This is a genomic window from Pseudomonas sp. Irchel s3b5, assembly GCF_900187435.1.
Lineage (GTDB): Bacteria > Pseudomonadota > Gammaproteobacteria > Pseudomonadales > Pseudomonadaceae > Aquipseudomonas.
Window position 1 is genome coordinate 171,032 of the sequence record NZ_FYDY01000003.1, and the last position, 55,699, is coordinate 226,730.

Sequence of the window (55,699 nt, forward strand, 5' to 3'; positions counted from 1 at the left end):
GCGGCAATCAGTTCAGCGGCGACCAGCGTCGACCAGCCCACACCCAGGCCAATGCGCACACCGGTCAGAATGTCCGGCAAGGCACTTGGCAAAATGACGTGGCGAATCAACTGCGCCCGAGTCGCTCCCAAGGACTGCGCGGCGCGCAACTTGGCCGGGTCGACGGTGCGCACACCAGTGGAGGTAGCGATGGCAATCGGGGCGAAAATCGCCAGGTAGATCAGCAAGACTTTTGACAACTCACCGATGCCGCACCAGATCACGATCAGCGGCAGATAGGCCAGTGGCGGAATCGGGCGGTAGAACTCGATCAACGGATCGAGCACGCCACGAGCAACACGGTTGGCACCGATGGCAATGCCCACCGGCACGGCGGTCAGCACTGCGAAACCGAGGCCCAGGCCAATGCGGCCGAGACTCGCGCCCAAGTGCTGCCACAACGTCGAATCCATGTAGCCGCTGGTCACCAACAGCCAGCCTTTTTGCAGCACGGCGGACGGTGGCGGCAGGAACAGCGGTTCGATCAAACCGCTCGCGGTGACGGCCCACCAAATGAAAACGAGGGCGGCCAGCGTCAACAGGCTGATCCAGCGAGTGCTCAGGCTGCGACGGACCGGACTTGTCGTAGCGCCGGGTTTGATCGCCGTCGCTGCGGGGATTTCGTAGCTGCTCATGCGCGCTCCTGCCGCTGGGCGGCGCTGCGTTGGGAGAACACTTTGGCGAGTACGTGTTCGCGGGTTTCGATAAAGCGTGGGTCGGATTTGATCGAGCGAGCCGACTCACCGGCGGCGTAGCGCTGACCGAAGTCGAGGCTCAAACGCTCGACGATTTGCCCAGGATTCGGCGCCAGCAGAATCAGGTCGGTGGCGAGGAAAACCGCTTCTTCAATGTCGTGGGTGATCAGGAACACGGGTTTGGCTGTGCGCCGCCAGACTTGCAGCAGCAGCTCTTGCATCTGTTCACGGGTGAAGGCATCGAGGGCGCCGAAGGGCTCATCCATCAGCAACACACGCGGGTCGGCGGCGAGGGCGCGGGCCAGGCCGACACGTTGTTTCTGGCCACCGGAAAGTTGCCAGATCCGGCGGTTCTCAAAACCGGAGAGGTCCACCAGCGCGAGCATTTCCCGGGCGCGGATTTCGCGTTTGTCCCGGGCGATGCCGGCCAGTTCCAGACCGAAGCCGACGTTGGCCAGCACGTCCTGCCAAGGCAGCAGGGCATCGTCCTGGAACACTACACCGCGTTCGGCGCTCGGGCCTTTGACCGGTACGCCATCCAGGGTAATGCGCCCGGCGCTGGGCTCGACGAAACCGGCAATCAGGTTCAACAACGACGTCTTGCCACTGCCGGACGGGCCGAGGGCGACCAGCAATTGCTGGGGCCCAAGACTCAGGGAAATATCCGCCAGCACCGGTTCCGGGCTACCGGGGTACTGTGCGCTGATGCGCTCCAGCTGTAGCAAGGCCATCGCAAGTCTCCCGATCAGTTGGTAATGAACTTGGCGCTGACGTACGGCGCGTAGTCCGGCAGCACGGCCTCGACCTTGCCTTGTTCCTTGAGGAACGCGGCGGTGTCGGTGATGGCCTTGGTGGTCGGCGCGCCGAGGGTGATCACCTGATCAGCCGCCAGCGGGTAGACGTTGCCTTGCAACAGCAGCGGAATGTCGCTGGCCTTGGCGCCGGACAGTTTCACCAACTTGTCGACGTTGCTTTGATTGGCGAGCCAGGCTTGCGGGTCTTTGCGGTAGTCGGCGTAGGCATCGAGGGTCACTTTGGCGAACGCGGTGACGATTTCCGGGTGCTTCTCGGCGAAGTCCTTGCGCACGATCCAGGCATCGAACGTCGGTGCGCCGAACTTGGCCAGTTCACCGGAGGTGATCAGCACTTTGCCGTTCTCCTTGGCGACACCCAACGCTGGGTCCCACACGTAAGTGGCGTCGATGTCGCCGCGTTTCCAGGCGGCAATGATCGCGGGCGGCGCGAGGTTGAGGACGGTCACTTTCGAGGGATCGATGTTCCAGTGCTTCAGTGCGGCCAGCAGGCTGTAATGCCCGGTGGACACGAACGGCACGGCGATTTTCTTGCCGATCAGGTCTTGCGGGGTCTTGATCCCGGAACCGTCGCGGGCGACCAGGGCTTCGGCGGCGCCGATCTGGGTGGCGATGAGGAACGTTTCTACCGGCACTTTGCGGGTGATGGCGGCAGTCAGGGGGCTGGAACCGAGGTAGCCGATTTGCACGTCGCCGGAGGCGATGGCGGCAATGATGTCGGCGCCGTTATCGAATTTTCGCCAGCTGATATCGGCCTTGGTGGCTTTTTCGTAACTGCCGTCGGCCTGGGCGACTTTCGCCGGATCAACGGTGGTCTGGTAGGCGACAGTGAAGTCGGTCGCCTGGGCAAAAAAGCTCGCGGTAGCCAAGGAAGCGGCCGCCAGCAAGCGAAGGGGGAAAGTCAGTTTCATCAGAAAGCTCCTTGTCAGGCGACCGAATGTCGGCGTGAGAAAGAGACTAAATGATCTAAGAATTCGAAAATAAATAACTTTTTCGAATTAGCTTATGAGAGGAAAATTGAGGAGCGACCGCTTCGCGGTCAATCGCTAGCAGGCTAGCTCCCACAGGGTTCAAGGGTGTTCACACAATTGCGCGAACACTGAAAGTCCTCTGTGGGAGCTAGCCTGCTGGCGATAAGGTCCGCAGGACCTTCCGAGGTTAGTTACTGATCGCCAGAATGCTCGCCTGGTACGCCCCGACAAACACATCGAAATCGCCGACTTCGTTCTGTTCCAGCTCAACCTGATCAGCCAGCGACGAACGCGCCCGCGCTTCAAATTTCGCCTGTTGCTCAGCTGGCAATGGTTCGCTGCGGAAGAACTCCGCATGGGCCTGGCTCTGGCGCAGGGAGAACTGGGCAAAGCTCTCCTTGTGCTCGGCCATCGACGCGAGCACCTGGGCCGATGGCGTCAGGGACGGGTCCTGGACCTTGGCCATCTGAGCGTCCAGCGCCTTGCTGTGGGCATCGCCGCCATGGCTCTGATCAAGCAGGGCGGCCAGTGGTGCAATGTTTTCCAACAACTGGCCAGCCCACTCTTTCAGGTCGACCGGTTGCCCGTCGCGTTGCAGTTGCAGGCCCGGACGGCGCCCTTCCTTGACCACGCTGAGGAAGTTTGACGTCGCGTTGCCGCAATTGGTGTTGGTCAGCAGCGGGCTGTCGTTCAGCGCGCAGTACAGCAGGAACGCATCGAGGAAGCGCGACTCGGTAAGGTCGATACCCATTGGCAGGAACGGGTTGATGTCCAGGCAGCGCACTTCGACGTACTGGATGCCACGGGCCATCAGCGCCTGAATCGGTCGCTCACCGGTGTAGGTCACGCGTTTCGGACGGATGTTGGAGTAGTACTCGTTTTCGATCTGCAGGATGTTGGTGTTGAGCTGAACCCACTCACCGTCCTTGTGCGTACCGACCTCGACGTATGGCGCATACGGCGTGGCGACTGCTTTGCGCAGGCTGTCGGTGTAGCTGTTCAGATCGTTGTAGCACGGCGTCAGGCCGGCCTGGGCGTTGCTCTGGTAACCCAGATCACTCATGCGCAGGCTGGTGGCGTACGGCAGGTACAAGGTGTGCGGGTCCAGTTGCTCCAGCTGATGCGAGCGACCGCGCAGGAAACCGGCGTCCAGCGCTGGCGATGCGCCGAACAGGTACATCAGCAGCCAGCTGTAACGGCGGAAGTTGCGGATCAGCGCGATGTAGGAGGACGACTGGAAATCGCGATCCGTGCCGACAAAACCTTCGGCCTGCTTGAGCAGCGGCCAGAGCTTTTCCGGCAGGGAAAAGTTGTAGTGGATACCGGCAATGCATTGCATGGTCTTGCCGTAACGCAGCGCCAGGCCCTTGCGGTACACGTACTTGAGCTGCCCGATATTGGACGTGCCGTAATAGGCGATCGGGATGTCTTCCTCGGCCGGCAACGGGCACGGCATCGAGGGGCTCCACAGGTACTCGTTGCCGAGCTTGCTGTAGGCAAAGCGGTGAATGCTGTCCAGGCTCGCCAGCGTATCGGCCGGGTCGGGCAGGGCCGGGGTGATGAACTCCAGCAGCGACTCGGAATAGTCGGTGGTGATCAGTTCATTGGTCAGCGCGGAACCCAATTCTTCCGGGTGCGGCGTTTGCGCCAGGCGACCTTCGCCAGTCACGCGCAGGCATTCACGTTCGATGCCGTGAAGGCACTGTTCGAGCAGAGAGAGGTTAGCGCGCTCGCCAAGCAGGGCCAGGCGGCGGTTGAGAAGTTCGCTCAAGTTGGATTCCTTCACGCGTCAGTCGCCCCAATATGGGGGTGGGCAAGACGGTCTACAAGGGTGAAGTTAAAACTGGCGTTTTCGCCTGGTTTTGGAACTCGCCGCAATCGATGTGGGAGCGGACTTGTGGCGAGGGGGCTTGCCCCCGTTAGGCTGCGATGCAGCCCCAAAATCTCTGATGTTCCAGGATATTGTGAGTGCTACGCACTCAAACGGGGGCAAGCCCCCTCGCCACACGCGCTTCCACAGAAAAACTCGACGCTGCGATCACAGCGCCGAAATTAACTCAAATCGATGACATCTAGCTACAGGACAGCGAACGTGCCTTGTGCTTTTGCGACCAGTTTGTCGCCTTGCATCACATCGGCTTCGACCACCAACGTGCGGCGGCCCGGGTGGATCACCCGCGCCGTGCACATCACCTCACCGTCCGAGACGGCGCGGATGTAGTTGATCTTGCACTCGATGGTTGCGCTCTGCTGGTCAAAGCCGTGGGTGCTGGAACAGGCCAGCCCCATGGCAATGTCCACCAGGCTGAACAAGGCCCCGCCGTGCAGCTTGCCACCGCGATTGCGCAGCTTCGGTTCCAGGCCCAGGGCAACTTGCGCGACCCCGGTTTCCAGGCTGTGCAAACGACAGCCCAGCAGCTTGAAAAAGGCGCTTTCGGTGTAACCGGCGGGGATATCCATCAACGTTTCTTCAACTGCTTGGCGTTGGCGAACAGCGAAGCCATGGCGTTGTTGCTCGGTGCTGCCGCCGTGGTTTCCTTGCGTGGTGCAGTGTTCTGGGATTGGCGAGGCGCCGAACCCGGACGTGCGCCACGAGCACCGTCGATTTTCTCGCCCGGGGTGTCGCTCATGCGCATCGACAGGCCCACGCGTTTACGCGGTATGTCGATTTCCATGACCTTCACTTTCACCACGTCACCGGCCTTCACCGCTTCGCGCGGATCCTTGATGAACTTCTCCGAAAGTGCAGAGATGTGCACCAAACCGTCCTGATGCACGCCGATATCGACGAACGCGCCGAAGTTGGTCACGTTGGTCACCACACCTTCGAGAATCATGCCCAGTTGCAGGTCCTTGAGGTCTTCGACACCTTCCTGGAACTCGGCGGTCTTGAACTCGGGACGCGGGTCGCGGCCGGGCTTTTCCAGTTCTTGCAGGATGTCGGTGACCGTCGGCAGACCGAAGGTTTCGTCGGTGTACTTCTTCGGATCGAGACGCTTGAGGAACGCGGCATCGCCGATCAGCGAACGGATATCACGGTCGGTTTCGGCGGCAATGCGCTGAACCAGCGGGTAGGCTTCCGGGTGAACCGCCGACGAATCCAGCGGGTTTTCGCCGTTCATGACACGCAGGAATCCAGCAGCCTGTTCGAAGGTTTTCTCGCCCAGACGTGCGACTTTCTTCAGCGCGGCGCGAGTCTTGAATGCGCCGTGCTCGTCACGGTGGCTGACGATGTTTTGCGCCAGGGTCGCATTGAGGCCGGAGATCCGTGCCAGCAGGGCCACGGACGCGGTATTCACGTCCACGCCGACGGCGTTCACGCAGTCCTCGACCACGGCGTCCAGGCCGCGTGCCAGTTTCAGCTGCGATACGTCGTGCTGGTACTGGCCGACACCGATGGATTTCGGATCGATCTTCACCAGCTCAGCCAGCGGGTCTTGCAGGCGACGGGCAATCGACACCGCGCCACGGATCGACACGTCCAGGTCCGGGAATTCCTTGGAGGCCAGTTCCGATGCCGAGTAAACCGATGCACCGGCTTCAGAGACCATGACCTTGGTCATCTTCATCGCCGGGTATTTTTTGATCAGCTCGGCGGCGAGCTTATCGGTCTCACGGCTGGCGGTGCCGTTGCCGATGGCGATCAGGTCCACCGCGTGTTTGGCGCACAGGGCGGCAAGAATCGCGAGGGTCTGGTCCCACTTGTTGTGCGGCACGTGCGGGTAAACCGTGGCGTGATCCAGCAGCTTGCCGGTGGAATCGACCACCGCGACCTTGCAGCCGGTACGCAGGCCCGGGTCGAGGCCCAACGTGGCGCGCGGGCCGGCCGGGGCCGACAGCAGCAGGTCGTGCAGGTTGTGCGCGAACACGTTGATCGCTTCGGTTTCCGCGCCATCGCGCAGTTCGCCCAGCAAGTCAGTCTCCAGATGGGTGTAGAGCTTGACCTTCCAGGTCCAGCGCACCACTTCGCCCAGCCATTTGTCGGCGGCGCGGTTCTGGTTCTGAATGCCGAATTGCTGGCCGATCATGCCTTCGCACGGGTGCATGGCGCCCGGCAGCTCATCGCCGACTTTCAGCGCGGAGCTGAGAATGCCTTCGTTGCGGCCACGGAAAATCGCCAGGGCGCGGTGCGACGGCATGCTTTTGAGGGGTTCGTCGTGTTCGAAGTAGTCGCGGAACTTGGCGCCTTCCTCTTCCTTGCCGGCAATCACGCGGGCACTGAGGGTGGCTTCCTGCTTGAGGTAGTTGCGCAGCTTCTCCAGCAGGCTGGCGTTTTCGGCGAAGCGTTCCATCAGGATGTACTTGGCGCCTTCGAGGGCGGCCTTCACATCGGCCACGCCTTTTTCGGCGTCGATGAAGCGTGCGGCTTCGGTTTCCGGGCTCAGGGACGGATCGTTGAACAGGCCGTCCGCCAAGTCGCCGAGGCCGGCTTCCAGGGCGATCTGGCCCTTGGTGCGGCGCTTTTGCTTGTAAGGCAGGTACAAGTCTTCGAGGCGGGTCTTGGTGTCGGCAAGCTTGATGTCGCGCTCGAGTTGCGGGGTCAGCTTGCCTTGCTCTTCGATGCTGGCAAGGATGCTGATACGCCGTTCGTCGAGTTCTCGCAGGTAGCGCAGGCGCTCTTCCAGATGACGCAGCTGCGTATCGTCGAGGCTGCCGGTCACTTCTTTCCGGTAACGGGCGATGAAGGGAACGGTAGAGCCTTCATCGAGTAGCGCGACGGCCGCTTCGACCTGTTGTGGGCGTACACCGAGTTCCTCGGCAATGCGGCTGTTGATGCTGTCCATAAAACCACCTGACAAATTGTGAAAGCAGGCTCGCAGGCGCAGAGATAGGGCCTCGGCGAGTCTGGTTGAGCGGCCTGGCCTGCGCCGCTACCTGGATCAAAAGGTAACCCGTTGACCCGTGAAATCGAATAATTACTGCCGGTGCGATGAAAATAAAAAGCGGCTGCCCGGTGTAACGATCAGACGTTGCCTGACACAAAAGGCCGCGCATTATAACCAGCGTTAAGGCATTCGGGGCCATCGTGGTGTGCAGGCGCAAAGGCCGGTTTTCTGGCGCTGGAGGAAAAATCTGCTAACAATGCACACGGTGCGCACAACGGCAGCTACGCCATAATGCGCGCCGAGATCAAAGGAGCATCCAATGAGCAGCACTGCAAACATTGCTGAAGGCGAAAAAATTCTTATTGTTGACGACGATCCGGGCCTCAGCAGCCTGCTGGAACGTTTTTTCGTCAGCAAGGGCTATCGCGCCCGCGCCGTACCGAACACTGAGCAAATGGACCGCCTTCTGGCACGCGAAGTGTTCAACCTGGTCGTCCTCGACCTGATGCTGCCCGGCGAAGACGGCCTGACCGCCTGCCGCCGCCTGCGCAACGCGAACAATCAGATTCCGATCATCATGCTCACCGCCAAGGGCGATGAGCTGAGCCGCATCAAGGGCCTCGAACTGGGCGCCGACGATTACCTGGCCAAGCCGTTCAACCCCGATGAGCTGATGGCACGTGTCAAAGCCGTCCTGCGTCGTCAGTCGGCACCGGTGCCAGGCGCGCCGGGCAGCGAAGACGAAAGCGTGACCTTCGGTGACTATGAGCTGTCCCTGGCCACCCGCGAACTCAAGCGCGGTGAAGAAGTGCACATGCTCACCACCGGTGAGTTCGCGGTACTCAAGGCACTGGTAATGAACGCCCGTCAGCCGCTGACCCGCGACAAGTTGATGAACCTGGCCCGTGGCCGCGAATGGGATGCCCTGGAGCGTTCCATCGACGTGCAGATCTCCCGTCTGCGCCGGATGATCGAACCCGATCCATCCAAACCGCGTTACATCCAGACCGTCTGGGGTGTGGGTTACGTGTTCGTTCCGGATGGCGCCGCCACCAAGTGATCGGCGATTTGTAGGGGCGGGTTGTGCGGGCAAGTCAGTCAAATGACATTGCCCGCAGACTCGCGATCTGCAATGTGCGAGCATCCCTCGCTCCTGCAAGTGTGTAACGGTTATCCATGAAAACCCCCATTTGGTTCCCCCAGAGCTTCTTCTCCCGCACCCTTTGGCTGGTGCTCATCGTCGTGCTGTTTTCCAAGGCGTTGACCCTGGTTTATCTGCTGATGAACGAAGACGTGCTGGTGGATCGTCAATACAGCCACGGCGTCGCCCTGACGCTGCGCGCCTATTGGGCCGCCGATGAAAACAACCGTGACAAGATTGCCGAAGCCGCGACCCTGATCCGGGTGGTGGGCGCGGGTGTTCCGGAAGGCGAACAGCACTGGCCTTACAGCGAGATCTATCAGCGGCAGATGCAGGCAGAGCTGGGGGCCGACACCGAAGTGCGATTACGCATGCATTCGCCACCGGCGCTGTGGGTCCGGGCACCGAGCCTGGGCGACGGTTGGTTGAAAGTGCCGTTGTACCCGCATCCGTTGCGCGGCCAGAAAATCTGGAACGTGCTTGGCTGGTTCCTGGCTATCGGTTTGCTGTCCACGGCGTCGGCGTGGATCTTCGTCAGCCAGCTCAATCAACCCCTGAAACGTCTGGTGTATGCCGCACGGCAACTCGGCCAGGGGCGCAGCGTGCGCCTGCCGATCAGTGACACGCCGAGTGAAATGACGGAGGTGTATCGCGCCTTCAACCAGATGGCAGAAGACGTCGAGCAGGCGGGTCGCGAGCGAGAGCTGATGTTGGCCGGGGTCTCCCACGATTTACGCACGCCGTTGACCCGATTGCGCCTGTCGCTGGAGTTGATGGGCGACCGCACCGACCTGACGGACGACATGGTGCGTGACATCGAAGACATGGATGCGATTCTTGACCAGTTCCTGGCGTTCATTCGTGACGGACGCGACGAGACGGTGGAAGAGGTTGACCTGAGCGATCTGGTCCGCGAAGTCGCCGCGCCGTACAACCAGAACGAAGAAAAAGTGCGCTTGCGCCTGGAGCCGATCCAGCCGTTTCCGCTGCGGCGTGTATCGATGAAACGTCTACTCAACAACCTGATCGGCAACGCCCTTCATCATGCCGGTAGCGGTGTGGAAGTGGCGGCGTATGTCTCCGGTGACACCGCCGCACCGTACGTGGTGCTGAGCGTCATGGACCGAGGCGCCGGGATCGATCCGTCGGAGCTGGAGGCGATTTTCAACCCGTTCACTCGGGGCGACCGTGCCCGGGGTGGCAAGGGCACCGGATTGGGGTTGGCAATTGTGAAGCGGATTGCTTCGATGCATGGCGGCAACGTTGAACTGCGCAACCGTTCGGGCGGCGGGCTGGAAGCGCGGGTGCGGTTGCCGCTGGGGTTGATGTTGCCGCGGGATGCGGTTTAACGGCTGAAAAGATCGCAGCCTGCGGCAGCTCCTACAGAGCAACGTGTACCCCTGTAGGAGCTGCCGCAGGCTGCGATTTTTTGCTTTATCCCTTGCCTTTGGTCCGGGTCATATTCGGCCCGCCATTCTTCTCCAGATGCTCAATGATGATCCCTGCCACGTTTTTCCCGGTGGTGGTCTCAATCCCCTCAAGCCCAGGCGACGAGTTCACTTCCATCACCAGCGGTCCGTGATTGGAGCGCAGGATATCCACGCCCGCCACCGCCAGGCCCATGACCTTCGCCGCACGCAATGCGGTCATGCGTTCTTCCGGCGTGATCTTGATCAGGCTCGCACTGCCACCACGGTGCAGGTTGGAGCGGAACTCGCCGGGCTTGGCCTGACGCTTCATCGCGGCAATGACTTTGTCACCGACCACGAAGCAGCGAATGTCGGCGCCACCCGCCTCCTTGATGTACTCCTGAACCATGATGTTCTGCTTGAGGCCCATGAACGCCTCGATCACTGATTCCGCCGCCGTGGCGGTTTCACACAGCACCACGCCGATGCCTTGGGTGCCTTCCAGCACCTTGATCACCAGCGGTGCACCGTTGACCATTTCGATCAGATCGGGAATGTCGTCCGGCGAGTGGGCGAACCCGGTCACCGGCAAGCCGATGCCCCGGCGTGACAGCAATTGCAACGAACGCAGTTTGTCCCGCGAGCGGGCGATGGCCACCGATTCGTTGAGTGGAAACACCCCCATCATTTCGAACTGGCGCAACACCGCACAGCCATAAAACGTGACCGACGCACCAATCCGCGGGATGACCGCATCAAAACCTTCAAGCGGTTTGCCACGGTAGTGAATCTGCGGCTTGTGACTGGCGATGTTCATGTAGGCGCGCAGGGTGTCGACCACCACCATTTCATGGCCGCGTTCAGTACCGGCTTCAACCAGGCGGCGGGTGGAATACAGACGCGGGTTCCGCGACAGCACAGCGATCTTCATGCAACACCTGTGGAGGAGGTAGATACCGGGAACACCGGCTTGTCTTGTACATATTTAATGCCCGGATTGACCACCAACTGGCCGTCGATCAGGGCTTTGGAACCGAGCAGCAGGCGATAGCGCATGGACTTGCGGCAAGCCAGTGTGAACTGGACTCGCCAGACCCGGTCACCCAGCGCCAGGGTGGTGCTGATCACGTATCGCACCTGCGCATGACCGTTGGAGCTTTTAATGGTTTTCATCGTCACCAGCGGCGCTTCGCAGCGGCGGTGGCGCAGTTGCACCACGGTGCCCAGATGCGCCGTGAAGCGCACCCATTGCTCACCGTCACGCTCGAACGTCTCGATATCGGTGGCATGCAGGCTGGAGGTGCTGGCGCCGGTGTCGATTTTTGCCCGAAGACCGGCAACCCCCAAATCAGGGAGCGCCACCCACTCGCGCAGACCGACAACGGTCAAATGGTCAAATGTCTTCAAAATGGCTCAGTCGGTGGAAACCGCGGTGGCCTCAGGCGGCCGAGTTCGCGGTATTCACGCAGAATAATGGGTAAAAGGCGACAGATATTCGCTGCCCGGTTTTCCAGCCTCGCGGGGGAGGTTATGGAATGTCAGCATTGTAGTCCGGGACGACGAAATTCTTGGCACGAGAGAAACGGTAGTACAGTTCACCAATATTTCAGAGTGAGGACATTCCATGGCACAAAAAAGCGAAGAGGATGACAAAGTCCGCCTCGACAAATGGCTGTGGGCTGCACGTTTTTACAAGACCCGTGCCTTGGCCAAGGCGGCGATTGAAGGCGGCAAGGTGCATTGTCGAGGCGAGCGTTGCAAACCGGGCAAGGAGCCGCGCATCGGCGACGAATTTGTGATTCGTTCCGGTTTCGAGGAGCGTACGGTGGTGGTCCAGGCGTTGTCGATCGTGCGCCGTGGCGCACCGCAGGCACAAACCTTGTATGCCGAAACCCTGGCCAGCATCGCCAAGCGCGAAGAGGCCGCGGCGCAACGCAAAGCAGGCGCCTTGGGCGTGAGCACCGACGGCAAGCCGAGCAAGAAGCAGCGCCGGGATCTGTTCAAGTTTCGTGGCAGTAGCAACGACGACTGAAGTTCGCAGCCTGCGATCTTTTCAAGAGCTTTCATTCTTGCAATCAGGCGATTGCGCATCCATATCAGGTGAGTTGCGCAGATCGCCGCTCGTCGAAAATTACCCACGACGCCGAACCTGTAGGCCATAAACAGATTGGCCGCAATCCGTTGGTGCATGTTCCACCTCCCTTGGATCAGCTCCGGATTGTTCATAAAATGTCTTCATTGGCGGAACATTGCGCGCCCAAAGGGGTGGCGCAGGTAAACTTCCTTGCTCCCGTCATCTTTTTCATCACTTCAGATACCCAGACCTATGACCGACCAAGCGGATAACGACTTCACCCAACGCTTCATCTTCGATGACAGCGACACCCGTGGCGAGCTGGTCTCGTTGGAGCTCAGCTACGCCGAAGTCCTGGCCAAACACGCCTACCCGCAGCCTGTCGCGCAATTGCTCGGAGAGCTGATGGCGGCCGCATCGTTGCTGGTCGGCACATTGAAGTTCGATGGCTTGCTGATTCTGCAGGCACGCTCCGAAGGCCCGATTCCGCTGTTGATGATCGAGTGCTCCAGCGAGCGCGACATCCGCGGCCTGGCCCGTTACGAGGCGGACCGCATCGCACCTGACGCAACCCTGGCTGACTTGATGCCGGATGGTTCGCTGACATTGACCGTCGACCCGAAACGGGGCCAGCGCTACCAGGGCGTCGTCGATCTGGATGGCGAAACGTTGTCCGATTGCTTCACCAACTACTTCGTCATGTCCCAGCAGATTGGCACCCGCATCAAGCTCTGCGCCGATGGCCGTCGTGCCCGTGGCCTGTTGCTGCAACAACTGCCGGCCGACCGTTTGAAAGACGACGACGAACGCGCCGCCAGCTGGCAGCACATCACCACCCTGGGCGGTACGCTGACCGCCGATGAGCTGCTGAGCCTGGACAACGAAACCGTGCTCCACCGCCTCTATCACGACGAGCAGGTGCGTCTGTTCGACGTGCAGAAGTTGCGTTTCCGCTGCAGCTGCTCGCGCGAACGTTCGGCCAATGCACTGGTCAGTCTGGGTATGGAAGACGCGCAGCAATTGGTCGTCGAACACGGTGGCAACATCGAGATCGATTGCCAGTTCTGCAACCAGCGCTACCTGTTTGATGCCACCGATGTCACTCAATTGTTCGCCGGCGCGGGCATCGAGACGCCGTCGGATACCCGTCACTAAAACGGTTCAGCGCAGGTAAATTCACTGGCAAGTGCCGGATTAACGCCGTTACGACAGGAGGGGCCTACTTTTTTTGGCCTTTTCTGGCATAATCCGGCCCACTTTTTTCGCGGTAGTAGTGCACGACTTTCTACTACAAAAACGTTTGGAGCACTCGGCCACTGGCCGACGGGGAACCTCATGACGCAAGCCAATAACGCCGTGTACACCGATCTGAGTGTTGATGATCTGGTTAAAGAAGCCCTCAACCGCGGTGAAGGCGAGCTTGCCGATACCGGCGCACTGGTTGTTCGTACCGGTCACCGTACCGGCCGTTCGCCAGTCGACCGTTTCATCGTTGAAGAGCCATCCACTTCGGCCGCCATTGCCTGGGGCCCGATCAACCGCAAGTTCCCGGCCGACAAGTTCGATGCCCTGTGGGACCGCGTTGAGGCATTCAACAACGCGCAAGAACACTTCGTTTCCCACGTGCATGTAGGTGCCGCTTCCGAGCACTACCTGGCCGTGAAGATGACCACCCAGACTGCCTGGCAGAACCTGTTCGGTCGTTGCCTGTTCATCAACCCTGCCCAGTACAACCCGGCTGGCCGTGATGAATGGCAAGTGCTCAACGTTGCCAACTTCGAATGCGTGCCAGAGCGTGACGGCACCAACTCCGACGGTTGCGTGATCCTCAACTTCGCACAGAAGAAAGTGCTGATCGCCGGCATGCGTTACGCCGGTGAGATGAAGAAAGCGATGTTCTCGGTGCAGAACTTCCTGCTGCCGGCCGCTGACGTACTGCCTATGCACTGCGCCGCCAACATCGGCGAAGAAGGCGACGTGACCCTGTTTTTCGGTCTGTCCGGCACCGGCAAAACCACCCTGTCCGCCGACGAAAGCCGTTACCTGATCGGTGACGACGAACACGGCTGGGGCGAAGGCGTGGTGTTCAACATCGAAGGCGGTTGCTATGCCAAGTGCATCGACCTGTCCGAGAAGAACGAGCCGGTTATCTGGAAAGCCATCAAGCACGGCGCAGTCCTGGAAAACGTCGTTATCGACGATGCCAAGCACGCCGACTACGCCGATGTCAGCCTGACCCAGAACAGCCGCGCCGCCTACCCGCTGGAGCACGTTGCCAAGCGTTCCGAGCAGAACCTCGGTGGCGAGCCGAACGCTGTGATCTTCCTGACCTGCGACCTGACCGGCGTACTGCCGCCAGTGTCGATCCTCAACGAAGAACAAGCGGCTTACCACTTCCTGTCCGGCTACACCGCACTGGTGGGCTCGACTGAAATGGGTTCGGGCAGCGGCATCAAGTCGACCTTCTCCACCTGCTTCGGCGCACCGTTCTTCCCGCGTCCGGCTGGCGAATACGCAGAACTGCTGATCAAGCGCATCCGCGGCTTCGGCTCCAAGGTCTACCTGGTCAACACCGGCTGGACCGGCGGTGGCTACGGCGTCGGCAAGCGCTTCAACATCCCGACCACCCGTGCCGTGATCGCAGCGATCCAGAGCGGCGCGCTGATCGGTACCGAGACCGAGCACCTGGACACCATCAACCTCGACGTGCCAGTGGCCGTACCGGGCGTTGAGACTGGCCTGCTGAACCCACGCAACACCTGGGAAGACAAAGCCTCCTACGACGAAGCCGCCAAAGCACTGGCCGGCCTGTTCATCGAGAACTTCAAGAAGTTCGAAGTGAGCGACGCGATCAAGGCTGCGGGTCCTAAGCTGTAAGTGTTGGTTTGAGCTAACGAAAAAGCCGCCCTTCGGGGCGGCTTTTTTGTGCGCAAAATTCGGTTTTTAGCGGGCAAGCCAGAATGCCTCGGGCCGTTACAGGCCTTCGAGCTCATCCGTGTCCCAGCGTTGGGCCTTGATGGCCTGGTAGAGCATGCCGATGGTCAATGACACCTTCTCACCGCGACCTTTGGCTTTGCGCTTTAGATTCACATCAGGGCCGGCAGGCTGGAAATAGCGGTAACTGTCGAAATCCACGAAGTCGATTGCGAAATGGTTTTCCAGGGTTTCGATCAGGTGCTGGGCGTCTGTTCCGTTGCACCCCAAGTCGAAGTTGATCGAGGTGCTGAGGCTTATGGTTTTGCGCTCGGGGAAGCCGAGTTCTTCGTGCAGCAGTTGCAGGAGTTGCTGCATCACGTGGTCGTCGGGGAGGTCGGGGGCGAGGTTCATGTAGGAATTTCCAAAAGGGTTCTCGCTGGATGAGGTTGGTCGGATTTGGCAACCAGTTTAGTGCGATGCCTTGCGATCTGCGGGAACAAGAAAGATCTCACGTTAAGTTCAGATCCTCCCTACAACAGTATCCAGGACTCCTCGGTAAGTTCTAGCGTCCCGACTTCGAACCGGGAGTTTTCGAGCTAAACGAGGGAGAGGGATGACTGGTCGAAAAGACATACCGCAGGTTTGGCATCATTACGATGCGGATGGTGGTGGTTACCGCTGTTTGAGGGACATGACCCACAGCGAGTTGGCCGCGAGAGAGGCCATGCAGAAATCCTACGAAGCGATGCTAGCTCGCCAAGCTGCGTACGAAAAAAGTCGAGAGATAGTGCTTCAACAAAAGCGCCAAACCCCTGGGGGATGCGTATTTGCCAAGTCCTGCAAGTTGCCTGATTCGATCATCGACTACAGCAATCCAGCCGGATTTGTACCGACAGACAGTATCGAAGAGTATGGCAAGCTCACTGTGCTAGGCGGCCGGAAGGTCGACGGATCCGGTTGCTTACCTCTGGAGAGGATCAGTGGAGTAGTGCCAGCAGGTATCGGTACTTTGGCATTGGGCGGCGTCGCCATTGTTCCGGCTGCAACCAGTGCGGCAAGTGCTACTGCTGGCGTCGTGACTGCCGGTGTTGCCGCTAGCGCATTGGTGGGGCTGGTGGCTTTGCTGGCGCCATCAAGTCTTGGCGATGGTGCACTGTATTCTGATGAACAACTCAGAGCACTTAAGCAAGCGCGGACGCGTGTTCGGTTGCGCATTGAAGAGCAATCTGACGGCACGCTTAAAGGTTACGGGTACAACACTCAGAGCCGGCGCGACTGGGAAATGATTCCGGTTGTGACGTTTGCAGTTCGCGGTACCCAACAAGTGGCTGACTTTGGCGGCGGGTTTGAATTGATTTGGACCCCCGCAGAAAACCCAACAGAAACGCTGGGTATCCCAGCGTTGGAGGCAGCACCACAAACGCCTCATGTATGGATTTTTCCTCCAACAGAAGCGGCTGACAGAATTATCGTTAGCCCAGTTTATCCGCCGAAGTATCAGGATTTTATTCTGGTATTCCCGGCGGATTCCGGGATTAAACCGCTTTACATAGTGTTAAACGTGCCGAGGGATTTTGGTTACCGGCCAGCCCCAGGCGAGTTGCTGGCATTTCCGGATACCTATCCAGTTCCCTCAAAAACATCCGTTAAGGGTGGTGGAAAACGGAGAGCGCGTTGGTTGGACTCGAAAGGAAGGATCTACGAATGGGATTACATGCACGGAACAGTTGAGCAATACACCAAACAAGGAAAACACCTGGGCGAATTCAATGCAGAAACGGGTGAGAGACTTTCGGAAGCTGATCCAGAAAGGAGAACACAGAAATGAAACACTCAATTCGGGCGTTTTATAAAACAACGGAGCGATTGGCCTTTCAGGTAGAGATCCTCGCTGAACATTTCGAGGCACTCTCAGCCTTGATGGAGTGGGCAGAGCCAGATGATCCGATTTATGAATATGAATTGTCGGGTGAACAAATTCGAAGGCTTGAAACGCTCACCGGAAAGACTTTTTACAGTCCGGACTTTCTTTTTTTTCTTTCCTGTAGAGCATGATTCGGTGGTAGCGAACGGGATCAGTTCGCTCATCACGATTATCTCAGGTGGCTAATGCGTTCAACACATGGACGGGGTCATTATGAATGGATTTGAGCAGGGCTTTAGCCGGCCCTGTCGGCTCACGGCGGCCCTACTCCCAATTGCGCAAAGTGCCGAGTTGGACGTCGATCAATGCTGCAAACTTGGCTTGAGTCAAACCGGTAGCCTTACGAATTTCTTTGACTTGCAGCGCATCGACGCGGAATTCGCGGGAAGGCCGGCGTTTGCTCCGTACGATCTCGTCCATCTGTTGCACGCTTTCCATCAGCTCATCAAAATACTTGCTCATGGCTATCTCCAGTGTCTGATGACTGCTGTAACTGACGTTTGATCGTTCTCATGTAGAACGTGGGAACGATATGTTCACTCGAGCTCAGGCCGGCGCTTTCCAGTTCAGCATGCGTTGCTGGGCGACTTTGAGCAGGTCGCAGTCGTCCTAGGTTAGCAGGTAGAGGGCGTGGGTAATGTGCGGGATGTCTTTGATGTCGCCGTATTTGAAGCATTGGCAGTGCAGGGTTTGCAGCAAGTCGCTGGAGGCCCGGATGCGCTGGAGGGCGGCTTCGAGGATGTCTTGGGGGTTGGCCTCTGTGTCGATGATCAGGGGCGGGGTGTCGGTTAAGTTCGTTTTGAGTGGACGATATCGATTTTGAAATGGATTTAGTGTGGCCACTGAAGAAAACCTCTAGTAAGTGGAAATGTGCGTTCTCTCTTATTCGAGTGACCAAGCCCGAGTCGCTGATTTGGCAGCGACAGTCCGGACTATAGGTTTGAGTCACTGGTTGGCGATAGCCGACAAGGTGTCTTCTTTTGTAGGACCTTGCCGAAGCTTTGATAGGGCATTGCTGACGGACTTATCCACAGTGCACCGCGTTATCGTTCATCGCGAGCAGGCTCGCTCCTACAGGGGGTGTGGTGTTCTTCAGACGGTGAGTTTCGGCAGGCGTTGCCGGGCGATGTCGAGCAGGTCGTTGCCGTCCTGAGTCAGCAGATACAGGGCACTGACGATTTTCGGGATGTCGCTCGCGTCGGCCTGTTTGAAGCAAAGGCAATACAAGGTTTCCAGCAGGTCGCTGGCGGCGCGGATGCGCTGGCGGGCGGCATCGAGGATCTCGTAGGGATCGGCCTCGGTGTCGATGACCAGCACCGGGGTTTCGCTGTAGCTGGATGTAAGTGACTGGTAGCGTTCGGTCGTTGTGTTCAGCGGGGGCATTGATGTCGGTCCTGTGAGAAATCGGAGGTCACTCCGGCAGGCCGCCACAGTATCTTCAGCCGCGCAAAAACTATGAAGAGAGCGGCGCATCAGAGCAATACCGCCGCTATCGACAGGTTTTGTAGGGCGTTTACACCGATAGGGGAATGCTCCTACGCCCCCCATTGGTTTGATTGATGAACGCTTTTTCGGGTAACGATTCCTACGAGCTGAGCAGAAAAAACTGTTGGATGCGTCGACGATCAGGATTCAATCGGTCCCAGGTGCGGGAAGACGTCGCGATGCAGCTTCAAGATCCAGTAATCCTCGACCATAGGCTTCGCTGTTGGCGTAAAGACCTGTCCGGTTTGCAGTTTTCAGCACGTGGTCGCGAACTTGCTGTGCGCTCATTTCAGGGTACAGGCTCTGCACGGCTGCCAATGCGCCACTGACCAATGCGGCGGCGGGGGACGTGCCAGCGGTTTGCACGTATTTACCGTCCTTGCCTGTGGTCAACAAACCTTGACCAGCACCCGAATCCCCACCGGGAACGGCGATGCACCATGCCGCAGCTACGCCACAGTAATTGGATTTACCATTGATGGCACTGCCGTCGTTTTTCAACGCTACGACCGCGATCCAGCCTTTTTCCAGTTCAGGGATGGCAAGGGGCAAGCCCGGTTCTGCCAAAGGCTCTCGTTTGAGTTCATTGCCGGTTGGAAACACAAATACGGCACCTTCTTGAACCAGTTGCCGAGCCTTCACCAGCGAGTCTGGCATGACCTGGCTGTAACGCGCTTCAGTGAGTTCCGTCGCTGGAATGGCATTGGCCCAGGAGTTGTTGAAGATCCGCGCGCCGCTGTCAAAACCTGACTGCCAGGAGCGGGCAATTTCACTGTCAAAGAAAAAGGGTTCGTTATCGTCGCCGAAACGGAAGGGGATCAATTGCGCATTGAATGCGACGCCGTGCATGCCATGGTCATCCTTGTTGGCGGCGAGAATACCGGCCATCTGGGTGCCGTGACCGACGCGGTCAAATGTCCCCGGCCGGTTCTCAACATAATCAAACCCGGGGGCACCCACCCTGCCTTCAAACTCTGCAAGTTCGGCGTTCAGGCCTGAGTCAATCAAGGCGACGGTCACACCCTGCCCGGTGCCGCCGCGTGCGTAGAGGCGTGACGCCTGCACGACCGCCAACCCCTTTTGAGCGTGATACTCAGGTGTCTCGAATGTGTTGGGCGCAATTGTGGTTTTTTCGGGAACAGTCAGGCATCCGCTGAGCAGCACAGGCATGGCCAATAGGAGCGCAAATTGAAAAGCATAGGGTTGGAACATGATCGGTCCTTCGAAAGGGGGCGCCCGTTTCAGTCCTCTTCAGTGATGAAAACGTCGCGCAGAATCTGGTTGGTCATAGAACATACCTGCGCCGCACTGGGGGCGTGAGATGGCAAAAGGCTCTGTGTGTTTCAACCTGTGGCGCGAGCGCGAGCGGGAGCGGGTTATGGCTGTATCATCCCGTATCGTTTTTACCCCCGACCTTTTCTCGACTCACTGCGATCGCCGACTAGGCTTTGCTCATCGCAGCGGTCAACGGAGTGACAGCTTATGCACAACACCCTGGAACAGGTTTTCGGTTATCCACAGTTTCGGCCCGGTCAGGAAGCGGCGGTCAGCGCGGTGCTGGCGGGGCGTTCGGCGGCGGCTATTTTTCCCACCGGTTCCGGCAAATCCCTGTGCTATCAATTGTCGGCGGTGCTGCTGCCTCACCTGACGTTGGTGGTCTCGCCATTGCTGGCGTTGATGCAGGATCAGTTGGCGTTCCTGCAGCGTCATGGCATCGCTGCGGGCAGCATCGATTCGGCCCAGAGTCGCGATGACGCCAGCGACGTGATGGCCCGCGCCAAGTCCGGTGAATTGAAGATTCTGATGATTTCGGTTGAGCGCCTGAAGAACGAGCGCTTCCGCAATTTTCTTCAGCAAGTGCCGATCTCGCTGTTGGTGGTGGACGAGGCGCATTGCATCTCGGAATGGGGTCATAACTTCCGTCCGGATTACCTCAAGCTTCCGGACTACCAACGGCAGTTCAATATCCCGCAGGTGCTGCTGTTGACGGCAACGGCGACACCCAAAGTCATTGTGGATATGCAGACAAAATTCGCCATTGCCGCTGACGATGTCGTCACCACGGGTTTCTATCGACCCAACTTGAATCTGCTGGTGGAGCCTGTGCGGGGTCAGGACAAGCGTCGTCGCCTCGTCGAGTGGATGGCTGAGCGCCACGGCCAACCGAGCATCGTGTACGTCACGTTACAGAAGACCGCCGAGCACATTGCCGAGCACCTCAATCGTAATGGCATTCAGGCCGAGGCTTATCACGCCGGTTTGCCCCACGACCAGCGCGACGGTATCCAGAAACGCTTCATGGGCGGGCAGTCCGGTTGCATCGTCGCCACCATCGCCTTCGGCATGGGCATCGATAAAAGCGACATCCGCAACGTGGTGCATTTCGACCTGCCCAAATCCATCGAAAACTACAGCCAGGAAATCGGCCGCGCAGGACGCGATGGCCAGCCGTCCGATTGCCTGGTACTGGCCAACCGCGACAGCCTCAACGTGCTGGAAAACTTCGTCTACGGCGATACGCCTGAGCTGGATGGCATCCGCCATGTGCTCGACGAACTGCAAGCTTGCGCCCCGGAAGGACAATGGGAGTTTTTGCTGGGACCGCTGGCCGACCAGAGCAACATCCGTCAGCTCCCGCTCAAAACCTTGCTGGTGCAGTTGGAGCTGCGTGGAATTATTGCCCCGCGCTATGCCTATTACGCGGAGTACCGATTCAAGTACTTGCTGGAACCCGATGCCTTGCTGGCACGTTTCGAGGGTGAGCGCAGGGATTTTGTCGCAGCCATTATCCAGACCTCCAGCCGTGCCAGAACCTGGGCCACGGTGAATTTCGACGCGCTGTATGAACATCATCAAGCCGAGCGTAATCGAGTGGTCAAAGCACTGGATTACTTTCAGGAAAAGGGCTGGGTCGAGCTGGAAAGCAAGCAGATGACCGAGGTCTACAGCCTGCTGCAAAGCGGTTTCGACAGCGCCGCGTTGAGCGAAGAACTGCACGCCTGCTTCACTCGACATGAACAAACCGAGATCGCGCGGATTCACGCGATGCTGGATCTGTTCGCTACCGAGCGCTGCCTGGGTTATCGCCTGGCTGAATACTTCGGCGACGAAAATGCGCCGCAGCAATGCGGGCATTGTTCGGTGTGTCACGGGCAAGTGGCGCGACTACCGGCACCACCGGCGTTGCCGGCGCTTGTGGATAAAAACTTCGAGGCGTTGTGTGGCAATTTTATCCACAAGCACGAGCAGCACACGGGCAGCGCACCCTCGGCTGAACGCACGACAAGATTCTTGTGCGGTATCAGCGTGCCGCTGTTCACCAAGCTCAAGGCGCGGGCGATTCCGGGGTTTGCGGCGTTGGAGGATTATCCGTATGCCGAGGTGCGGGCGTGGGCCGAGCGGCATCTGTAGCAGGCCACATCCATCCGCTGAATGTTGCTCATCACAGGAATAAATTTCAAAAAAACGTTGTGGCTGACTATGGTGGGGGCTGTCTTAGGATCGCCAACAAGAGAACACAATATGAGCCAGACGCCGACGAATATTCAGCGCGCAGCCGTGATTGGCGCGGGCACCATGGGCCGAGGCATTGTCATGTGCCTGGCCAACGCCGGGGTAGCAGTGCAATGGGTTGATAACAATCCACAGATGCTCGAGCAGGCATTGGTCACCGTAGCAGACACCTACGCCCACAACGTGCGGCAGGAGCGAATCGATCAGGCTGAAGCAGACGCTCGTATCGCTCGGGTCACTGCCGCCGCCGATTACGCGGCCATTCGCGATGTTGATCTGGTCATCGAGGCGGTGTACGAAAACCTTGAGCTCAAGCAGAAAATCTTCCGCGAGCTGGACGGTCTGCTCAAGCCCGAAGCCATTCTGGCGAGCAACACCTCGGCACTGGATATCGACGCCATTGCGGCGGTGACTCGCCGGCCGCAACAAGTCCTGGGCCTGCATTTTTTCAGCCCGGCACACATCATGAAACTGCTGGAAATCGTCCGTGGCGCCCAAACTGCACCGGCGGTCATCGACGCTGCGCTGGCACTGGGCAAACGCATGGGCAAGGTCAGCGTGGTGTCGGGCAACTGCGACGGTTTCATCGGCAACCGCATGCTCAATACCTATGTGCTGGAGGCGCGAAAAATGCTGTTGGAGGGGGCTTACCCCTATCAGGTGGATGCGGCGCTGCAAGGTTTCGGTTTCGCCATGGGGCCGTTCCGCATGTTCGACGTGGTCGGTGTCGATTTGCAGTGGCGTTCCCGACAACTGTCCGGTGTCGGTCAGGATGCACCTGAGGTTCAGGTGGATAACCGGTTGTGCGAGATGGAGCGTTTTGGTCAGAAGAGTGGCAACGGCTATTACCACTATGAGCCGGGCAGTCGTCAGGCCGAACATGATCCTCTGGTCGATGCGTTGGTGCTGGAAGTCAGCGAAGGGCTGGGGTTCCAGCGTCGCGAGATCAGCCAGGAAGAGATTCTGGAGCGCTGCTTGCTGGCACTGGTCAACGAAGGGGCGAAGATCCTTCAGGAAGGCATCGCCGGATCGGCCCACGATATCGACCTGGTTTACCTCAACGGGTACGGTTTCCCGGCAGACAAGGGCGGGCCGATGGCCTGGGCGGATCAGCAGGGGTTGGCGGATATTCACCGGCGCTTGATAGACCTTGAGACACGCCAGGGTGATCACTGGAATCCGGCGCGGGTGATTGGTGAGCTGGCAGCGGCTGGCAAGGGCTTTGCTGACAAGTGATTGATGTGGCGCCCGCGAGGACGCCTTCGCCAGCAGGCTGGCTCCCACAGTTGATCCAGGTCGCCCGCAGATTTTGGCAATGTGCGAGCCTGCTCGCGATGAGTTCAACTCGGTTTTTCGCCGTAGACTGGCGAACCCACTCAGGAATCAACACTGATGCCTCATCGCACCGAGTACCCGCACTTCCAGCCCGTCACCACGCGCTGGCATGACAACGACGCCTACGGTCACGTCAACAACGTCACCTACTACAGCTTTTTCGACACCGCGGTGAACACTTACCTGATCGAAGTCGGTGGTCTGGATATCCACGATGGCGAGGTGGTGGGGTTCGTGGTGAGCTCAGCCTGCGATTACTTTGCGTCCATCGCTTTCCCGGACCGGATCGAGATCGGTCTGCGGGTGGGCAAGTTGGGCAACAGTTCGGTGCAATACGAACTGGCCGTGTTCAAGCAGGGAGAAGACGAGGCCTGCGCGGCGGGGCGCTTCGTGCATGTGTTTGTCGATCGTGGGTCGAATCAACCCGTGGCGATTCCTGCAGGGTTGCGCGGGGCGCTGGAGCGTCTGGTGGTTCAGTAAGGCAAAAAAAATCGCAGCCCTTGGGCTGCGATTTTTGTTGTACTCACCAGCGAGGCGCTCGAGGCGTTAGTCGCGGTGGTACTTGTGGTGCTTGCGATGACCATAGGCATGGCCACGGCCCGGATGGCCGTCACGGTAGTAACGACGGTCATTATGGCTGCGATACGAACGATGATCGTCGTCGTGATCATTATCATTGTCGTACTCTTTGCCCATGTAGTTACCCAGTGCGCCACCGGCACCGCCGCCCGCTGCGGAGCCGATCAGGCTGCCGGTGGTGCCGCCCACGCTGCGGCCGACCACGTTACCGCCCGCAGCACCCAACGCACCGCCAATGGCGGCTTCGCCACGACTGTGTTTGTTTGCGCCGACTGCGCTACCACCCGCGCCACCCAGGGCAGCACCGATGGTGGAACCGGTATTGCCGCCTAACGACTGACCGACGACCGAGCCTAGAACCCCGCCCAATGCGCCGCCCACACCAGCTTCGGTGGTGCCGCCAGCAGAGGCAATGCCACTGACCAGGCCAAGGGACAACAAGAGAATCGAGGAGTACTTCATGGGGGAACCTCAAGGGGATGACGATGCGATCCTGAGGCTCCGAATTGTGCGTGACAATCGAAATCCGACGAATAACACGACTTGTATACAATTGTGCAAGTTACTGTTTTCTGGATGGAACTTAACTTTTTTTCGCCGGTCTTTTACTTATTCCCGAAGGCTGTTTTCATTTGAAAACGGCCTTTTTTGTGGGCGATTGAAATGTTTTTGCGTGGCCCATCAAGAATTTAAAAGATCGCAGCCTTTGGCAGCTCCTACAGGGATTGCCGAAGGCTGCGATTTTTTGATTTTGCGTTACGCCGACCGGGCCATAATCAACCCCGAGTCACTCGCCGCCTCCAGGCGGATCGCCACGAACTTCGACGTCGGTGTGTGGCTGCCGTCTCCGATGCTCTCCAGTGGCACCAACGGGTTCACCTCTGGATAGTACGCCGCCGCTTGCCCGGCCGGGATGTCGAATGCCAGCAGCGTGAAGCCTTTCACCCGGCGCTCGACGCCATCGTCCCAGATCGAAACGATGTCGGCCTTCTGACCAGGCTTGAAGCCCAGGCGGATGATGTCGGCTTCGTTTACGAACAACACATCGCGTTGTCCCTTCACGCCGCGATATCGGTCATTAAGGCCATAGATCGTGGTGTTGTACTGATCGTGGGAACGCATCGATTGCATGATCAGGTCCGGCAGCACGCCGGTGGCGCGGGTGCGTTCGTGGACCAGATCCTTGGGCAACCTGTTGGGTTTGAAAGTGGCCCGGCCCGACGCGGTGTTCCATTTGCGCGCACCGGCGCTGTTGCCGAGGTAGAAACCGCCCGGGTGCTTGATCTTCTCGTTGAAGTCTTTGAAGTTGGGGAGGGTGTCGGCGATCAGGTCGCGGATGCGGCCGTAGTCGGCCACCAGCCAGTTCCAGTCCACCGGATGGCTGCCCAGCGTCGCAGCAGCGATCCCGGCCAGGATCGCCGGCTCCGAGCGCATCTGGTTCGACAGCGGCTGCAACTGGCCGTTGGAGGCGTGGACCATGCTGAAGGAATCTTCGACGGTCACCGCTTGCGGGCCTTCGAACTGGATATCTATGTCAGTCCGGCCCAGGCACGGCAGGATCAGCGCCTCTTTGCCGTGGGTCAGGTGGCTGCGGTTGAGCTTGGTGCTGATCTGCACGGTCAGGTCGCAGTTTTGCAGCGCCTGGAAGGTCCGTGGGCTGTCCGGGGTGGCTTGGGCGAAGTTGCCGCCCAGGCCGATGAAGACTTTTGCCCGGCCTTCGGCCATGGCGTGAATCGCCTCGACCACGTTGTGACCGTGGGCGCGCGGTACCTTGAACTGGAAGCGACGCTCCAGCGCGTCGAGAAACGCCGCTGGCGGGCGCTCATTGATGCCCATGGTCCGGTCGCCCTGCACGTTGCTGTGGCCTCGCACCGGACACAGGCCGGCGCCCGGTCGGCCGATGTTGCCGCGCAGCAGCATCAGATTGGCGATTTCCTGAATGGTCGCCACCGAATGACGATGCTGAGTGATGCCCATGGCCCAGCACATGATGACGTTCTTGCCCTTGGCATACATGCGTGCTGCTTGCTCGATCTCCTCGAGGGTCAGGCCGGATTGCTCGATGATCTGTTCCCACGGGGTGTCATCGATGGTCGCCAGATAATCCAGCACGTTGACGCTGTGTTCATTGAGGAAGTCGTGATCGAACACCGCCGGGGCGCCGGTCTTTTGCGCGTCGCGTTCCCACAGCAGAAGGAATTTCGCCATGCCGCGCATGATCGCCATGTCGCCGCCGAGTGCCGGTCGGAAGAAGGCGGTGTTGGTCGGCTTGTCGCGGTTGGTGAGCATTTCGATCGGATGCTGCGGGTGCTGGAAGCGCTCCAGCCCGCGCTCCTTCAGCGGATTGATGCACACCACTTGCGCGCCGCGCTTCACCGCTTCACGCAAGGGTTCGAGCATCCGCGGGTGGTTGGTGCCGGGGTTCTGGCCCCAGACGAAGATTGCATCGGCGTCTTCAAAGTCGTCGAAGGTCACGGTGCCTTTGCCGACGCCAACGCTCTGCGCCAACGCGACACCGCTGGCTTCGTGACACATGTTCGAGCAGTCAGGGAAGTTGTTGGTGCCGTAGGCGCGCACGAACAGCTGGTACAAAAAAGCCGCTTCGTTGCTGGCGCGGCCCGAGGTGTAGAACTCGGCCTGATTGGGGCTCGCCAAGCCGTTCAAGTGTTTGGCGATCAGGGCGAAGGCGTCGTCCCAACTGATTGGCTTGTAGCGGTCGGTTTCGGCGTCGTAGCTCATTGGCTCGGTCAGGCGACCTTGATATTCGAGCCAATAGTCGCTTTGTTCCAGCAATGAGGTGACGCTGTGTTTGGCGAAGAACTTGCCATCGACACGGCGTTTGGTCGCTTCCCAGTTCACCGCTTTGGCGCCGTTCTCGCAGAACATCACCATGCCCTTTTCCGGCGAATCGCCCCACGCGCAACCTGGGCAGTCGAAGCCACCGTTCTGGTTGGTCTTGAGCATTATGCGGAGATTTTTCAGCGCGTTGTCGCTGGTCATCCAGGCCTGGGCCACACTGATCAGCGCACCCCAGCCACCGGCCGGACCTCTGTAGGGCTTGTAGCGAGGGACGGGTTTCTGGTCGGCTTGGCGGTGTTGACTCACGCTTGGTTCTCCATCGCGGGGCTGTAGACCCGCGGCGCATTCTTTTGCGGCAGGTGAATGAGATTGAGGTTGTGGCGCCGGGCCCATTGCACGGCAAGGCCGGTGGGGGCCGACAGGCTGACCAGCGTTTGAATGCCGGCGCGCAGGACTTTCTGGATCAGTTCGAGGCTGCAACGGCTGGTGACGATCGCCAGCCCGCCAGCGGTCGGGATCTTTTGTCGGATCAGGCCGCCGATCAGTTTGTCGAGGGCGTTGTGCCGACCGATGTCTTCACGGCCCAGCAGCAACTCGCCCTGGTCGTTCATGAACACTGCCGCATGCACCGCACCGCAATGCTGGCCCAGCGGCTGGAACGCTCCAATGCGCTGGCGCAGTCCGTCGAGCCATTCGGCGGGTGGCAGCGGCGCGCCGGGTAAAACTTTCAGGTCCGGCAATGCCTGCTCGACCGCCTCCACGCCGCACAACCCGCAACCGCTGGTGCCGGCCAGTTGCCGACGCTGTTGCTTGAGGTTCCAGAAGGCGCGATTGGCGATGGTCACTTGCGCGTATTGCGCCGACCCCGAGCCACTGAGTTGCAGGTCATAAATGTCCGTGGCGTCCTCGATGATGCCGCTGCCCAGGCTGAAGCCGACAATGAAGTCTTCCAGATCTGTGGGCGTCACCAGCATGACCGCCTGGCTGATGCCGTTGAAGGCAATGGCCAGCGCCACTTCTTCGGCCAGCGCGGTGCTGGCCGATTCCGAGTGTTCAAGATTGCTGTAGCTGTATGTCTGGCTTGCGGCGGGCGCGGGCGTTTCGAGGGCAGGCGCCGCGCAGGCAGGGCGCTTGGTGTTCATGGCATCACCGACGGTTTGATCAGCTTTAAGACTAGGCGTGACAACATGTCGCGTCTAATCGCTATTACTGATCTACCGATAGATGCGCTCGATCAAGCTCGGCCAGCGATTGCGGATAAATCGCGAAACAGGCTTGCGCGAGCATGCTGGATGTCGATCTTCGCTCCAGGCGGGAAGCGGCGTCATTGGTCGGGTTGAATTCGCAAAGGGCGACTGTGGTCTAGGCTTTGATGTCTGGAACCCAAACCCAAGGAGAGTGAAACATGAGTCTTTTCAGCTTTATCAAAGAAGCAGGCGAGAAGCTTATTGATCTACTGACGCCGGGCAATGCCAATGCCAGTGAGCAGTTGAAGGAACACATCAGCAAGGTTGGCCTGGGTAATCCGAATGTACAGGCGACGGTCGACGGCGACAAAGTCACCGTGACCGGTGAAGTCGCGAGTCAGGAAGAGAAAGAAAAGATCCTGCTGGCATTGGGCAACATTGCTGGGGTTGGCAGTGTGGATGATCAGATCACTGTGACAGGACCGGTGGTCGCTGCCGCGCGTTTTGTGGTGGTGAAAAAAGGCGACACCCTCAGCGCGATTTCCCTGAGCGTGTATGGCAATGCCAACCAGTACAACAAAATCTTCGAGGCCAACAAGCCGATGCTGTCGCACCCGGACAAGATCTATCCGGGGCAGACACTGCGAATTCCCGAGTAACACAAAACCTGTGGCGAGGGAGCTTGCTCCCGCTGGAGTGCGAAGTACTCCCAATTTGGTCAATGCGTTCTCTCTGATAGATCGCATCAGCTGAATGGCGACTGCTGCGCAGCCGAGCGGGAGCAAGCTCCCTCGCCACATTGACCGTGTCAGGTCTACAGCCCTGCAATCAAATCCCGATAATCCTCAACCGCCGCAAACTCTGCGGTGTCCTTCGGCCCTTTGCGGCTGTCGGGTTCGCGTACGGCCAGCAAATGCGCCACACCAAAATCCCGTGCACTGCGCAGAATCGGCAGGGTGTCGTCGATAAACAGGCTGCGCGCCGGGTCGAAATCGATGTCGGCTTGCAAGGCGTCCCAGAACTGCGGGTTTTCTTTGGGGAAGCCGTAATCGTGGGAGCTGATCAGGCGCTCGAAGTACGGTGCCAGCTCGATTTTTTCCAGCTTCAACGACAGCGAATCACGATGGGCGTTGGTGATCAGCACCACGCGTTTGCCGGCCTGCTTGATCGCGGCGAGAAAAATGTCTGCGTCCGGGCGCAGGGCGATCAGATGGGCGGTTTCCAGTTTCAGGTCGCGCACGGGTAATTTCAGTTCGGCACTCCAGAAATCCAGGCAGTACCACTGCAACTGGCCGGCATTGCGTTCGAACAATGGCTGCAACTCCAGTTCAGCCATGGCCCGGCTGACGCCGTGCAACTCTGCATAGCGTTGGGGCAAATGTTCGAGCCAGAAATGGTTATCGAAATGCAGGTCCAGCAACGTGCCGTCCATGTCCAGCAGAACGGTATCGATGTCGGACCAGGGTAGTGAAGGCATGGCAACTTCTCGGGCGGTAGAAAGATTTCTGGCGTAAACAATCGGGAAAGCCGCGTTATAGTACCGCGTTCACGCCAAGGAGCTTTGCATGCGCCAGAAACCCACCATACTCGCCCGCGAAATTGTCGCCACCAGTCGATTGTTCTGCGTGGAAGAGCTGAAGCTGCGCTTTTCCAACGGCGTGGAGCGCACGTATGAGCGCCTTGTCGGCAAGGGGGCCGGGTACGGCGCAGTGATGATCGTGGCGATGCTGGATGCCGAACATGCGGTATTGGTCGAGGAATACTGCGGCGGTACCGATGAATATGAGATGTCCCTGCCCAAGGGCTTGATCGAGCCGGGCGAAGACGTGCTGGCGGCGGCTGAACGTGAACTCAAGGAAGAGGCCGGTTTCGGCGCGCGTCAGCTTGAGCACTTGACCGAGTTGTCATTGTCCCCCGGCTACATGAGCCAGAAAATTCAAGTGGTGTTGGCCACCGATCTGTACGAAGAGCGCCTGGAGGGTGACGAGCCCGAGCCGATGGGCGTGAGCAAGGTCAACCTGCGCGAGTTGTCGGCCTTGGCGCAGAATCCGCAATTTACCGAAGGCCGCGCCTTGGCGGCGCTGTACCTGGCCCGTGACCTCTTGACCCAGCGTGGAGCGTTTCAGTGACGAACTTTTCTCATCCATTGATGGCGCCGATTGTTGAGCTGGCGTTGCAGGCGGGCGATGCGATCCTGCCGTTCTGGCGCACGGGCACGGCCGTCACCGCCAAGTCGGATGACTCCCCGGTGACCGCGGCGGATCTGGCAGCCCACCACCTGATTCTCGCGGGCCTGACCGCACTCGACCCGAGCATCCCGGTGCTGTCGGAAGAGGACGCCAACATCCCCCAAAGCGTTCGCGCCGGATGGCAGCGCTGGTGGTTGGTCGACCCGCTGGATGGCACCAAGGAATTCATCAGCGGCAGCGAAGAATTCACCGTCAACATTGCCCTGGTTGAAAACGGTCGCGTGGTGTTCGGCGTGGTCTCGATGCCGACCAACGGTCGTTTTTACGTCGGCGGCGCCGGGCTCGGTGCGTGGCGAGGTGACAAGGGCGGCACGCCAGTGGCGATTCAGGTGCGTGATGTTTTAGCGCCTGGCGAAGCGTTCACTGTGGTTGCCAGTCGTCGTCACTCCAGCCCGGAGCAGGAGCGTTTGCTGGCCGGGTTGAGCGCCAGCCTTGGCGAATTGCAATTGGCGAATATCGGCAGCTCGCTGAAATTCTGCCTGTTGGCCGAAGGCGCGGCGGATTGCTATCCACGCCTGGCACCGACTTCGCAGTGGGATACCGCTGCCGCACAAGGCGTGCTGGAAGGGGCGGGCGGGGAAGTGCTGGATCTGAGCGGCGAACCGTTCTGCTATCCGGCGCGGGAGTCGCTGTTGAATGGATTCTTCCTGGCCTTGCCGGCGAAGGCGGCATGGCGGGAGCAGTTGCTGGCGCTCGCGATCCTGTAGGAGCTGGCTTGCCGGCGAAGCGGTGTGTCAGGCACACCGCGTTGCATCATTCGCCAGCAAGCCGGCTCCTACAGAGGTAGTGGCGCTTAACGGTGCATCACGTACTGCCCGACAAACCTCACCGCCACCTCATCACTGCCCTCATTCACCACCCGCGTGTTCAACGTCAACCGCGCTCGGCTGTATCGCTGGAAGGTGGTCAAAAACTTCTTCCACACGACCGGGTCCGGCGCCTGGCAAATGGCGTTGGCATCGCCCGTCACCGGTAGCGGGTAGCTGATCTGCCCTTCCTGAATCACGATGTGCCCGTCCGTAATGCCTTCTTCTTTCAGACGCAGGTGCAACCAGCCCCAACCGGCCAGGACGGCGCCGCAATACAGGCTGCCGCCAAACATGGTGCTCTTGTGGTTGACGTTGGCTTCCAGCGGCAAGCGCAGGCGCAGTTGCTGGTCATGCCAGTCGAGCACCGTGAGGCCCATCTCCCTGGTGAGGGGAATGTCGTGATGCAGGACGGATTCGAGTTGACGACTGTCGCGGCTCATTCAATGACCTCTTGTTTGAAATGGATGACTGGACGGCCACTCAATCGAGGTCGTCGGGTTGGGGACTTGCGCCACTGTCGGCGAAACTCAAGCCGTGCTTGCGCAGTTTGTCGTGCAGGGTCTTGCGCGGAATGCCGAGGGCTTCGGCGACGCTGCGCACTGAGCTGTGGGAACGTGCCAGTTCAGCAGCAATCAGGGTTTTTTCGAAGTTTTCCACTTGCTCGCTCAACCCGCCACTGACGACGTCTATCGCTGTGCCGAGACCACTCTGCGGCTCAGTGTTGTCCAGCGCCAATTCCAGACCCAGGGCAAAACGTTCAGCGGCATTTTGCAGTTCGCGAACATTGCCGGGCCAGGTGTGGCGTAGCAACAGCGCACGCTGACCCGGCTGCAGTTCATGGGGTGGCAAGCCGTGGCGGGCGCTGGCCTCATCGGCAAAATGCTGGAACATCACCAACGCATCTTCACCCCGCTCACGCAGCGGCGGAATGCGCAGCGGTGCGACGTTCAGGCGGTAATACAAGTCGGCGCGGAAGCGACCCTGATCGGCCGCCTGGCGCAGGTCTTCCTTGGTCGCAGCGATGATGCGGATGTCGAGCGGGATCAGTTGATTGCCACCCAAGCGCTCGACCACGCGTTCTTGCAGCAAGCGCAGCAACTTCACCTGAACATCCAGGCTCATGCTTTCGATTTCATCCAGGAACAGCGTACCGCCATTGGCGAACTCGAACTTGCCGATGCGGCGTTTTTGCGCGCCGGTAAAGGCGCCGGGCTCGTGACCGAACAGCTCGCTTTCGACCACGGACTCGGCCAGCGCCCCGGCATTGATCGCCACGAACGGACCGTTGCGCCGGTTGGACAAGTCGTGCAGCGCTCGGGCCACGACTTCTTTACCGGCCCCGGTTTCGCCGAGGATCAGCACATCAGCCTTGGTCGCCGCGAGTGCGCCGATTTGCTCGCGCAGGCGCAACATTGAGGCGGATTGCCCGACCAGGCGCGTGCTCAACTCATTGCGATCACTCAGGGCCAGCCGCAGGCTGCGGTTGTCCAGCACCAGTCGGCGCAGGGCCAGGGCACGGCGCACGCTGTCGAGCAGAGCGTCGCTGGCGAAGGGTTTTTCCAGAAAGTCGTAAGCCCCGGCGCGCATGGCCTGCACTGCCAGCGGCACGTCACCGTGACCAGTGATCAGCAACACCGGCAGGTCGGGGTCCTGGGCATGCAGTTCAGTCAGCAGTTCGAGACCGTCCATCCCCGGCATGCGGATATCGCTCACCACCACGCCCGGCCAGTCGCGCTCAAGCTGCCCGGCCAAACCTTTGGCTTCGGCCAGCGGCAGAATTTTCAGGCCGGCCAGATCCAGCGTCTGGCTCAGGGCCTGGCGCAGATGGGGATCGTCGTCGATCAACACGACCTGGATACGGTTGTCGATGGTCATGCACTTCGGTCCTCGGACGGTTGCAGGCTCACACCCGGCGCGCCTGCGCGTAGCTTCAGGGTAATCAGCGCGCCGCCTTCCTTGTGGTTGGCGAACGACAGTTCACCGCCGAAGGCGCGCATCAGGGTCTCGCAAATCGCCAGGCCCAATCCAAGCCCCTGAGTACGGGTCTTGGTGGTGTAGAAGGGCTCGCTGGCGCGACCAAGGGCTTCCATGCAAAAACCGGGGCCGTTGTCGCGAATGTACAGGTTGACGCCTTCGGCTGTGGATTGGGCACTCAGCCAGAGTTTGCGCGGCGGACCTTTTTCGGTCAGTGCGTCCAGAGCGTTGGCCAGCAGATTGCCGAGCACCTGGCGCAGACGGGTTTCCCCGGCCTCGACCCAAAGCGTCGCGGCGGGCAAGTCGCGGATCAATTCCACTTCCATGCTGCGTCGGCGTTTGGCCAGCAAGGCCAGCGCATCGTCCAGCGCCGGTTGCAGGGCGACACTTTCCGGAGCGTGGCGATCGCGCCGGGCAAAGGCACGCAAATGGGCAATGATCGAGGCCATGCGCCCGGTCAATTCGCTGATCAGCTTGAGGTTGCCACGGGCGTCATCGGTGCGCTGGTGGTCCAGCAGCACTTCGGCGTTTTCCGCGTAACTGCGGATGGCGGCCAGTGGCTGATTGAGTTCGTGGCTGATGCTCGCCGACATGGTCCCCAGCGCCGACAGTTTGCCGGCCTGCACCAGATCATCCTGGGCGCGGACCAGTTCCTGCTGAGCCTGTTCGCGCTCCAGCACTTCCTGTTTCAGGCGACGGTTGAGGCCTTCGAGGTCGCTGGTGCGCTCGGCGACCCGGCCTTCCAGTTCGCGACGGGCCTTGGCTTCGAAGGCGATGCGTTCGAGGTAATGGCGACGGCGCTGCATCATCAGGCCAAGCAGCAACATCGCAACCAGCAGCGCTGCGCCGCCGATGGCGACCACCGTGCGTACCGGCCGGTCGATCAGGGTGCGCGGGGCAAGAATGCTGACGTTCCAGCCCGTTTCGGCGATGGGTTGGGTTTGAGTCAGCCAGGCATCGGGATTGAGCTCCAGCGGCTTCGGGTCGCGGGTTGGATAAGGCTGGATCGCGGTGATGGCTTTGTTTTCTGCTTCGCTCAACGGGCGCGTCGAGCGGAATCGCCACTCCGGGCGTGACGTCAGAATCACCACGCCGTTATGGTCCGTCAGCAGCAGCTGTTCCGGGGTTTTACCCCACAGGCTTTCGGTGTGGTCCAGGTCTACCTTGACCACCAACACGCCGACGATTTTCTCGCCATCGCGCACGCCCGCCGCGAAGAAATAACCGCGCTTGGCGGAGGTGGTGCCCAAACCGAAAAACCGCCCGAGCCGCCCGGCCATGGCTTCGCTGAAGTACGGCCGGAAAGAAAAATTGCGCCCGACGAAACTGTCGTGTTTGTCCCAATTGGAGGCGGCCAGGGTTTTACCGCTGGCGTCCATCAGGTACATGACTTCGGCACCGGTCTGGGCGCTGATGTTCTTCAACAGGCGGTTGGCGTTGCCCTGGGTGACGCCGTCGTCCGGTGCACCGAGCACGGCGCGCAGGGCCGGCAGGTCGCCGAGGATCTGCGGCAACACTTCATAGCGGTGCAGGGTGCCCAGCAGGTTGGCGACGTAGAGGTCGAGGGTCTGACGGTTCTGACTGGCCAATTCGCTGCGGTAGTAGCGCTCCGCCAGATGCTGCAACGGCCAGAGCAGCGGTGCCAGGCACAGTGCCAGCAGGGCCAGGCTGCGCCAACGGGGTCTGGGGGGAAGGGTCGGAGTCATGAGCATCGAGCGCCTGTGGGTACAGGCGCATTATGCCTAGGCTTGCGGGCACCGTCTGCGCGAGAAAACGGCCCTGCAAACGCTCAGTGCCGACCGTGGGGGGTTGCGTATCGCCCGAAGCGGTGGCGATATAAGCGCCTAATAAATTTTCAGGGGTCGTTGTATGCCGCTCGCCACGTTGATTCATCGCGCCAGTTTGCCCAGCCCGCAGGTGTCTGCGGAGCAGGCGCTTGAGCTGCTTGAGGAACATTACGGCTTTAGCGGAAAGTTGCAGGCCCTGGGTAGCCAGCAGGATCTGAACTTCCGCGTCGACAGCGACCGGGGGCGTTTCGTCCTGAAAATCTGCCGTGGCGACTATTCGGTACTGGAGCTTCAGGCCCAGCACGCGGGGCTCAAGCATTTGGGCGAGCACCCCGATGTGCAGGTGCCGCGCGTGATCCCGGCGAAAAGCGGCGCGGACCTGCTTTCCCTGGACGTGGGCGACCAGGCGGTGCATGTCCGTTTGCTGGAGTACATCGAAGGCCAGCCCCTGACGAGCCTCAAGTATTTCAACCCGGCGGTGGTGGCGGGTTTCGGTCGCCTGTGTGGCGAGATGGACCTGGCGCTGGCGGACTTCGATCACCCTGGCCTGGTGCGGACGCTGCAATGGGACGCTCGCCACGCACACGCCTTGATCGCGCACCTGCTGCCGGTCATCAAGGATGAAGCCCAGCGTCGGCTGATCGTCGAAGCGTCCGAACAAGCCGAGCGCCATTTGCAGCCACTGGAAGACAAGCTGCCGGTGCAGGCCATCCACATGGACATCACCGACGACAACGTGGTGTGGCAGCGCGATGCGCTGCGTCACTGGCAACTGCAAGGCGTGATCGATTTCGGCGATCTGGTGCGCACCTGGCGAATCACCGATTTGTCGGTGACCTGCGCCGCGCTGCTGCATCACGGTGAAGGCGATCCGTTCTGCATTTTGCCGGCGATCCAGGCTTACCACGCGGTCAACCCGCTTCAGCACGAAGAACTGCTGGCGCTCTGGCCACTGATCGTCGCTCGTGCGGCGGTGCTGGTGCTCAGCGGTGAGCAGCAAGTCAGCATCGACCCGGGCAACACCTACAGCCGCGACAATCTGATCCACGAGTGGGAAATTTTCCGCGTCGCCACATCGGTGCCACTGGCGTTGATGGAAGCAGCGATTCTCTCTTCGGTTGGCCAGACGCTGCCGGTTATTGGCAGTGAAGGTTTCGCGCCGCTGTTGCCGAACCTGGTGGGGCGTGAGTTTGCCTTGATCGATCTGGGGGTGTTGAGCCCGCATTTCGAGGCCGGCAACTGGGAGCAGGAAGGCGTCGATCAGCGCCTGCTGGATGAAGCCGTTGCAGCTCATGGGCTGGCGGCCAGTCGCTACGGGCAGTACCGTTTGTCACGGACCCGGCCGGACGTCGCGACTGAGCCAGAGACTTTCCCGTTGCATGTCGAATTGCGTGTCCCCCAGGGCTCGGCGGTCGAATCGCCGTTTGCCGGCGTGGTGCACCAACTGTCGACCGGCGTGCTGCAACTGGACGGCCCGCAACTGAGTGTGCGGCTGTGGGGTGTGACGCCATCGCTGCACAGCGGCGCAGCCTTGGTCAAAGGCCAGGTGCTGGGTTCGGTCAGCGGCCCGTTGATTGTGCAGTTGTGCCGAGGGGCGTCGATCAATGCGCCGCTGTTCTGTACGCCATCGCGGGCGGCCGCCTGGCATGCCTTGTGTCCGTCACCGGCGTCGCTGCTGGGGCTGGCGTGTGACGCCGAAGATGAGCTCGACGCTAAGACCTTGCTGGCGCGGCGTGACGCCAGTTTTGCCCGCACGCAAAAACACTACTACGTCGATCCGCCGCGCATCGAACGCGGCTGGCGCAATCATTTGATCGACATGCAGGGCCGCTCCTACCTCGACATGCTCAACAACGTCGCGGTGCTGGGTCACGGACACCCGCGCATGGCGGCGGTCGCCAGTCGTCAGTGGTCGCTGCTCAACACCAACTCGCGTTTCAACTACGCCGCGGTGGCCGAGTTTTCCGAGCGTTTGCTGAAACTGTCGCCCGAGGGCATGGACCGGGTTTTCCTGGTCAACAGCGGTAGCGAAGCCAATGACCTGGCGATTCGTTTGGCATGGGCCTACAGCGGTGGTCGCGACATGCTCAGCGTGCTGGAGGCCTATCACGGCTGGACGGTAGGCGCGGACGCGGTGTCGACCTCGATTGCCGACAACCCCAAGGCCTTGAGCAGCCGTCCGGACTGGGTGCATCCGGTGATCGCGCCGAACACGTATCGCGGCGAATTCCGCGGCCCGAACAGTGCACCGGACTACGTGCGCAGCGTCGAACACAACCTGGCAAAAATCGCCGAGCAAAAACGCCAACTGGCCGGTTTCATCTGCGAACCGGTGTACGGCAATGCAGGCGGTATCTCGCTGCCGCCGGGTTACTTGAAACAGGTTTATGCAAGGGTGCGTGCGCAAGGTGGCGTGTGCATTGCCGACGAGGTGCAAGTCGGCTACGGGCGCATGGGTCATTTCTTCTGGGGCTTCGAAGAGCAGGGCGTGGTGCCGGACATCATCACCATGGCCAAGGGCATGGGCAACGGCCAGCCGTTGGGTGCGGTGATCACTCGCCGGGAAATCGCTGAAGCACTGGAGGCCGAGGGTTACTTCTTCTCGTCCGCTGGTGGCAGTCCGGTCAGCTGCCAGGTCGGCATGGCCGTGCTGGATGTGATGGAGGAAGAAAAACTCTGGGAGAACGCGCAAATCGTCGGCGGGCATTTCAAGGCGCGCCTCGAAGCACTGATCGATATTCATCCGTTGGTGGGCGCGGTGCACGGGTCCGGTTTTTATCTGGGCGTCGAGTTGATCCGCAACCGCGAAACCCTGGAGCCGGCCACCGAAGAGACCACGGCGCTGTGTGATCGCCTGCGTGAGCTCGGGATCTTCATGCAACCGACCGGTGATTTCCTGAACGTGTTGAAGATCAAACCGCCGATGGTCACCTCGCGTCAAAGTGTGGATTTCTTCGTGAACATGCTGTCGAAGGTGCTCGAAGAGGGGCTGTAAACTTTTCCCCCTGTAGGAGCGAGCCTGCTCGCGATGGCGGTTTTTCAGTCGACAAATCTGTGACTGACATGGCCTCATCGCGAGCAAGCTCGCTCCTACAGGGATGGGGGTGTTAATCCGATTGTTATCGGCTTTCAATACATGCTTTGAGACAATTCTGACGGGTAACGCTTTAAAAGCCGATATTTATCGGATATAAAGTCGCCATAGTCCACGGCGTGTCCCAATGCGCTTTCCATTTCTGTCAGGCATCAATGCCACTCTGGAGTCCTGAGCCATGACCACGTTGAACAGCTCCCCTCGCGCCGACGGTTTCTACATGCCAGCCGAATGGGCACCTCAAACCCAGGCCTGGATGATCTGGCCCGAGCGCCCGGATAACTGGCGTCTGGGTGGCAAACCGGCGCAGGCCGCCCACGTGGCAGTGGCCAAGGCCATCGCGCGTTTCGAACCTGTGACCGTGGGAGTTTCCGCTGGCCAGTACGAAAACGCTCGCGCACGTCTGGACGTGCCGAATATCCGTGTCGTGGAAATGTCCAGCGACGACGCCTGGGTTCGCGACTCCGGCCCGACGTTCGTCATCAACAACACGGGCGAAGTCCGTGGTGTGAACTGGGATTTCAATGCCTGGGGCGGTTTCGACGGCGGTCTGTATTCGCCGTGGAACCGTGACTCGCAGGTCGGCGGCAAGATCCTTGAAATCGAACGCAGCCAACGCTATCGCACCGAGGGCTTTGTGCTCGAAGGCGGTTCGATTCACGTCGATGGCGAAGGCACGCTGATCACCACCGAAGAATGCCTGCTCAACCGCAATCGCAATCCACACATGAACCGTGCGGAAATCGAAGCAATGCTGAGCGCAAATCTGGCTGTGGATAAAATCATCTGGCTGCCGGACGGCTTGTTCAACGACGAAACCGACGGCCATGTGGATAACTTCTGCTGCTACGTGCGTCCGGGTGAGGTGTTGCTGGCCTGGACCGACGATCCGCAGGATCCGAACTACCTGCGTTGCCAGGCCGCGATGAACGTGCTGCAAAGCAGCACCGACGCCAAGGGCCGCCCGTTCACGGTGCATAAAATGCCGATTCCGGGTCCGCTGTTTGCAACCGAGGAAGAATGTGCCGGTGTCGATCCCGTCGATGGTACTCAGGAACGTAATCCTACGGTTCGTCTGGCCGGTTCTTACGTGAACTTCCTGATCGTCAACGGCGGCATCATCGCCCCGAGCTTTGATGACCCGCAGGACGGTCCGGCGAAAGAGATTTTGCAGAACCTGTTCCCGCAACACGAAGTGGTGATGGTGCCGGGTCGTGAACTGTTACTGGGTGGCGGCAACATTCACTGCCTTACCCAGCAGCAACCCGCGCCGCACAAGGAGTGAGTGAGGTCGTAACAGCCTGAGTGGATTACCGGATCGCTCAAGCCAGCGATTTACCTCTCCTGGCCATGCCCAGAACCCGCAGCCCTTAAGGGCTGCGGGTTTTTTGTATCCACTTGGCCATACTTTGGAAACCTTGGCACAGCTCTTGTATCTGTGCTGTTGTAACTGGGGGAGGGGAGAGCTTCGATGTTCTGTCATAAACCTTGGATAAGTTAGCCGCTCACAACTGGGAGAGAGCGCTGAAATGAACGCCGAAGTTAATGCAGTGAACGAAAAGGCGTTGCATCCCCTGGCTGTAAACAGTGAATCGCTCCAGATGATGGCGCACTGGTTCAAGTCCAATGGAACGCGTCCGATCAGTGAAACTGATCCGCGCCGGACGATGATCGAGCGCTACCCCGTTGATCTGTTCAGCGAGGCGGAACTGGATGCGTTGTGGGATGTGATGGAAGGATAAGAAGCACAACAACGGATTGATAAAAGAAAAGCGCTGCCGGGATGGCAGCGTTTTTTTTTACCTGAATAGTCCCGTAGGAGCTGGCTTGCCAGCGAAGGCGTCGTGTCAACCGACTTCAACGTTATTGACCCAGCGCTTTCGCTGGCAAGCCAGCTCCTACAGGTTTTGTGTTGTGGTCAGAAGCTGTAGGTGCCCGTCACCACTACGCTGCGCGGTGCCCCCGGCTGGATCTGAAATGCACTGGTCGCCGACGAGTAGTACGTCTTGTCGCTGATGTTGTTCAGTGCTGCGCGCACATCCCAATCCTTGTGACGGAAACCGGCCAAGGCATCCCAGCGACCGTAACCTGGCAGTACGGTGGTGTTGAGGTTGTCCGCATAACGGTCGCCAACCAGGGTCAAACCGGTTTCGGCGTACCAGCCCATTTCCGGTTTCCAGGTCAGGAACAAGCTGCCGTTGTGTTTGGCCACATTGTTGATGCGCTTGCCTTCCAGGCCATTGTTGTCTTCCTCGATGGTCGCGTCCTGTAGACCCACGCCGCCGCGCACGTACCAGTTGCCGGTGATTTTACCGGCAGCGGTCAGCTCGATCCCGCGGGAGCGTTGCAGGCCGGAGAGCAGGGTAATGGTTGGATTGTTCGGGTCGCTGGTGCGGCGGTTGTAGAGTTCCAGTTCGTAGATCGCCAGCGTCGTGCTCAGGCGATCGTCGAGCCAGTCGCTCTTCACGCCGATTTCTTTCTGCTTGGTCAACTCGGGGCTCAAGTCATTGGCGTTGCCGGCTGCGCCCGGGGTGATACCGATCAGGCCGCCACCGACCGGCGAGAACGTCTTGGACCAGGAGGCGTAGAAGGAATGATTCTGCAGCGGCGTCCAGACCAATCCTACGCGCGGGCTGGTGCTGTGGCTGTCACGGTCTTCGGAAATGTTCCGCAGCTTGTTGGTCGACTCGATATCAAAGGTGTCGTAGCGCAGGCCGGCGAGCAATTGCCATTGATCGTTGAGGCGTAATTGATCCTGCACATACACGGCGCGGCTTTCGACTTCAGTGTGGGAGTTGCTCGACACCTGCATGCGCCCGGTATGAAGCAAGTCGCGGTTGGGGTTGTACAGGTCCAGCGGCGGTACCGGCGAACTCCCCGCGCCCGAGGTGGCCGCGTTGTACAACAGCGGATCGCGGCGCTGGCTGCCGATTTCGATGCCAGTAAGCAGGCGATGCTCCAGGCCGAAGGTGTCGAAGCCACCCTCCAGCTCAACGTTGTTGTAAACGTTGCGGGTCGACAAGTCCTGCTGCCAGTGCTGGCGCGTGACTTTGTTGGTGGCCGGGACGTAGCCGGTGACATAGGTGTTGTCGAAATCGCTATTGAGCTTGAACACGCCCAGGGTCTGACGCAGCTGCCAGTTATCGCTCAACTCATAGGTGAGTTTCGAGCGCAGGGATTGCGCCTTGTCGTCGATGAAATCGTTTTCGCTGCCGTAGGTCGTATCGCGTCCTACGTCTGCCGGGCGACCGTTGACACCGGGAATGCCGCGATCCGGCGTCCGGTTGTAGCGGCTGTACTCGTACTGCACCAACCAGTTGAGGTCGGGAGTCAGTTGCCAGCTCATCGATGGCGCGAACAATTGACGATTGCCGCTCACGCCATCGCGGAAACTGTTTTCGTCCATGTTGCCCATGTTCAGGCGCAGGCTGATGTTCTCGGAAGGGTCGGTGCTGAGGTCGGCGTACAGGCTGCGCAGATCTTCGCTGCCACCTTGGGCTTCGATCGTCGAGCGGCGACCGAACTCCGGTAGCTTGCTCACCCGGTTGACGATCCCGCCCTGGCTGCCACGGCCATACAACACGGCCGCCGGGCCTTTCAGAACGTCAATGCGTTCGATGTTGTGCAAGTCGCGCACGTATTGGCTGTCGTCGCGGATGCCATCGAGATAGAAGTCGTTGCTGGCGTCGAAACCACGGATGCGCAAGCTGTCAAATCGCGTATCGGCGCCGCTGCTGACGTTGGGGATGCCGCTGAGTGCAGTGCCCAAATCGTTGGTGCCGTAGTCCGAGACGTTCGAAGTCTTGATCGAATCGATCGCTTGAGGCACGTAGCGCACCGGCGTATTGGTGCGGGTCGCCGTATTGGTTTGCGTGACACGCGGGTCATCAGCTTCCGCTTCAGCACTGACCGACGTGGCAGGCAAAATGGTCGTTGTTGCGTAGGAAAAACCGGCAGACAGAAAGGCAGAAAGCCCAAGGGTCATGGGCGTAAGACGAAAGGGGGCAGGCATTGCGAAGTGCATCCGAGAGGGTGGTCAATTCAAGGGCGCGAATGGTAATGCTTGTTATTTACTTTCGTTAATTGTTCTTGAGCGGTTGGGTGGATTGATTGTTGCTAAGTATGTCCTGATTGATACGTTCCGATTTTTAGACTGGTCCGACTTCAACGCCGAAGACGAACGCAGCTGGCAGCTGGCAGCTGGCAGCTGGGCTACGGCCTGGACTTCACCACCTTCGGCGTCCCGGGCCTGACCTACAACTTCGCCTACGTGTGCGGTGACAACATCACCACGTCCACCAGCGAAGGCGGCACCGAGCGTGAGATCTTCAACCAGTTCAAATACGTCGTCCAAAGCGGCCCGGCCACATCTGGCCTTGAAATACAAAACGCCCGATGCGGTGCAGCGGGCGTTTTGAGACTGAAACAGGTGTAAACCTATTTCAGGACTAGACAGTTGATTTGCTCATGTCGCCGAAACTCGATTTCGGTACCACGTCTTTCGAACGTGTCGTCCGCGGCGAAATGTTCGGAAGACGCGTCGCAAAAAGTGAAAAATTGCGACACGTCTTAGCACTTCAAATTGGCGCGACGACGTTATTGATTGCGATTGTTCATCGGCGAGTCCAGCACCTTCACCACATCATCAATGATCGCCTTGCTCATATCCTGCAAAAAATGCGACGCCCAGGCATGCCGATCGGTATCGCGAACCATGGCCGCGTCTGTTGCGAGCAGCTTGGCAACGTGGAGTAGATCGGAAGCGTGGTAGAGAGCCTGGATAACCGGGACGCCAGCGTTGACGCGAAACAGCGGTTCGTTGGCGTGGAAGGAGAAGTGGGTGAGGCCGATGGTTTTCAGATCTTGGGGATTGGTCATTGGGCACCTCCGCTGGTTGGGAGGAATTGAGTATTTGCATGCCTTCGAAGAAAGGCCGGCATAGATACAAAGAACGTGAGAACACAGATTTTTGACGAATCAATTTTATACATGGTCTAGCTCCTATCGTTGAGGAACTGCCACGAACCGTCGCCAAACGATTATGGGTGGCAGCTGTGCGCAGGTTGGCGAACCGGGACAATAGGAACCCGGCAGACCCAAAGGTCTCCCGCGCACAGCTACCATAACGGGAAAATACGAGCGAAAAAAAACGCCAGCAATCGTTATGGTGGCGCCTGTGCGCCTATTGTTTGGGTCGGGTCGCCAAACCCGGTCGCTGATTTTGCAGCGATGTGGGCAGCCTAGCGTGGGGCAGGGCGATTCGCAACCTGGGATCTTGGCCAACAGGGCCGCTAAATGCTTACTGCTTGAATCCAGGCAGCCCGTTGGCTTCGTTCATACACTACAAGACAGCTGAAAAATATAGGCCGGACTACTGAATACCCTGCCCGTCATGTTTTCAAGGTGGCTTATCTGCTCCGGCGATAGGTCGTACTCATAGATTGCATCTTCTGGCTCACTCCAAGCCATTACCTCTGCCAACTTATCAATCTGATCGGCAGGGATCTCAATGCTGAAAGCTAATTGCTCGGTTTGCTTGTCGAACGCAAGAATCTCATGTTTCATTTTTTGGGTTCCAATCAAGATTTATTTAGGCGTGGTTCGACCTGGCTCGGCGTCTTTTGCTCGCTCTCCCGTCTCAGGGTTGAACTCTCCCAGATGCTTGCCCTGCTTGTCGTATAGCTCAACCCGGCCATTCTCATAATCCCACTCATAGATCCGGCCCTTCCGATCTTTCCAGCGTTTACGTTTATGCCCGCCGCCTTTGACTGAGCTCTTCGAGGGGCTGAGCACCGCATCAGGGAAAGCCGTCAAACCTCTGGGAGCCGGGTGATAGCTGTGGTCGCCGCCGATAGGTCGAGCGAACACCACGTACAGGGAGCTAAGGCCGGTGTCTGCCGGGAATACCAGAATACGGTCGTCGGTCTCAACATCCTCGCCAGCCGGATAACCCTCAGTCCCGGAGTCTGTGTTTTCCAGTATGGGGTGAACCATGATGAGGGGATCGCTGCAGCGTTGCTCAGGGTGGACCATGGGCGGAATGGCTAGCGGTCCTTTGGGCGTCCACAAAATGGTGATGCCGTTCAAGTCCGCTTCCAACACGGTTTTGGTGGCATTCCATTTGACCTGCACCGTGCGTACGGAATCGTCGGCCGGGTTCGCTGGCCGATGCATACGGGCCAGTTGGAAGGCATCAACAATCGAATAAAAGTCATCAAACGGATGGCGTACGGTTACCGGGACAGCAAATTCTTTTTCATGAAGATCAAGAGCGTCTATCCCGGTAATCCGTGAAGAACCAAAAAAAACCGCACGATTTGAGCTTGCTGACTGGGTCAACCTAGGCTTGGCGGGTGTGTTGGGGTGCACTGTAGGTAGGTGTAAGAGCCCGTCAATGTTGCGCTGATGTGAAACGGTAGGCGCGCGGGCAGAGTTTGGTCTGTCGATGGAGATAAGGCTTTGTTGGTCTTATCGCAGCAATGTGGAAGCTTCTAGGGATTTCTGGAATGCCAGAAACAACAAAGCCCTCGTATTTCTACGAGGGCTTTGTTTTGTATGGTGCCGGCACCAGGAATCGAACCCGGGACCTACTGATTACAAGTCAGTTGCTCTACCATCTGAGCTATACCGGCGTGTCAGGGCGACGATTATAGCGATTGGGCAGGTTCTGTAAACCCCTGAATTCTGACTATTTTTGCGCGAGCCTCAATTGCGGAATTCTGGCGCTCGCGGGTCGTCATCGAGCGTTGTAAAACGTCGTTCCCGGCGGGATGTCTTTGTTGACGAATGACATGGCTCCGATTGTGACGTTGTCCCCGATGGTCAGGGCGTCGGCGATGATGCAGCTGTTGGCTCCGACGCTGACATTGTCTCCAATCACCAGTTCATAACTGTCCAGGCCCAAGGTCTTGATACCGATGGTGGTGTTTTGACGAATGAAAAAATTGCGACCGATTTTGACGTTGCCTGTAATCACCACGCCAGGCAGGTGAGCGATGCGAAAGCCTGGACCTATCTGGGCGTCGATACTGATGTCGACGCCGTACTTGAGGTTGAGTTTTCTCTCCAGCCGTTTGGCGTAACGGCGTGCAAAACTGTTTCCGGAATAGAAGTACTGGGCCAGCCGGAACATGAACAAGTAGCGCAGGGTATTGTTCTTGCGAGTCCGCTTAAGGATGTTGCTGATAAGGCCTGTGCGGCTGCCACGTTTTTTCTTGTTGGAAACTTCCGACTGCCAGTGTTCTATCAAGGTGTCGAGATCCAAAACGTTGCCCCTGCTGATTCGTTTACCAATGAAGCCGCCGATACCGGCTGTTTATTTTTTAAGGCGTGAAAGCTTGCGCATATTCTACCCATATCGCCTTGATTTTGGCGGTTATGTCCTTTTGATCGAATGCTTATGCACAACGTAATTTCAGATGCACGCGATTAAGTGAGGATTTGTGGATTCGTTCTCGTCTGTACGCAAATCCCTGTTTTTCAGGTTCTTTATTCGACTGTACGAAACTGAGCACTTTTGTTTTACCTCTGAAACAGCGGTGAATATTGGATCCACGATAATTTTATCAACAGAGTTATCCACAGGCTGAGAGCATTTAAGCGCGTTCGGCCAGAAGCAGGAAATTACGCGGGGTGAGCGGGGTTTCGCAGAAGGTGCCGAGGCGAACGGTGTAGCCCTGCTCGGCGAGGAAAAGTGCTCGATCAAGGACCAGCCAAAGCTCCAGCGGACGTCGGAAAAGTCCGCGCAGCAGTTCCAGGTTGCGCACTTGCGCCAGTCGTTGCCAGCCAGCGGCTTCGAGTGCAGTCCAATCCTGAGGGCCAATTGTGGATAACTCTTTGAGTGCGGCCAGGTGATGGCAGTATTCGGCGAAGGGTTTATCCAGCCAGGCAGTCGCTAGCGAGGGAGTTGGAAGGTACTCGTCGATACCGCGCAGTTGCCGTTGCAGCAGGTCGAAGCCCAGTCGCCGGGCCATGGAGGTGTCGCGCTGGCGTCTGACACGGGCACCCGCGGTGACCGTTTCACTCATTGGCAGTGCGAGATCATCCAGCGACAGCTGTAGGGCGGAGCCTTTGGCGCCGTAAGACAGCGGTGTGTATTCAGGCCGGCTGATCCGGTTGTAGCAGCACGGGGCGATGGCGAGTTGTTTGCAGCCTGCGGCGCTGGCTAGTTGGATTAGGCGCACGTGCAAGTCACCGCAGGCGTGCAGGGCGACGGGCGTGTGTTCGGCCTGTAAAAGCGAAGCCGCGTCGGAGGCGAGTACATCTTGTTCGACGTGCAGCGCATGCAGGTGATGGCGCTGACTCAGCGCCTGACCGCTGGCGACCAGTGCCGGGTCGTACTCCAGGCATGTCAGTTGCTGGCCGGGTTGCAGCAGGCGTCGACCCAAATGCCCTTTGCCCGAGCACCAGTCCAGCCAATGCCTCGGCGTATCCGAAAATTGCAGCCGACTGGCAAACGCTTCGATCTGCAGCCATTTACGTCCCGGTACGTCGACGTTCAACCGATGGCCCGCGGCTTCGAGGGCATGGGCAGGCAATTCGTCCACAGCACTCAACGCAACGGACATCGCTGCCAGCGAAGCGAAAGGTTCAGGGGCGTGCAGAAGATCGGGATGGTTGTGGGCGCTTTCCGCTTCGTCCAGCGAACGGCCGCGAAGCCAAGCGGCCAATTCGGGGTAGGACGCTTCCCAGGGAAGCTGCAGATGAGTGAACGGTCGAGGCTTCCACAGCGCCTCATGCGCGGTGAGAAAAGTATCCAGCGCAGTGAAACGGGCGAGTAGGTCCTCGCCCATCAACACGTGGGAATCAACGCCCTTGGCAGGCATCGACGCGCAACCAGCGCTCCAGCAGCTTGAAGCCGCGTACCAGCACGTAAGCCATCACCAGGTAGAACATGCCCGCGGCGAAGAAGATCTCCACCGGCAGGTAGGTCCGGGCAATGATCGTGCGGGCCATGCCGGTCAGTTCCAGCAGGGTCACGGTACTGGCCAGGGCGCTGGCCTTGAGCATCAGGATCACTTCGTTGCTGTAGGCCGGCAGGCCGATGCGCGCGGCACGCGGCAGGATGATGTAGAACAGCGCCTTGGGTTTGGACATGCCCAACGCGCGGGCCGCTTCGATCTCGCCCGGTGGAATCGCCTGAATCGCGCCGCGCAGGATCTCGGCGATGTAGGCCGCGGTGTGCAAGGTCATGGTCGCTGTGGCGCACCAGAACGGATCGCGCAGGTACGGCCACATCGAGCTGTTACGGACCGCGTCGAACTGCGCCAGGCCGTAGTAGACCAGGAACAGCTGAACCAGCAACGGCGTGCCCCGGAAAAAGAAGATGTAGCCGTAGGGAAATGCGCGCACCCACCACAAGCGTGACGAGCGGGCGATGCCCAGCGGAATCGCCAGCAGCAAGCCGGCGATCACGGCGATGGCCACCAGTTCCAGAGTCAGGGTTGCGCCCTGAGCCAGTTTCGGCAGCCACTTGATGATGACTTCCCAGTTCATTGGGTGCTCCTCGCGAAGCCGCGAGCGGCACGTTTTTCCAGGAAGTGCATGCCGGTCATGGCGAGAACCGTCAGGCCCAGGTACATGAACGCGGCCACCATATAGAAGGTGAACGGTTGCTTGGAGACGGTCACACCGATTTGGGCGTGGCGCATGATTTCTTCCAGGCCGATCACCGACACCAGCGCGGTGTCCTTCATCAGGATCATGAACAGGTTGCCCAGGCCGGGCAGGGCGATGCGCCACATCTGCGGCATGATCAACTTGGTGAAGATGCGAAATTTCGACAGGCCCAGGGCTACGCCGGCTTCACGGTGACCTTTGGGAATGGCGAGGATCGCACCGCGAAACACTTCCGTGGCGTAGGCGCCGAAGCACAGGCCCAGCGCAATCACACCGGCGGCGAAGGCGTTGAGTTCAAGGTCGGGGTTGCCGAAGAACTCGCCCAAGGCACGCATCAGGTTGACCGTGCCGAAGTAGATCAACAGCACCCAGAGCAATTCCGGGATACCGCGAACCAGGGTCGAATAAGTGCCGCCAAGCCATTGCAGCGGCTTGTACGGGGAAGTCTTGGCCAAGGCGCCGAGCAGACCGAGCACCAGCCCCAGGCACAGGGCCGAGAGTGCCAGTTTCACAGTCATCAGCGCGCCAGCGGCGAGCGCCGGGCCGAATCCGTAGAGGTCGATAATCATGGATTTCTTTTCAAATCGCGGCGGGCGATGCCGAGAACCGGCGCCGTCAAAGGACGGCGCCGATCAGGCAGTCAGGATCAATAGATGCTGAACGGGAAGTACTTGTCGTTGATCTTCTTGTAGGTGCCGTCAGCGACGATTTCTTTCAGCGCGGAGTTCAGCTTCGCGCGGATCGGATCGCCTTTTCGTACAGCGATACCGATCTTGTCGCTTTCTTCCACCGGGTCGCCCTTGAATTCGTAGGAACGGCCCGCGTCGCTTTTCAGCCACTCGTAGTTGACGTACTTGTCGGCCAGGATGCCGTCCAGGCGACCGGAAGTCAGGTCGAGGTAGGCGTTTTCCTGGGTGTCGTACAGCTTGATGGTGATGTCGTCACCATAGTTGTCTTCCAGGAAGGTACCGGCCAGGGTCGCGCGTTGGGCGCCGATGATCTTGCCTTTGAGCGCTGCCTTGTCGGTTTTGAAGTCGACGTTTTTCGGCGCGATGAATTGCAGTTTGTTGGAGTAGTACGGGTCGGTGAAGTCCACCGCTTGCTTGCGCTCGTCGGTGATCGACATCGAGGAGATCAGGAAGTCGAACTTCTTGGCGTTCAGGGCCGGGATGATGCCGTCCCAGTCGGAGGTGACGACGGTGCACTCGACTTTCATCTTGGCGCACAGGGCGTCGCCGATTTCCTTGTCGAAGCCGACGACGTTGCCGCTGGCATCTTTGTTGTTGAACGGCGGGTAGGCCGCTTCGATGCCCATCTTCAGCGTTTCAGCCATGGCACTGGCGCTGAAGGCCAGGGTGACGGCGGCAGCCAGGAAGACCTTTTTGTAGTTCTGCATGTGGGTAGCTCCGTTAGCGGTTGCTGGACATGAATTGTTTGCAGCGCGCCGAAAGCGGGTTTTCAAACACCTGCTGTGGCGATCCTTGCTCTTCTACCAGGCCTTGGTGAAGGAACACCACTTCGCTGGAGACCTGACGGGCGAAGCCCATTTCGTGGGTCACGAGCAGCATGGTGCGGCCTTCTTCGGCCAGTGCGCGGATGACATTAAGTACTTCCTGGACCATTTCCGGGTCAAGCGCGGAGGTGGGTTCGTCGAACAGGATGACCTTGGGCTGCATGGCCAGCGTGCGGGCGATGGCCGCGCGTTGTTGCTGACCACCGGACAATTGCGCCGGGTAGGCGTGGCGCTTGTCGGCGATGCCGACCTTGGCCAGCAGGGCTTCGGCGACTTCGATGGCTTCGGCCTTGCTCTGGCCCAGCACGCGGCGCGGCGCCTCGATGATGTTGTCGAGCACGCTCATGTGCGGCCACAGGTTAAAGTTTTGAAACACAAAACCGATTTCGCTGCGCAGGCGATTGATCTGCTTGCCGTCGGCGGCAACCAGTTCGCCGTTCTTTGCGGCTTTGAGCTTGAGTTCTTCACCGGCCACCAGGATCTGACCCTGGTGCGGGTTTTCCAGCAGGTTGATGCAACGCAGGAACGTGGACTTGCCGGAACCGGAAGAACCCAGGATCGAGATCACGTCGCCGTCGCGGGCGGTCAGCGAGATACCTTTGAGCACCTCAAGCGAACCGTAGCGTTTATGCAAGTTGCGGATTTCAAGCGCGGGCGTGGCCTCAGCCATGTGCGTTCCTCATATATGTTGCGCTCCTGCTGTTGGCTGGCCTTCCTGGCGAGGCGGCCAACCTAGCATAGCGTTTCAATGGCAGCCAACAGCGCTACGGACAGTAAATGGCTGGTGTGTGGCAGGTTGTCGCATCGGCGCAGCAGACTGTCGCCCCATCAACAACCGAACAGCCGTTTGAACCTTGTCTATCGATAAAAAGCGCGGTGGCTGCCGCAAAAAAAGGCGCGATGTTGCCAGCTTTGACAAGGTGTTGGAAGCGCTATCCGGCCAAATGTACCGCTCGTGCACTTTTAATGTGCGCGAAGCCATTTTCAGGTGTGTTTCCGGTGCGCTGATTCACCACACAAAGTGGGTGGCAGGGTAACGTTCTGGCAAAGTGCCATTAAATTCAATGGCTTGCGATGACTGTCCGGTCTTGTTGGAATCGCCGGGTTAGAAGGATTTGAAATATTTTGGCGCAATTATTGCGTGCAGAATCCGGAACGCCCCGTTGGTTTCTTTTTACGAGAAGGATCGCTAAACGGGATGCATGCATTCGCTTCTCCTTACAAAGGTAGTTTTATGAGCAGTACCCAAAGCTCTAATGGCCTCGAACAGGGGCTCAAACCGCGCCACGTGACCATGCTGTCGATTGCCGGGGTTATCGGCGCCGGCCTGTTCGTCGGCTCGGGTCACGCCATCGCTGCGGCAGGTCCGGCTGTTCTGTTGGCTTACGCCGCCGCCGGTATGTTGGTGGTATTGGTGATGCGCATGCTCGGCGAAATGGCCGTTGCTTCGCCGGACACCGGTTCCTTTTCGACATACGCCGACCGCTCGATCGGTCACTGGGCCGGTTTCACCATCGGCTGGCTCTACTGGTGGTTCTGGGTCCTGGTGATCCCGCTGGAGGCCAACGCCGCCGCGACCATCCTGCATGCCTGGTTTCCGGGTGTGGACATCTGGGCCTTCGCCCTGGTCATCACGATGCTGCTGACCGTGACCAACCTCTTCAGCGTGAAAAACTACGGTGAGTTCGAGTTCTGGTTCGCCCTGCTCAAGGTCGTGGCGATCATTGGTTTCATTGTGCTCGGCGTGCTGGCGATCTTCGGCTTTCTGCCGAACAGTCAGGTCAGCGGCGTTTCGCACCTGTTCGACACCCAAGGCTTCCTGCCGAACGGCATGGGCGCAGTGTTGGGCGCGATCCTGACCACCATGTTCTCCTTCATGGGCACCGAGATCGTGACCATTGCGGCCGCGGAATCGAAAGACCCAGGCAAGCAAATTTCCAAGGCCACCAACTCGGTGATCTGGCGGATCGGCTTGTTCTACCTCGTATCGATCTTCATCGTTGTGGCCCTGGTGCCATGGAACGACCCGATTCTGGCCAGCGTTGGTTCCTACCAGACCGTGCTTGACCGCATGGGCATCCCGAACGCCAAGATGATCGTCGACATTGTGGTTCTGGTTGCTGTGACCAGCTGCCTGAACTCGGCGCTCTACACCTCGTCGCGCATGATGTTCTCCCTGGGCAAACGCGGCGATGCGCCGGCGATGTCCACGCGCACCAACAAAAGTGGCACACCTTACTGGGCAGTGATGTTGTCCACTGGTGCAGCGTTCCTGGCGACCTTCGCCAACTACGTGGCCCCGGCGGCAGTGTTCGAATTCCTGCTGGCCAGTTCCGGCGCCATTGCACTACTGGTGTACCTGGTGATTGCGATTTCGCAACTGCGCATGCGCAAGCAGCGTATGGCGCGTGGTGAGAAAATCGCCTTCAGCATGTGGCTGTTCCCGGGCCTGACCTACGCGGTGATCTTCTTCATCGTCGCGGCCCTGACCATCATGCTGTTCCAGGATGCCCATCGCGTGGAAATCCTCGCGACCGGTCTGCTGAGTCTTCTGGTCGTCGCTGCCGGCTTGCTGGTATCACGCCGTCGCAAACTGGAAAAGCGTGGCGCGGTCGTGCTGAACTGATTCGCACCGCGTAACGCAAAACGGCCGCCGCCAGTGATGACGAGCGGCCGTTTTTATATCTGTCGATTACTCCATGTTCATTCGACATGAACCCAGTCTTCTACACGTAACCCCGGAGCGCGTGCGAACTCGCGCAGGTTGTTGGTGACTACGATCAGCCCCCGTGAGCGTGCGTGTCCGGCAATCATTTGGTCGTACGGGCCTATCGGTGTGCCCGCTTTTGCCAGCTCGCACCGAATCATTCCGGTATGCGCTGCTGCTTCGTTGTCGAAGGGCATGACTTCAAGACGAGCGGCGAAACCCTCAACGACCGCCAGGTTTTTTTCGGGGGCTGCCGATTTTTCCGCACCGTAGATCAACTCCATCAGCGTTACCGCGCTGATGCACAGCTGATCGTGATGCCGGTTGAACGCCTCCCGTACCACCTGTGGTTTGTTCTTGATGGTGAAGATGCAGATGTTGGTATCGAGCATGTATTTGATCATCAGAACGACTCGCGCTCCTGTTCAGCGGGTTGCTCACGTTCCGCCATAAAGTCGGCGGTGGCGCTTTCGCCGTCGAACCAGCTGTCCCAGGTTTCATCAGCGGGGGTGATGATGCGGGTTCGGCCAATGGCGACGACGTTGACTCGTTTGACGTCGCTTGGCATGGCCACGGCTTTTGGCAGGCGGACGGCCTGGCTTCGGTTGCTCATGAAAAGGGTTGTCTGTTCCATTTTGACCTCCTGCGCTTTTGCTGGCGCGATGAGTCAAAGGATAGGTTTTGCAATGGATATGTCAATGGGATATACGCGATGCCTGATGAAAGGAAGGCGCCCGATTCAAAAGCCAAAAAAACGGCCGCCGTCAGTGATGACAAGCGGCCGTTTTTGTTTGCGCGGCGGCGGTTACTCGGCTTTTTCTTCCGGACCGTCCAGCGTTTGGCGGTACACATCCAGCGCATCGCTGAAGTCGGTGATGAACTGCGGTTCGCTCAACCAGGCCTGGGCAGCTTCGCGGTCCATGCCGTCGGCCCACATGCGGTAGTCGATCAGCATGTCGGCGGCCAGATGCGTGGCGGCCATGCCTTCGTCGTCGGCGTTTTCCATGTCCAGCAGTTCTGGATGGTCGATGATGATAAAGGCGAGATCAGTCAGCAATGTCGAGAGCATTTCGCGGCGGCTGACGGCTTCGGCGTCGCGCATTTTGCTGAACATCGCCAGGGTGTATTCCGGGATTGGCTCGGCGAGGTGGCCAAGGTCATCGTCCATCTCGGCGGGTTTACGGCCGTGGATATTGATCTGCTTGGCTTTGGCTTTTGCACGCTTGGCGCGTTTCTGTTGCTTGTTCAGGGAGGCCATGGGAACTCAGTTCGGTTTCGGTTGGGTTTGCGCGGCGATGGCGTCGGACGCTGCCACGTAGTCGGCCTGGAAGGCCGGTGATTCGATCCACGCCAGGGCGCCGGCCTCGTCGGTTTCGGTCGACCATTGGCGGTACTCGATCAATGCGGCCAGGATGAAGTCCATCGCGCCTTCTTCGCCTTCCTGCTCGTACACCAGCTCTAGCAGCGGGTCTTCGAGGAAGGCTGTGCACAGCGCTTGCTGGCTGATCTTCTCGGCGTCGATCATTTTCTTGAACAGTTCGGTCAGGTCTACCGACTCGAAGTCGATGCGGTCATCGTTCGGGTCCAGCTCGACCGGCGCAGCGGCCCGCTGGGTGCGGTTCTGCTTGGCTTTGGCCTTGGCGCGGGAGGCGCGTTTTTGCTGCTTGTTGGCGGAGGCCATGGCGTTTGTTCCGTTATGCGTTAATGGGGTCGCTGCGCGGTACTCGCCGCCCGGGGGTATCGGGGGCCAGCTCTCCGTTTTGCAGCCAGTGCAGTGCGATGGGCCATAGTGTGGCTTGGTATGCGCTGCGAAAAAAGGCGAAATGTCCGACTTCTTCTTCGCCGATGTCTTCAGGGGCGATGCGCAAGTGGGTGTTCAAGCTGCCGGTGGAGTAGCGGAGCAGGCGCTCGATGGCCGGGATCGTGCCGTAGGGATCGTCGCTGACGCTGATGGCGAGCGTTTTGGCCGTTACGGCAGCGAAGGGCAGGCGACCGACGGTTGCGTGGAGCGAGCGGCCGCTGGGGCGCTTCTCGTATCGATCAGTCGGCGTGCTCCAGTCGCGGACGACGCCAGCCGGTGTGTCTTCCAGCCAGCCGAGGCGCTTGCCGGGGAAGTAGCCACAGATCATCGTCACCAGCGGCATCAGCACATGCCACTTGCCGAACATCCGCCAGCGATGGGCCGGTGCGTAGTCGCGCCAGTAGGCGAATTGCGCGCCGACGGTCACCAGGCGACGGATCAGATGCCCGGACGCTCCCAGCCCCGCTGCACAGCCGCCAAAGCTGTGACCGACCACATCGACAGGCTGGCCCGGAAATTCACGCTGCGTGCGCTTGAGCATCGCCTCGAAATCCAGCGCTCCCCAATCGCTCCAGGAAGCCTCAAGCCCTTTGAGTGATTCCGGACGCGATTCGCCGATGCCTCGGTAGTCATAGGTGATGACGTTGAAGCCATTGGCGAACAGATAGTCGGCAAAGCGTGAGTAATGACGGCAACGGACCGAGGTGGCGGCGTTGATGATGACGACCGGGCGGGCGATGTCTTGAACGGCGTGCTGCCAGGTGAAGCCGCCAAGGATGAAGCCATCGGGGGCTGTTTCCTTGAACGGTTTGCCAGGTGCGGGAGCCTCCAGCGACAACTTGATTTGAGTGGGGGCCAGTGGAGGCGTGTCCTGCAAATTCATCGGTGTCAGACCTTTGCGGGTAGTTGCCAACCATAGTCTTGATGTCGTTGATGAACAATCCACTCATCTCAACGCGGTTTTTTGGCGAGTCAATCGCTCTTCAAATGCCGCTCGTTCGCGATCCAGCTCGCTGCGGAGTTCTTCCTTTTGCTCAAATTCAACGATGTACCGACCCATCTGCCAACAGGTTTGCACCTGAACGGTATCCACCGCCCGAAGTACCTTCTGACGTGCCTGACGGATCAATTCGCCTAGGTTACCCAGCAGCGATACGAGTTTTGGGTCTTGAGTGTCATTGGGTGTGAGGTCAGTCATGAGGTCTTCCGCAGCAGCCTGAGAGGCGCATGAGAATGACAAGTGAACACCACTCAAAGATGCCGGGCGTTACTGAGAAACAGGCAGGAAACGCCGGGTGCGCTGGCAGGACGTATCTGATGACGGGCGAGGTCTGAGGAACAAAAGGCGTAGTACGTTTCGTACTCACCCCAAGACCCAATCAATCTGAAACCCCTCCCGCCGACAGGAAATCCAAAGAATGTAACGATTGGGTTCAACAGAACCCGGGAGTCGCCATCATGAAAACCACCCATTCATTCATGTTGTCCCTCGCCGCCGTCAGCGTTCTGCTGTTTCCTGCCATATCGCCCGCCGCGAGCCTTGAGCCCGTCGACAGCTCTGGCGTACAGGTTCAGCGGCAGGAGCAAAACGGCATCACCTACCTGTCCGGCGGTATCGGTGAGGATGAGGCAAAGGCTATCCAGCAGACGTCTGGTTATAACCTGCACATGACGTTCTCTGTCGGAACGGGCAATGAATACACGCCAGACGTGAATGTCGTCATTCAGAAAGCCCCGGGGGAAACCGTGCTGACGCTTAACAAAGCTGGCCCGCTGGTTTACGTCAAATTGCCTGCCGGTAAGTACACCGTCATCGCGACGCGCAACGGGGAGTCACGGCAAGACATTGCCGATGTCGGCAGCGGTACACCCCGTAACCTGGTTTTTCACTGGAATGATGCAAGTTAACGAGAAGCTCTAAACCATGGAGTGGACATTGACCCTGAATCTTGCGATTCAGGGTTTTTCATAACAAGGCCAATGTCTGGATGACCGCGATGCGTAAGGGATTGGTTTCTACGCTCAGCAGTTTGATGGCCAAGGCGCAGCAGACCACGATCAACATGGGTTTGATCAGCCGTGGTCCAACCCGGACCGCAGCTCGAGCACCCAATTGGGCGCCGAGGAAGGCCGCCAAAGCCATGGCGATGGCTACCGGCCAGATAATCACACCTTTGGTGATGAAAACCGACAGAGAACCGAGGTTGCATGAAGCGTTGGCCAGCTTGGTAAAACTCATGGCCCGCATCATGCCGAAGCCGCAGAGCAGGACAAATCCGACGATAAAGAAAGAGCCCACGCCGGGACCAAATATACCGTCGTAAAAACCCAGGATCGGCGCAACGGTGAACGAAAAAAGCAGAATGCCGATTCTCTTGCGTCGATCTTCATTGGCCAGCTTTGGAGACAGCGCAAAATAGATGGCCACCAGAATCAGCATGA

At 59.2% G+C, this 55,699-nt stretch carries 52 protein-coding genes, 1 tRNA gene and 5 pseudogenes (2 of these 58 cut by a window edge); 20 read left to right on the forward strand and 38 right to left on the reverse strand.

The window, feature by feature from the left end; translation table 11 throughout:
- The 6 genes from tauC to CKW15_RS04720 all read right to left on the reverse strand — a co-directional run.
- Positions 1-674, reverse strand: partial view of a taurine ABC transporter permease TauC gene (tauC, locus tag CKW15_RS04690; protein WP_095058221.1) — the 5' portion only. It extends 163 nt beyond the left edge of the window; 674 of the gene's 837 nt are visible here — the first part of the coding sequence; the start codon lies at positions 672-674; the stop codon falls past the left edge of the window.
- Positions 671-1,465 carry a taurine ABC transporter ATP-binding subunit gene (gene tauB, locus CKW15_RS04695; RefSeq protein ID WP_095058222.1) on the reverse strand — a complete coding sequence of 265 codons (795 nt, stop codon included), beginning with the start codon at positions 1,463-1,465 and terminating at the stop codon, positions 671-673. The genes tauC and tauB overlap by 4 nt, the downstream gene beginning before the upstream one ends.
- 14 nt (positions 1,466-1,479) lie before the next feature.
- On the reverse strand, positions 1,480-2,457 hold the full coding sequence (tauA, locus tag CKW15_RS04700) for a taurine ABC transporter substrate-binding protein (RefSeq protein ID WP_095058223.1): 978 nt from the start codon (positions 2,455-2,457) through the stop codon (positions 1,480-1,482).
- A gap of 247 nt (positions 2,458-2,704) precedes the next feature.
- A complete protein-coding gene (gshA, locus tag CKW15_RS04705; RefSeq protein WP_095058224.1) occupies positions 2,705-4,288 on the reverse strand; it encodes a glutamate--cysteine ligase in 1,584 nt (527 codons plus the stop codon).
- A 305-nt stretch (positions 4,289-4,593) separates the two neighbouring features.
- Entirely contained in the window at positions 4,594-4,977 is a 384-nt protein-coding gene (locus CKW15_RS04715; protein ID WP_095058225.1) for a PaaI family thioesterase, read from the reverse strand.
- Positions 4,977-7,301 (reverse strand): Tex family protein, encoded by a 2,325-nt coding sequence (locus tag CKW15_RS04720; protein ID WP_095058226.1) that lies wholly within the window; start codon positions 7,299-7,301, stop codon positions 4,977-4,979. Before CKW15_RS04720 ends, CKW15_RS04715 begins: the two co-directional genes overlap by 1 nt.
- A gap of 361 nt (positions 7,302-7,662) precedes the next feature.
- Here CKW15_RS04720 and ompR point away from each other — a divergent pair, with 361 nt between their 5' ends.
- Both ompR and CKW15_RS04730 read left to right on the forward strand, forming a co-directional pair.
- Entirely contained in the window at positions 7,663-8,403 is a 741-nt protein-coding gene (ompR, locus tag CKW15_RS04725; protein WP_095058227.1) for a two-component system response regulator OmpR, read from the forward strand.
- Positions 8,404-8,519: 116 nt separating this feature from the next.
- Entirely contained in the window at positions 8,520-9,833 is a 1,314-nt protein-coding gene (locus tag CKW15_RS04730) for an ATP-binding protein (RefSeq protein ID WP_095058228.1), read from the forward strand.
- Positions 9,834-9,918: 85 nt separating this feature from the next.
- Here CKW15_RS04730 and rimK read toward each other — a convergent pair whose 3' ends face one another.
- Both rimK and CKW15_RS04740 read right to left on the reverse strand, forming a co-directional pair.
- Positions 9,919-10,824: a 30S ribosomal protein S6--L-glutamate ligase gene (rimK, locus tag CKW15_RS04735; protein ID WP_007972871.1), complete on the reverse strand. Its 906-nt coding sequence runs from the start codon at positions 10,822-10,824 to the stop codon at positions 9,919-9,921.
- Positions 10,821-11,240 (reverse strand): ATP-dependent zinc protease, encoded by a 420-nt coding sequence (locus CKW15_RS04740; RefSeq protein ID WP_236693160.1) that lies wholly within the window; start codon positions 11,238-11,240, stop codon positions 10,821-10,823. The genes rimK and CKW15_RS04740 overlap by 4 nt, the downstream gene beginning before the upstream one ends.
- A gap of 277 nt (positions 11,241-11,517) precedes the next feature.
- Between CKW15_RS04740 and CKW15_RS04745 the strand changes: the two genes are divergently transcribed.
- The 3 genes from CKW15_RS04745 (at position 11,518) to CKW15_RS04755 (ending at position 14,844) form a co-directional block, all read left to right on the forward strand.
- Positions 11,518-11,925: an RNA-binding S4 domain-containing protein gene (locus CKW15_RS04745; RefSeq protein ID WP_095058229.1), complete on the forward strand. Its 408-nt coding sequence runs from the start codon at positions 11,518-11,520 to the stop codon at positions 11,923-11,925.
- A 294-nt stretch (positions 11,926-12,219) separates the two neighbouring features.
- A complete protein-coding gene (gene hslO, locus CKW15_RS04750) occupies positions 12,220-13,122 on the forward strand; it encodes an Hsp33 family molecular chaperone HslO (protein ID WP_095058230.1) in 903 nt (300 codons plus the stop codon).
- A gap of 180 nt (positions 13,123-13,302) precedes the next feature.
- Complete coding sequence (locus CKW15_RS04755; protein WP_095058231.1) at positions 13,303-14,844, forward strand: phosphoenolpyruvate carboxykinase; 1,542 nt, start codon at positions 13,303-13,305, stop codon at positions 14,842-14,844.
- 96 nt (positions 14,845-14,940) lie between these two features.
- On the opposite strand, the gene CKW15_RS04760 is transcribed toward CKW15_RS04755, so the two are convergent.
- Complete coding sequence (locus CKW15_RS04760) at positions 14,941-15,294, reverse strand: DUF1493 family protein (protein WP_095058232.1); 354 nt, start codon at positions 15,292-15,294, stop codon at positions 14,941-14,943.
- Positions 15,295-15,496: 202 nt separating this feature from the next.
- Between CKW15_RS04760 and CKW15_RS04765 the strand changes: the two genes are divergently transcribed.
- Positions 15,497-16,711: an S-type pyocin domain-containing protein gene (locus CKW15_RS04765; protein ID WP_095058233.1), complete on the forward strand. Its 1,215-nt coding sequence runs from the start codon at positions 15,497-15,499 to the stop codon at positions 16,709-16,711.
- The gene (locus CKW15_RS04770; RefSeq protein WP_095151721.1) at positions 16,708-16,938 is read left to right on the forward strand and encodes a hypothetical protein; all 231 of its coding nucleotides are present in this window, start codon (positions 16,708-16,710) and stop codon (positions 16,936-16,938) included. Before CKW15_RS04765 ends, CKW15_RS04770 begins: the two co-directional genes overlap by 4 nt.
- Positions 16,939-16,981: 43 nt before the next feature.
- Here the strand turns inward: CKW15_RS04770 and CKW15_RS04775 are convergent.
- The 4 genes and pseudogenes from CKW15_RS04775 to CKW15_RS04790 all read right to left on the reverse strand — a co-directional run bounded on the left by CKW15_RS04775 (position 16,982) and on the right by CKW15_RS04790 (position 19,504).
- Positions 16,982-17,269, reverse strand: a pseudogene (locus tag CKW15_RS04775) (helix-turn-helix domain-containing protein).
- Between the two features lie 84 nt (positions 17,270-17,353).
- A pseudogene (locus tag CKW15_RS04780) lies at positions 17,354-17,650 on the reverse strand (hypothetical protein).
- Between the two features lie 249 nt (positions 17,651-17,899).
- On the reverse strand, positions 17,900-18,190 hold the full coding sequence (locus CKW15_RS04785; RefSeq protein ID WP_095058236.1) for a hypothetical protein: 291 nt from the start codon (positions 18,188-18,190) through the stop codon (positions 17,900-17,902).
- Positions 18,191-18,439: 249 nt separating this feature from the next.
- On the reverse strand, positions 18,440-19,504 hold the full coding sequence (locus CKW15_RS04790) for a S8 family peptidase (protein WP_095151722.1): 1,065 nt from the start codon (positions 19,502-19,504) through the stop codon (positions 18,440-18,442).
- Positions 19,505-19,774: 270 nt separating this feature from the next.
- On the opposite strand from CKW15_RS04790, the gene CKW15_RS04795 reads away from it, so the two are divergent.
- From CKW15_RS04795 to CKW15_RS04805, 3 genes are all read left to right on the forward strand, one after another.
- Complete coding sequence (locus tag CKW15_RS04795; RefSeq protein WP_095151723.1) at positions 19,775-21,703, forward strand: ATP-dependent DNA helicase RecQ; 1,929 nt, start codon at positions 19,775-19,777, stop codon at positions 21,701-21,703.
- A gap of 111 nt (positions 21,704-21,814) precedes the next feature.
- A complete protein-coding gene (locus CKW15_RS04800; RefSeq protein WP_095058239.1) occupies positions 21,815-23,041 on the forward strand; it encodes a 3-hydroxyacyl-CoA dehydrogenase in 1,227 nt (408 codons plus the stop codon).
- A 156-nt stretch (positions 23,042-23,197) separates the two neighbouring features.
- Positions 23,198-23,620, forward strand: coding sequence for a thioesterase family protein (locus CKW15_RS04805; RefSeq protein ID WP_095058240.1), 423 nt, complete (start codon positions 23,198-23,200; stop codon positions 23,618-23,620).
- A 66-nt stretch (positions 23,621-23,686) separates the two neighbouring features.
- Here the strand turns inward: CKW15_RS04805 and CKW15_RS04810 are convergent, their stop codons facing one another.
- The 3 genes from CKW15_RS04810 to fdhD all read right to left on the reverse strand — a co-directional run bounded on the left by CKW15_RS04810 (position 23,687) and on the right by fdhD (position 27,660).
- Positions 23,687-24,181, reverse strand: a complete 495-nt coding sequence (locus CKW15_RS04810; protein ID WP_095058241.1) for a glycine zipper domain-containing protein — start codon at positions 24,179-24,181, stop codon at positions 23,687-23,689.
- 294 nt (positions 24,182-24,475) lie between these two features.
- A complete protein-coding gene (locus CKW15_RS04815; protein WP_095151724.1) occupies positions 24,476-26,824 on the reverse strand; it encodes an FdhF/YdeP family oxidoreductase in 2,349 nt (782 codons plus the stop codon).
- On the reverse strand, positions 26,821-27,660 hold the full coding sequence (gene fdhD, locus CKW15_RS04820) for a formate dehydrogenase accessory sulfurtransferase FdhD (protein ID WP_095151725.1): 840 nt from the start codon (positions 27,658-27,660) through the stop codon (positions 26,821-26,823). Before fdhD ends, CKW15_RS04815 begins: the two co-directional genes overlap by 4 nt.
- Positions 27,661-27,923: 263 nt before the next feature.
- Here fdhD and lysM point away from each other — a divergent pair, with 263 nt between their 5' ends.
- Positions 27,924-28,364: a peptidoglycan-binding protein LysM gene (gene lysM / locus CKW15_RS04825; protein ID WP_095058244.1), complete on the forward strand. Its 441-nt coding sequence runs from the start codon at positions 27,924-27,926 to the stop codon at positions 28,362-28,364.
- Positions 28,365-28,519: 155 nt separating this feature from the next.
- On the opposite strand, the gene yrfG is transcribed toward lysM, so the two are convergent.
- Complete coding sequence (gene yrfG / locus CKW15_RS04830) at positions 28,520-29,182, reverse strand: GMP/IMP nucleotidase (RefSeq protein WP_095058245.1); 663 nt, start codon at positions 29,180-29,182, stop codon at positions 28,520-28,522.
- A gap of 88 nt (positions 29,183-29,270) precedes the next feature.
- On the opposite strand from yrfG, the gene nudE reads away from it, so the two are divergent.
- Entirely contained in the window at positions 29,271-29,834 is a 564-nt protein-coding gene (gene nudE, locus CKW15_RS04835) for an ADP compounds hydrolase NudE (protein WP_095058246.1), read from the forward strand.
- 20 nt (positions 29,835-29,854) lie between these two features.
- Positions 29,855-30,661: a 3'(2'),5'-bisphosphate nucleotidase CysQ gene (gene cysQ / locus CKW15_RS04840; RefSeq protein WP_095058247.1), complete on the forward strand. Its 807-nt coding sequence runs from the start codon at positions 29,855-29,857 to the stop codon at positions 30,659-30,661.
- Positions 30,662-30,747: 86 nt separating this feature from the next.
- Here cysQ and CKW15_RS04845 read toward each other — a convergent pair whose 3' ends face one another.
- From CKW15_RS04845 to CKW15_RS04855, 3 genes are read right to left on the reverse strand one after another with little or no spacing between them, the layout of a single operon-like run.
- Positions 30,748-31,203, reverse strand: coding sequence for a YiiD C-terminal domain-containing protein (locus CKW15_RS04845; RefSeq protein ID WP_095058248.1), 456 nt, complete (start codon positions 31,201-31,203; stop codon positions 30,748-30,750).
- A gap of 40 nt (positions 31,204-31,243) precedes the next feature.
- On the reverse strand, positions 31,244-32,638 hold the full coding sequence (locus tag CKW15_RS04850) for a sigma-54 dependent transcriptional regulator (RefSeq protein WP_095058249.1): 1,395 nt from the start codon (positions 32,636-32,638) through the stop codon (positions 31,244-31,246).
- Complete coding sequence (locus CKW15_RS04855) at positions 32,635-34,443, reverse strand: ATP-binding protein (protein WP_095151787.1); 1,809 nt, start codon at positions 34,441-34,443, stop codon at positions 32,635-32,637. The genes CKW15_RS04850 and CKW15_RS04855 overlap by 4 nt, the downstream gene beginning before the upstream one ends.
- 163 nt (positions 34,444-34,606) lie before the next feature.
- On the opposite strand from CKW15_RS04855, the gene CKW15_RS04860 reads away from it, so the two are divergent.
- The 3 genes from CKW15_RS04860 (at position 34,607) to CKW15_RS04870 (ending at position 39,360) form a co-directional block, all read left to right on the forward strand.
- Complete coding sequence (locus CKW15_RS04860; protein WP_095151726.1) at positions 34,607-37,519, forward strand: aminotransferase; 2,913 nt, start codon at positions 34,607-34,609, stop codon at positions 37,517-37,519.
- A 277-nt stretch (positions 37,520-37,796) separates the two neighbouring features.
- Positions 37,797-38,903 carry an agmatine deiminase gene (aguA, locus tag CKW15_RS04865; protein WP_095151727.1) on the forward strand — a complete coding sequence of 369 codons (1,107 nt, stop codon included), beginning with the start codon at positions 37,797-37,799 and terminating at the stop codon, positions 38,901-38,903.
- A 244-nt stretch (positions 38,904-39,147) separates the two neighbouring features.
- Entirely contained in the window at positions 39,148-39,360 is a 213-nt protein-coding gene (locus tag CKW15_RS04870) for a hypothetical protein (RefSeq protein WP_095058252.1), read from the forward strand.
- Between the two features lie 176 nt (positions 39,361-39,536).
- Here the strand turns inward: CKW15_RS04870 and CKW15_RS04875 are convergent, their stop codons facing one another.
- A complete protein-coding gene (locus CKW15_RS04875; protein WP_095058330.1) occupies positions 39,537-41,630 on the reverse strand; it encodes a TonB-dependent siderophore receptor in 2,094 nt (697 codons plus the stop codon).
- 142 nt (positions 41,631-41,772) lie between these two features.
- Here CKW15_RS04875 and CKW15_RS04880 point away from each other — a divergent pair.
- Positions 41,773-41,984 (forward strand): annotated as a pseudogene (locus CKW15_RS04880) (OprD family outer membrane porin); the annotation flags it as partial.
- Positions 41,985-42,214: 230 nt separating this feature from the next.
- Here CKW15_RS04880 and CKW15_RS04885 read toward each other — a convergent pair.
- The 3 genes from CKW15_RS04885 to CKW15_RS04900 all read right to left on the reverse strand — a co-directional run bounded on the left by CKW15_RS04885 (position 42,215) and on the right by CKW15_RS04900 (position 43,792).
- Positions 42,215-42,496: a DUF3077 domain-containing protein gene (locus CKW15_RS04885; protein ID WP_095058253.1), complete on the reverse strand. Its 282-nt coding sequence runs from the start codon at positions 42,494-42,496 to the stop codon at positions 42,215-42,217.
- Positions 42,497-42,952: 456 nt separating this feature from the next.
- Positions 42,953-43,183 (reverse strand): hypothetical protein, encoded by a 231-nt coding sequence (locus tag CKW15_RS04895; RefSeq protein ID WP_095058254.1) that lies wholly within the window; start codon positions 43,181-43,183, stop codon positions 42,953-42,955.
- Between the two features lie 21 nt (positions 43,184-43,204).
- Positions 43,205-43,792: a colicin E3/pyocin S6 family cytotoxin gene (locus CKW15_RS04900; RefSeq protein ID WP_095151728.1), complete on the reverse strand. Its 588-nt coding sequence runs from the start codon at positions 43,790-43,792 to the stop codon at positions 43,205-43,207.
- On the opposite strand from CKW15_RS04900, the pseudogene CKW15_RS04905 reads away from it, so the two are divergent.
- A pseudogene (locus tag CKW15_RS04905) lies at positions 43,760-43,912 on the forward strand (transposase); the annotation flags it as partial. The gene CKW15_RS04900 and the pseudogene CKW15_RS04905 sit on opposite strands and share 33 nt — an antisense overlap.
- Positions 43,913-44,174: 262 nt before the next feature.
- Here CKW15_RS04905 and CKW15_RS04910 read toward each other — a convergent pair.
- The 7 genes from CKW15_RS04910 to CKW15_RS04940 form a co-directional block, all read right to left on the reverse strand.
- A tRNA-Thr gene (locus tag CKW15_RS04910) sits at positions 44,175-44,250 on the reverse strand.
- A gap of 104 nt (positions 44,251-44,354) precedes the next feature.
- On the reverse strand, positions 44,355-44,882 hold the full coding sequence (locus CKW15_RS04915) for a serine acetyltransferase (protein ID WP_095151729.1): 528 nt from the start codon (positions 44,880-44,882) through the stop codon (positions 44,355-44,357).
- 331 nt (positions 44,883-45,213) lie between these two features.
- A complete protein-coding gene (locus CKW15_RS04920) occupies positions 45,214-46,443 on the reverse strand; it encodes a methyltransferase (protein ID WP_095151730.1) in 1,230 nt (409 codons plus the stop codon).
- Positions 46,424-47,113: an ABC transporter permease gene (locus CKW15_RS04925; protein WP_053153100.1), complete on the reverse strand. Its 690-nt coding sequence runs from the start codon at positions 47,111-47,113 to the stop codon at positions 46,424-46,426. Before CKW15_RS04925 ends, CKW15_RS04920 begins: the two co-directional genes overlap by 20 nt.
- Positions 47,110-47,805: an ABC transporter permease gene (locus CKW15_RS04930; RefSeq protein WP_053153103.1), complete on the reverse strand. Its 696-nt coding sequence runs from the start codon at positions 47,803-47,805 to the stop codon at positions 47,110-47,112. The genes CKW15_RS04925 and CKW15_RS04930 overlap by 4 nt, the downstream gene beginning before the upstream one ends.
- A gap of 77 nt (positions 47,806-47,882) precedes the next feature.
- Positions 47,883-48,632 carry an ABC transporter substrate-binding protein gene (locus tag CKW15_RS04935; RefSeq protein ID WP_095058267.1) on the reverse strand — a complete coding sequence of 250 codons (750 nt, stop codon included), beginning with the start codon at positions 48,630-48,632 and terminating at the stop codon, positions 47,883-47,885.
- Between the two features lie 13 nt (positions 48,633-48,645).
- Positions 48,646-49,419 (reverse strand): ABC transporter ATP-binding protein, encoded by a 774-nt coding sequence (locus CKW15_RS04940; RefSeq protein WP_007972784.1) that lies wholly within the window; start codon positions 49,417-49,419, stop codon positions 48,646-48,648.
- 564 nt (positions 49,420-49,983) lie between these two features.
- Here CKW15_RS04940 and gabP point away from each other — a divergent pair.
- Entirely contained in the window at positions 49,984-51,375 is a 1,392-nt protein-coding gene (gabP, locus tag CKW15_RS04945; RefSeq protein WP_095058268.1) for a GABA permease, read from the forward strand.
- Between the two features lie 77 nt (positions 51,376-51,452).
- Here gabP and vapC read toward each other — a convergent pair whose 3' ends face one another.
- The 6 genes and pseudogenes from vapC to CKW15_RS04975 all read right to left on the reverse strand — a co-directional run.
- Positions 51,453-51,860 (reverse strand): tRNA(fMet)-specific endonuclease VapC, encoded by a 408-nt coding sequence (gene vapC, locus CKW15_RS04950; protein ID WP_095151731.1) that lies wholly within the window; start codon positions 51,858-51,860, stop codon positions 51,453-51,455.
- Positions 51,860-52,090 carry a type II toxin-antitoxin system VapB family antitoxin gene (vapB, locus tag CKW15_RS04955; protein ID WP_095058270.1) on the reverse strand — a complete coding sequence of 77 codons (231 nt, stop codon included), beginning with the start codon at positions 52,088-52,090 and terminating at the stop codon, positions 51,860-51,862. Before vapB ends, vapC begins: the two co-directional genes overlap by 1 nt.
- Before the next feature lie 171 nt (positions 52,091-52,261).
- Entirely contained in the window at positions 52,262-52,714 is a 453-nt protein-coding gene (locus CKW15_RS04960; RefSeq protein WP_095058271.1) for a hypothetical protein, read from the reverse strand.
- A 6-nt stretch (positions 52,715-52,720) separates the two neighbouring features.
- Positions 52,721-53,137 (reverse strand): hypothetical protein, encoded by a 417-nt coding sequence (locus CKW15_RS04965; RefSeq protein WP_095058272.1) that lies wholly within the window; start codon positions 53,135-53,137, stop codon positions 52,721-52,723.
- Positions 53,138-53,150: 13 nt separating this feature from the next.
- A complete protein-coding gene (locus CKW15_RS04970; protein WP_095151732.1) occupies positions 53,151-54,140 on the reverse strand; it encodes an alpha/beta fold hydrolase in 990 nt (329 codons plus the stop codon).
- 114 nt (positions 54,141-54,254) lie between these two features.
- Positions 54,255-54,455, reverse strand: a pseudogene (locus CKW15_RS04975) (DUF1016 domain-containing protein); the annotation flags it as partial.
- Between the two features lie 260 nt (positions 54,456-54,715).
- Here CKW15_RS04975 and CKW15_RS04980 point away from each other — a divergent pair.
- Positions 54,716-55,165 carry a hypothetical protein gene (locus tag CKW15_RS04980; protein ID WP_095058274.1) on the forward strand — a complete coding sequence of 150 codons (450 nt, stop codon included), beginning with the start codon at positions 54,716-54,718 and terminating at the stop codon, positions 55,163-55,165.
- A 58-nt stretch (positions 55,166-55,223) separates the two neighbouring features.
- Here CKW15_RS04980 and CKW15_RS04985 read toward each other — a convergent pair whose 3' ends face one another.
- Positions 55,224-55,699, reverse strand: the 3' portion of a protein-coding gene (locus CKW15_RS04985; RefSeq protein ID WP_095151733.1) for a TSUP family transporter. It continues 316 nt past the right edge of the window; only the last 476 of its 792 coding nucleotides appear in the window; the start codon falls outside the window, past its right edge; its stop codon occupies positions 55,224-55,226.

Excerpts from the sequence above, each read along its gene's own strand:
- lysM (WP_095058244.1), top strand. The coding sequence starts at position 27,924 with ATGAGTCTTTTCAGCTTTATCAAAGAAGCAGGCGAGAAGCTTATTGAT.
- CKW15_RS04715 (WP_095058225.1), bottom strand. The coding sequence starts at position 4,977 with ATGGATATCCCCGCCGGTTACACCGAAAGCGCCTTTTTCAAGCTGCTG.
- CKW15_RS04765 (WP_095058233.1), top strand. The coding sequence starts at position 15,497 with ATGACTGGTCGAAAAGACATACCGCAGGTTTGGCATCATTACGATGCG.
- fdhD (WP_095151725.1), bottom strand. The coding sequence starts at position 27,660 with ATGAACACCAAGCGCCCTGCCTGCGCGGCGCCTGCCCTCGAAACGCCC.
- CKW15_RS04720 (WP_095058226.1), bottom strand. The coding sequence starts at position 7,301 with ATGGACAGCATCAACAGCCGCATTGCCGAGGAACTCGGTGTACGCCCA.
- CKW15_RS04940 (WP_007972784.1), bottom strand. The coding sequence starts at position 49,419 with ATGGCTGAGGCCACGCCCGCGCTTGAAATCCGCAACTTGCATAAACGC.
- CKW15_RS04730 (WP_095058228.1), top strand. The coding sequence starts at position 8,520 with ATGAAAACCCCCATTTGGTTCCCCCAGAGCTTCTTCTCCCGCACCCTT.
- CKW15_RS04920 (WP_095151730.1), bottom strand. The coding sequence starts at position 46,443 with ATGCCTGCCAAGGGCGTTGATTCCCACGTGTTGATGGGCGAGGACCTA.
- CKW15_RS04795 (WP_095151723.1), top strand. The coding sequence starts at position 19,775 with ATGCACAACACCCTGGAACAGGTTTTCGGTTATCCACAGTTTCGGCCC.
- vapC (WP_095151731.1), bottom strand. The coding sequence starts at position 51,860 with ATGATCAAATACATGCTCGATACCAACATCTGCATCTTCACCATCAAG.
- CKW15_RS04785 (WP_095058236.1), bottom strand. The coding sequence starts at position 18,190 with ATGCCCCCGCTGAACACAACGACCGAACGCTACCAGTCACTTACATCC.
- CKW15_RS04745 (WP_095058229.1), top strand. The coding sequence starts at position 11,518 with ATGGCACAAAAAAGCGAAGAGGATGACAAAGTCCGCCTCGACAAATGG.
- CKW15_RS04790 (WP_095151722.1), bottom strand. The coding sequence starts at position 19,504 with ATGTTCCAACCCTATGCTTTTCAATTTGCGCTCCTATTGGCCATGCCT.
- CKW15_RS04805 (WP_095058240.1), top strand. The coding sequence starts at position 23,198 with ATGCCTCATCGCACCGAGTACCCGCACTTCCAGCCCGTCACCACGCGC.
- CKW15_RS04970 (WP_095151732.1), bottom strand. The coding sequence starts at position 54,140 with ATGAATTTGCAGGACACGCCTCCACTGGCCCCCACTCAAATCAAGTTG.
- hslO (WP_095058230.1), top strand. The coding sequence starts at position 12,220 with ATGACCGACCAAGCGGATAACGACTTCACCCAACGCTTCATCTTCGAT.
- aguA (WP_095151727.1), top strand. The coding sequence starts at position 37,797 with ATGACCACGTTGAACAGCTCCCCTCGCGCCGACGGTTTCTACATGCCA.
- CKW15_RS04885 (WP_095058253.1), bottom strand. The coding sequence starts at position 42,496 with ATGACCAATCCCCAAGATCTGAAAACCATCGGCCTCACCCACTTCTCC.
- tauA (WP_095058223.1), bottom strand. The coding sequence starts at position 2,457 with ATGAAACTGACTTTCCCCCTTCGCTTGCTGGCGGCCGCTTCCTTGGCT.
- CKW15_RS04850 (WP_095058249.1), bottom strand. The coding sequence starts at position 32,638 with ATGACCATCGACAACCGTATCCAGGTCGTGTTGATCGACGACGATCCC.
- CKW15_RS04965 (WP_095058272.1), bottom strand. The coding sequence starts at position 53,137 with ATGGCCTCCGCCAACAAGCAGCAAAAACGCGCCTCCCGCGCCAAGGCC.
- CKW15_RS04770 (WP_095151721.1), top strand. The coding sequence starts at position 16,708 with ATGAAACACTCAATTCGGGCGTTTTATAAAACAACGGAGCGATTGGCC.
- gabP (WP_095058268.1), top strand. The coding sequence starts at position 49,984 with ATGAGCAGTACCCAAAGCTCTAATGGCCTCGAACAGGGGCTCAAACCG.
- nudE (WP_095058246.1), top strand. The coding sequence starts at position 29,271 with ATGCGCCAGAAACCCACCATACTCGCCCGCGAAATTGTCGCCACCAGT.
- CKW15_RS04870 (WP_095058252.1), top strand. The coding sequence starts at position 39,148 with ATGAACGCCGAAGTTAATGCAGTGAACGAAAAGGCGTTGCATCCCCTG.
- CKW15_RS04760 (WP_095058232.1), bottom strand. The coding sequence starts at position 15,294 with ATGAACCTCGCCCCCGACCTCCCCGACGACCACGTGATGCAGCAACTC.
- CKW15_RS04800 (WP_095058239.1), top strand. The coding sequence starts at position 21,815 with ATGAGCCAGACGCCGACGAATATTCAGCGCGCAGCCGTGATTGGCGCG.
- vapB (WP_095058270.1), bottom strand. The coding sequence starts at position 52,090 with ATGGAACAGACAACCCTTTTCATGAGCAACCGAAGCCAGGCCGTCCGC.
- CKW15_RS04960 (WP_095058271.1), bottom strand. The coding sequence starts at position 52,714 with ATGGCCTCCCTGAACAAGCAACAGAAACGCGCCAAGCGTGCAAAAGCC.
- rimK (WP_007972871.1), bottom strand. The coding sequence starts at position 10,824 with ATGAAGATCGCTGTGCTGTCGCGGAACCCGCGTCTGTATTCCACCCGC.
- CKW15_RS04845 (WP_095058248.1), bottom strand. The coding sequence starts at position 31,203 with ATGAGCCGCGACAGTCGTCAACTCGAATCCGTCCTGCATCACGACATT.
- CKW15_RS04980 (WP_095058274.1), top strand. The coding sequence starts at position 54,716 with ATGAAAACCACCCATTCATTCATGTTGTCCCTCGCCGCCGTCAGCGTT.
- CKW15_RS04855 (WP_095151787.1), bottom strand. The coding sequence starts at position 34,443 with ATGACTCCGACCCTTCCCCCCAGACCCCGTTGGCGCAGCCTGGCCCTG.
- CKW15_RS04925 (WP_053153100.1), bottom strand. The coding sequence starts at position 47,113 with ATGAACTGGGAAGTCATCATCAAGTGGCTGCCGAAACTGGCTCAGGGC.
- CKW15_RS04930 (WP_053153103.1), bottom strand. The coding sequence starts at position 47,805 with ATGATTATCGACCTCTACGGATTCGGCCCGGCGCTCGCCGCTGGCGCG.
- CKW15_RS04900 (WP_095151728.1), bottom strand. The coding sequence starts at position 43,792 with ATGCATCGGCCAGCGAACCCGGCCGACGATTCCGTACGCACGGTGCAG.
- ompR (WP_095058227.1), top strand. The coding sequence starts at position 7,663 with ATGAGCAGCACTGCAAACATTGCTGAAGGCGAAAAAATTCTTATTGTT.
- CKW15_RS04895 (WP_095058254.1), bottom strand. The coding sequence starts at position 43,183 with ATGAAACATGAGATTCTTGCGTTCGACAAGCAAACCGAGCAATTAGCT.
- tauB (WP_095058222.1), bottom strand. The coding sequence starts at position 1,465 with ATGGCCTTGCTACAGCTGGAGCGCATCAGCGCACAGTACCCCGGTAGC.
- CKW15_RS04875 (WP_095058330.1), bottom strand. The coding sequence starts at position 41,630 with ATGCCTGCCCCCTTTCGTCTTACGCCCATGACCCTTGGGCTTTCTGCC.
- yrfG (WP_095058245.1), bottom strand. The coding sequence starts at position 29,182 with ATGCCTTCACTACCCTGGTCCGACATCGATACCGTTCTGCTGGACATG.
- CKW15_RS04935 (WP_095058267.1), bottom strand. The coding sequence starts at position 48,632 with ATGCAGAACTACAAAAAGGTCTTCCTGGCTGCCGCCGTCACCCTGGCC.
- CKW15_RS04810 (WP_095058241.1), bottom strand. The coding sequence starts at position 24,181 with ATGAAGTACTCCTCGATTCTCTTGTTGTCCCTTGGCCTGGTCAGTGGC.
- CKW15_RS04755 (WP_095058231.1), top strand. The coding sequence starts at position 13,303 with ATGACGCAAGCCAATAACGCCGTGTACACCGATCTGAGTGTTGATGAT.
- CKW15_RS04860 (WP_095151726.1), top strand. The coding sequence starts at position 34,607 with ATGCCGCTCGCCACGTTGATTCATCGCGCCAGTTTGCCCAGCCCGCAG.
- cysQ (WP_095058247.1), top strand. The coding sequence starts at position 29,855 with ATGGCGCCGATTGTTGAGCTGGCGTTGCAGGCGGGCGATGCGATCCTG.